The organism is Pseudomonas sp. AL 58 (genome assembly GCF_036348395.1).
Lineage (GTDB): Bacteria > Pseudomonadota > Gammaproteobacteria > Pseudomonadales > Pseudomonadaceae > Aquipseudomonas > Aquipseudomonas defluvii.
Genome location: NZ_JAZBQR010000006.1, coordinates 1 through 57671 on the forward strand (window position 1 = coordinate 1; position 57671 = coordinate 57671).

General features: G+C 58.4%; 51 protein-coding genes and 2 tRNA genes (1 of these 53 running past the window's edge). 20 read left to right on the top strand and 33 right to left on the bottom strand.

From position 1 onward, the window contains the following. Window positions 1-170 precede the first annotated feature (170 nt). The 9 genes from msrQ to mrcB all read right to left on the bottom strand — a co-directional run bounded on the left by msrQ (window position 171) and on the right by mrcB (window position 9989). Window positions 171-791, bottom strand: a complete 621-nt coding sequence (msrQ, locus tag UIA24_RS09315; RefSeq protein ID WP_099775794.1) for a protein-methionine-sulfoxide reductase heme-binding subunit MsrQ — start codon at window positions 789-791, stop codon at window positions 171-173. Next, complete coding sequence (gene msrP, locus UIA24_RS09320) at window positions 791-1804, bottom strand: protein-methionine-sulfoxide reductase catalytic subunit MsrP (protein ID WP_330522742.1); 1014 nt, start codon at window positions 1802-1804, stop codon at window positions 791-793. The genes msrQ and msrP overlap by 1 nt, the downstream gene beginning before the upstream one ends. Before the next feature lie 63 nt (window positions 1805-1867). Further along, window positions 1868-2725: a CDP-diacylglycerol--serine O-phosphatidyltransferase gene (gene pssA, locus UIA24_RS09325; RefSeq protein ID WP_099775796.1), complete on the bottom strand. Its 858-nt coding sequence runs from the start codon at window positions 2723-2725 to the stop codon at window positions 1868-1870. A gap of 143 nt (window positions 2726-2868) precedes the next feature. Continuing rightward, window positions 2869-3885, bottom strand: coding sequence for a ketol-acid reductoisomerase (gene ilvC / locus UIA24_RS09330; RefSeq protein ID WP_065758296.1), 1017 nt, complete (start codon window positions 3883-3885; stop codon window positions 2869-2871). 49 nt (window positions 3886-3934) lie between these two features. Then, on the bottom strand, window positions 3935-4426 hold the full coding sequence (gene ilvN / locus UIA24_RS09335; RefSeq protein ID WP_042125802.1) for an acetolactate synthase small subunit: 492 nt from the start codon (window positions 4424-4426) through the stop codon (window positions 3935-3937). Window positions 4427-4428: 2 nt separating this feature from the next. Further along, entirely contained in the window at window positions 4429-6153 is a 1725-nt protein-coding gene (locus UIA24_RS09340; RefSeq protein WP_065758302.1) for an acetolactate synthase 3 large subunit, read from the bottom strand. 422 nt (window positions 6154-6575) lie between these two features. Continuing rightward, complete coding sequence (locus tag UIA24_RS09345; protein WP_065758295.1) at window positions 6576-6905, bottom strand: YqcC family protein; 330 nt, start codon at window positions 6903-6905, stop codon at window positions 6576-6578. Next, entirely contained in the window at window positions 6905-7645 is a 741-nt protein-coding gene (locus UIA24_RS09350) for a tetratricopeptide repeat protein (protein WP_099775798.1), read from the bottom strand. The genes UIA24_RS09345 and UIA24_RS09350 overlap by 1 nt, the downstream gene beginning before the upstream one ends. Window positions 7646-7667: 22 nt before the next feature. Beyond that, window positions 7668-9989, bottom strand: a complete 2322-nt coding sequence (mrcB, locus tag UIA24_RS09355) for a penicillin-binding protein 1B (RefSeq protein WP_065758293.1) — start codon at window positions 9987-9989, stop codon at window positions 7668-7670. 117 nt (window positions 9990-10106) lie between these two features. Here mrcB and UIA24_RS09360 point away from each other — a divergent pair, with 117 nt between their 5' ends. The 3 genes from UIA24_RS09360 (at window position 10107) to UIA24_RS09370 (ending at window position 12551) form a co-directional block, all read left to right on the top strand. Continuing rightward, window positions 10107-11669 (top strand): bifunctional aminoglycoside phosphotransferase/ATP-binding protein, encoded by a 1563-nt coding sequence (locus UIA24_RS09360; RefSeq protein ID WP_102053647.1) that lies wholly within the window; start codon window positions 10107-10109, stop codon window positions 11667-11669. Between the two features lie 102 nt (window positions 11670-11771). After that, window positions 11772-12116: a pentapeptide repeat-containing protein gene (locus UIA24_RS09365; protein ID WP_065758291.1), complete on the top strand. Its 345-nt coding sequence runs from the start codon at window positions 11772-11774 to the stop codon at window positions 12114-12116. 162 nt (window positions 12117-12278) lie between these two features. After that, window positions 12279-12551, top strand: coding sequence for a TfoX/Sxy family protein (locus UIA24_RS09370; protein ID WP_065758290.1), 273 nt, complete (start codon window positions 12279-12281; stop codon window positions 12549-12551). A gap of 175 nt (window positions 12552-12726) precedes the next feature. On the opposite strand, the gene UIA24_RS09375 is transcribed toward UIA24_RS09370, so the two are convergent. After that, a complete protein-coding gene (locus tag UIA24_RS09375; RefSeq protein ID WP_330522744.1) occupies window positions 12727-13623 on the bottom strand; it encodes a ChaN family lipoprotein in 897 nt (298 codons plus the stop codon). Window positions 13624-13775: 152 nt separating this feature from the next. Here UIA24_RS09375 and UIA24_RS09380 point away from each other — a divergent pair, with 152 nt between their 5' ends. After that, window positions 13776-14093 (top strand): Rieske (2Fe-2S) protein, encoded by a 318-nt coding sequence (locus UIA24_RS09380; RefSeq protein ID WP_330522806.1) that lies wholly within the window; start codon window positions 13776-13778, stop codon window positions 14091-14093. Here UIA24_RS09380 and sfsA read toward each other — a convergent pair. Both sfsA and UIA24_RS09390 read right to left on the bottom strand, forming a co-directional pair. Beyond that, the gene (gene sfsA / locus UIA24_RS09385; protein ID WP_330522745.1) at window positions 14083-14796 is read right to left on the bottom strand and encodes a DNA/RNA nuclease SfsA; all 714 of its coding nucleotides are present in this window, start codon (window positions 14794-14796) and stop codon (window positions 14083-14085) included. The genes UIA24_RS09380 and sfsA overlap by 11 nt on opposite strands. After that, the gene (locus tag UIA24_RS09390; protein WP_065758287.1) at window positions 14796-15968 is read right to left on the bottom strand and encodes a pyridoxal phosphate-dependent aminotransferase; all 1173 of its coding nucleotides are present in this window, start codon (window positions 15966-15968) and stop codon (window positions 14796-14798) included. Before UIA24_RS09390 ends, sfsA begins: the two co-directional genes overlap by 1 nt. Window positions 15969-16167: 199 nt before the next feature. On the opposite strand from UIA24_RS09390, the gene dksA reads away from it, so the two are divergent. The 15 genes from dksA (at window position 16168) to UIA24_RS09465 (ending at window position 35442) form a co-directional block, all read left to right on the top strand. After that, window positions 16168-16614, top strand: a complete 447-nt coding sequence (gene dksA / locus UIA24_RS09395; protein ID WP_065758286.1) for an RNA polymerase-binding protein DksA — start codon at window positions 16168-16170, stop codon at window positions 16612-16614. A gap of 77 nt (window positions 16615-16691) precedes the next feature. Beyond that, complete coding sequence (gluQRS, locus tag UIA24_RS09400) at window positions 16692-17579, top strand: tRNA glutamyl-Q(34) synthetase GluQRS (RefSeq protein ID WP_330522746.1); 888 nt, start codon at window positions 16692-16694, stop codon at window positions 17577-17579. A gap of 155 nt (window positions 17580-17734) precedes the next feature. After that, window positions 17735-17911, top strand: a complete 177-nt coding sequence (locus UIA24_RS09405) for a hypothetical protein (RefSeq protein ID WP_003250005.1) — start codon at window positions 17735-17737, stop codon at window positions 17909-17911. After that, a complete protein-coding gene (locus UIA24_RS09410) occupies window positions 17895-20852 on the top strand; it encodes a sensor histidine kinase (protein ID WP_177442424.1) in 2958 nt (985 codons plus the stop codon). Before UIA24_RS09405 ends, UIA24_RS09410 begins: the two co-directional genes overlap by 17 nt. A gap of 22 nt (window positions 20853-20874) precedes the next feature. Continuing rightward, entirely contained in the window at window positions 20875-22311 is a 1437-nt protein-coding gene (locus tag UIA24_RS09415) for a sigma-54-dependent transcriptional regulator (RefSeq protein ID WP_099775813.1), read from the top strand. Window positions 22312-23010: 699 nt separating this feature from the next. Further along, complete coding sequence (locus tag UIA24_RS09420) at window positions 23011-24399, top strand: polynucleotide adenylyltransferase PcnB (protein ID WP_065758282.1); 1389 nt, start codon at window positions 23011-23013, stop codon at window positions 24397-24399. A 2-nt stretch (window positions 24400-24401) separates the two neighbouring features. After that, the gene (gene folK, locus UIA24_RS09425; protein ID WP_099775815.1) at window positions 24402-24878 is read left to right on the top strand and encodes a 2-amino-4-hydroxy-6-hydroxymethyldihydropteridine diphosphokinase; all 477 of its coding nucleotides are present in this window, start codon (window positions 24402-24404) and stop codon (window positions 24876-24878) included. Window positions 24879-25129: 251 nt separating this feature from the next. Beyond that, on the top strand, window positions 25130-25930 hold the full coding sequence (gene panB / locus UIA24_RS09430) for a 3-methyl-2-oxobutanoate hydroxymethyltransferase (RefSeq protein ID WP_099775817.1): 801 nt from the start codon (window positions 25130-25132) through the stop codon (window positions 25928-25930). Next, window positions 25927-26787, top strand: coding sequence for a pantoate--beta-alanine ligase (gene panC, locus UIA24_RS09435; protein WP_330522747.1), 861 nt, complete (start codon window positions 25927-25929; stop codon window positions 26785-26787). Before panB ends, panC begins: the two co-directional genes overlap by 4 nt. Before the next feature lie 101 nt (window positions 26788-26888). Continuing rightward, window positions 26889-27269: an aspartate 1-decarboxylase gene (gene panD / locus UIA24_RS09440; protein WP_099775821.1), complete on the top strand. Its 381-nt coding sequence runs from the start codon at window positions 26889-26891 to the stop codon at window positions 27267-27269. 118 nt (window positions 27270-27387) lie between these two features. Continuing rightward, window positions 27388-29052 (top strand): glucose-6-phosphate isomerase, encoded by a 1665-nt coding sequence (pgi, locus tag UIA24_RS09445; RefSeq protein WP_065758277.1) that lies wholly within the window; start codon window positions 27388-27390, stop codon window positions 29050-29052. A gap of 77 nt (window positions 29053-29129) precedes the next feature. Continuing rightward, the gene (locus UIA24_RS09450) at window positions 29130-29999 is read left to right on the top strand and encodes an oxygenase MpaB family protein (protein WP_330522748.1); all 870 of its coding nucleotides are present in this window, start codon (window positions 29130-29132) and stop codon (window positions 29997-29999) included. A gap of 142 nt (window positions 30000-30141) precedes the next feature. After that, the gene (locus tag UIA24_RS09455; RefSeq protein ID WP_330522749.1) at window positions 30142-31320 is read left to right on the top strand and encodes an acetyl-CoA C-acetyltransferase; all 1179 of its coding nucleotides are present in this window, start codon (window positions 30142-30144) and stop codon (window positions 31318-31320) included. 69 nt (window positions 31321-31389) lie between these two features. Continuing rightward, a complete protein-coding gene (locus tag UIA24_RS09460; RefSeq protein ID WP_099775826.1) occupies window positions 31390-32406 on the top strand; it encodes a class I SAM-dependent rRNA methyltransferase in 1017 nt (338 codons plus the stop codon). A gap of 102 nt (window positions 32407-32508) precedes the next feature. Continuing rightward, window positions 32509-35442, top strand: coding sequence for a DUF748 domain-containing protein (locus tag UIA24_RS09465; protein ID WP_330522750.1), 2934 nt, complete (start codon window positions 32509-32511; stop codon window positions 35440-35442). Between the two features lie 51 nt (window positions 35443-35493). On the opposite strand, the gene UIA24_RS09470 is transcribed toward UIA24_RS09465, so the two are convergent. The 16 genes from UIA24_RS09470 to rlmE all read right to left on the bottom strand — a co-directional run bounded on the left by UIA24_RS09470 (window position 35494) and on the right by rlmE (window position 51250). Next, complete coding sequence (locus tag UIA24_RS09470) at window positions 35494-35826, bottom strand: BON domain-containing protein (protein WP_065758272.1); 333 nt, start codon at window positions 35824-35826, stop codon at window positions 35494-35496. Window positions 35827-35929: 103 nt separating this feature from the next. Beyond that, entirely contained in the window at window positions 35930-38035 is a 2106-nt protein-coding gene (gene pnp, locus UIA24_RS09475; RefSeq protein WP_065758271.1) for a polyribonucleotide nucleotidyltransferase, read from the bottom strand. Between the two features lie 250 nt (window positions 38036-38285). Beyond that, complete coding sequence (gene rpsO / locus UIA24_RS09480; RefSeq protein ID WP_065758270.1) at window positions 38286-38555, bottom strand: 30S ribosomal protein S15; 270 nt, start codon at window positions 38553-38555, stop codon at window positions 38286-38288. Between the two features lie 152 nt (window positions 38556-38707). After that, window positions 38708-39625 carry a tRNA pseudouridine(55) synthase TruB gene (truB, locus tag UIA24_RS09485; RefSeq protein WP_065758269.1) on the bottom strand — a complete coding sequence of 306 codons (918 nt, stop codon included), beginning with the start codon at window positions 39623-39625 and terminating at the stop codon, window positions 38708-38710. Between the two features lie 3 nt (window positions 39626-39628). Further along, window positions 39629-40030 (bottom strand): 30S ribosome-binding factor RbfA, encoded by a 402-nt coding sequence (rbfA, locus tag UIA24_RS09490; RefSeq protein ID WP_065758268.1) that lies wholly within the window; start codon window positions 40028-40030, stop codon window positions 39629-39631. Window positions 40031-40150: 120 nt separating this feature from the next. Beyond that, window positions 40151-42646 carry a translation initiation factor IF-2 gene (gene infB, locus UIA24_RS09495; protein WP_065758267.1) on the bottom strand — a complete coding sequence of 832 codons (2496 nt, stop codon included), beginning with the start codon at window positions 42644-42646 and terminating at the stop codon, window positions 40151-40153. A 26-nt stretch (window positions 42647-42672) separates the two neighbouring features. Beyond that, on the bottom strand, window positions 42673-44154 hold the full coding sequence (gene nusA, locus UIA24_RS09500) for a transcription termination factor NusA (RefSeq protein ID WP_065758266.1): 1482 nt from the start codon (window positions 44152-44154) through the stop codon (window positions 42673-42675). A 59-nt stretch (window positions 44155-44213) separates the two neighbouring features. Beyond that, window positions 44214-44672 (bottom strand): ribosome maturation factor RimP, encoded by a 459-nt coding sequence (gene rimP, locus UIA24_RS09505; RefSeq protein ID WP_065758300.1) that lies wholly within the window; start codon window positions 44670-44672, stop codon window positions 44214-44216. A 130-nt stretch (window positions 44673-44802) separates the two neighbouring features. Further along, window positions 44803-44879 (bottom strand) — tRNA-Met (locus tag UIA24_RS09510). 99 nt (window positions 44880-44978) lie between these two features. Next, window positions 44979-45064, bottom strand: a tRNA-Leu gene (locus UIA24_RS09515). 20 nt (window positions 45065-45084) lie between these two features. Next, a complete protein-coding gene (gene secG, locus UIA24_RS09520; RefSeq protein WP_065758265.1) occupies window positions 45085-45465 on the bottom strand; it encodes a preprotein translocase subunit SecG in 381 nt (126 codons plus the stop codon). A gap of 3 nt (window positions 45466-45468) precedes the next feature. Then, window positions 45469-46224, bottom strand: a complete 756-nt coding sequence (gene tpiA, locus UIA24_RS09525; RefSeq protein ID WP_330522751.1) for a triose-phosphate isomerase — start codon at window positions 46222-46224, stop codon at window positions 45469-45471. A gap of 66 nt (window positions 46225-46290) precedes the next feature. Then, window positions 46291-47631 (bottom strand): phosphoglucosamine mutase, encoded by a 1341-nt coding sequence (gene glmM / locus UIA24_RS09530; protein WP_065758263.1) that lies wholly within the window; start codon window positions 47629-47631, stop codon window positions 46291-46293. A 16-nt stretch (window positions 47632-47647) separates the two neighbouring features. Then, window positions 47648-48499 (bottom strand): dihydropteroate synthase, encoded by an 852-nt coding sequence (gene folP, locus UIA24_RS09535; RefSeq protein ID WP_099775834.1) that lies wholly within the window; start codon window positions 48497-48499, stop codon window positions 47648-47650. Window positions 48500-48507: 8 nt separating this feature from the next. Then, window positions 48508-50415, bottom strand: coding sequence for an ATP-dependent zinc metalloprotease FtsH (ftsH, locus tag UIA24_RS09540; protein WP_099775835.1), 1908 nt, complete (start codon window positions 50413-50415; stop codon window positions 48508-48510). Between the two features lie 211 nt (window positions 50416-50626). Then, window positions 50627-51250, bottom strand: coding sequence for a 23S rRNA (uridine(2552)-2'-O)-methyltransferase RlmE (rlmE, locus tag UIA24_RS09545; protein WP_065758260.1), 624 nt, complete (start codon window positions 51248-51250; stop codon window positions 50627-50629). 100 nt (window positions 51251-51350) lie between these two features. On the opposite strand from rlmE, the gene yhbY reads away from it, so the two are divergent. Continuing rightward, a complete protein-coding gene (gene yhbY, locus UIA24_RS09550) occupies window positions 51351-51659 on the top strand; it encodes a ribosome assembly RNA-binding protein YhbY (protein WP_099775837.1) in 309 nt (102 codons plus the stop codon). A gap of 13 nt (window positions 51660-51672) precedes the next feature. On the opposite strand, the gene UIA24_RS09555 is transcribed toward yhbY, so the two are convergent. The 5 genes from UIA24_RS09555 to dapB all read right to left on the bottom strand — a co-directional run. Beyond that, window positions 51673-52068, bottom strand: a complete 396-nt coding sequence (locus UIA24_RS09555) for an MFS transporter (protein WP_065758258.1) — start codon at window positions 52066-52068, stop codon at window positions 51673-51675. 28 nt (window positions 52069-52096) lie between these two features. Further along, window positions 52097-52573 carry a transcription elongation factor GreA gene (greA, locus tag UIA24_RS09560; protein WP_065758257.1) on the bottom strand — a complete coding sequence of 159 codons (477 nt, stop codon included), beginning with the start codon at window positions 52571-52573 and terminating at the stop codon, window positions 52097-52099. Further along, the gene (gene carB / locus UIA24_RS09565; protein ID WP_099775839.1) at window positions 52570-55791 is read right to left on the bottom strand and encodes a carbamoyl-phosphate synthase large subunit; all 3222 of its coding nucleotides are present in this window, start codon (window positions 55789-55791) and stop codon (window positions 52570-52572) included. Before carB ends, greA begins: the two co-directional genes overlap by 4 nt. A gap of 103 nt (window positions 55792-55894) precedes the next feature. Continuing rightward, on the bottom strand, window positions 55895-57031 hold the full coding sequence (gene carA / locus UIA24_RS09570) for a glutamine-hydrolyzing carbamoyl-phosphate synthase small subunit (protein ID WP_099775841.1): 1137 nt from the start codon (window positions 57029-57031) through the stop codon (window positions 55895-55897). A gap of 281 nt (window positions 57032-57312) precedes the next feature. Then, on the bottom strand, window positions 57313-57671 hold the end of the coding sequence (dapB, locus tag UIA24_RS09575) for a 4-hydroxy-tetrahydrodipicolinate reductase (protein ID WP_065758254.1). 445 nt of this gene lie beyond the right edge of the window; 359 of the gene's 804 nt are visible here — the last part of the coding sequence; its start codon lies beyond the right edge, outside the window; its stop codon occupies window positions 57313-57315.

Genomic DNA, 57671 nt, shown 5'->3' on the forward strand with positions numbered 1-57671 from the left:
TCAACTCGCTGTCAACCACCTTTTTCACCGCTGCCGATCTATTCGACCGAAGCACTTCCGACACTATCGCTAAACGTATAACTCATTGATTATCAAGGAGTTTTCCGTTTCGACTGCGCCGGAAGAGGTGCGCATTATAGAGAGATGAAACGGGGCGTCAAGGCTTAAATTCAACTTTTCGTTGTCGTTGCGGCTTTTCCTATCGCCAGCCTCGGAATACGCCGCCCCAAGGCAGGAATACGTAGCGCCAACAACAATACGCCAATGCCAGCGTAGACCGCCCACTCCTTCAGATCTGCACGCACGACCCACAGAAAATGCAGCAACCCCAACCCCAGGATCACATAGACCAACTTGTGCAACCTCTTCCAGCGGGCCCCAAGCCGCCGCTGGCTGTAGCGATTCGAAGTCACAGCCAAGGCAAGCAGCCCAACAAACCCCAGAACGCCCACAATGATATAGGGGCGTTTGCGCAACTCTACGCCTAATTGCCCCCAGTCGAGGCCGAGAATAAAGAACAGGTAACCGCTCAAGTGCAACACGACATAGGCAAAGCACCACAAGCCCAACTGACGCCTCACCACAATCCAGCCAGACCAGCCGCTCAGGCGCTGCAATGGCGTCATGCACAAGGTAATGAGCAAAAAGATCAACGCCCCCAACCCCAGCCGATCAACCAACACCTTGCCCGGGTCTGGCCCCAATGCAAACGCCCACGCCTGGTAGAGCCAAAACAAAGGCCAAAAACTGGCGAGAACAAAAATACCAAGGCGAAACCATGGGTAGCGCATCAGTAGTTCTTCCTCAGATCAAGGCCACTATAAAGAGAAGCGACTTCCTCTGCGTACCCATTGAACATCTGCGTGTCGCGCACATTCGGACTGAACAGCCCACTCGGCAACCGACGCTCACGCGCCTGCGTCCAGCGTGGATGATCAACCAGAGGGTTCACATTGGCATAAAAGCCGTACTCATCCGGCGCAATACTTTGCCACGTGGTTTTCGGCTGCTGCTCAACGAGACTGATGCGCACGATCGACTTAATGCTCTTGAAGCCATACTTCCACGGAACCACCAACCTGAGAGGCGCACCATTCTGATTAGGCAGCTCCCGCCCATACATACCAACAGCCAGTATGGCCAACGGATTCATGGCCTCATCCAGACGCAATCCTTCTACATAAGGCCAGTCAATCAAGGCAAAGCCTGAGCGTTGGCCAGGCATGCTTTTCGGATCCTGCAGCGTTTCGAAGCGGATGTAACGCGCTTTGGATGTTGGCTCCACCTGCTTGAGCAGAGCGGACAACGGGAACCCCAACCAAGGGATCACCATCGACCACGCCTCTACACAGCGCAGCCGATAGATGCGCTCCTCCAACTGATAGGGCTTGATGAAGTCTTCCAACGCATAACGACCGGGCTTTCCGACCTCGCCATCGACTACTACCGTCCAAGGCGCCGTTTTCAGCACAGCCGCGTTTTGCGCCGGGTCTCCCTTATCAGGGCCGAACTCATAGAAGTTGTTGTAGTGGGTTGCATCTTTGAATGGCGTAATGGCCTCGCCTGGCGCCGTCACCGCCTGCCATTGAGTTCCACCAAGCTTCTCGTTGAACCAACCAGGCGCGGAACCGGCATCGACATCCGGGTAACGCGAAACATCGGCGGCACTGGCCAAACGCGGCAGGGCTGAAACAGCCAACGCAGCCAAGGACCCGCCCAGCAGATGACGACGAGAGACATAGATAGATTCGGGGGTGACCTCTGACGCTTTGCAGTCAGAGGCCTTGGACATCTTGATCAGCATGATGACTCCGTAGAACGGGTGGACTGATGCACCAGTAGACTACGGAGTCTTGCAGAAATTACATCACTCGGCGCCTTTACGCCGACGCATGCGCAACAGGTACTGGATAGGGCCCGAAGCGGCATAAGCAAGGAAAATCAGCAGCAGAATACGTGGCGGATCACTGAAGACCACAGCAAACACGAGCACCACGGCGAGAATCGCCACGAAAGGTACACGCCCCTTCAGGTCGAGTTCCTTGAAGCTGTTGTACTTGATGTTACTGACCATCAGCATGCCGGCGGCAGCAACCAACAGCGCCACCAGGAATGACAGCTTGGAACCCTGGATACCGTAGTCACTGAATGCCCAGACAGTACCGGCTACCACACCCGCCGCAGCCGGGCTGGCCAAACCGATAAAGTAGCGCTTGTCCGCCTTGCCGACCTGGGTATTGAAACGCGCCAGACGCAACGCGGCACCAGCCACATAAATGAAGGCCACCATCCAGCCGACTTTACCCATGTCGCCCAGCGCCCAGCCGAACGCCAGCAATGCCGGGGCCACACCGAAAGCGACCATGTCGGACAGGGAATCGTACTCGGCACCAAAGGCGCTTTGAGTGTTGGTCATGCGCGCAACACGACCATCAAGGCCATCGAGCACCATGGCAACAAAAATGGCGATGGCGGCGAAGGCAAAATACTTGCTCGCTTCGCGAGGATCACCAGCACTCAATGCGCTTTGTGCGCTCATCGAGCTGATGATGGAATAGAAACCGGCAAACAGGTTGGCGGTAGTAAAGAGATTGGGCAGCAGATAGATACCACGATGCCGCACCTTGCGTCCTTCGGCATCATGCCCTTCTTCAACATGCTCATCGATCGGTAGCAGGCTTTCGGCGTCGGAGGCCTTACTGGGCTCTTCTGGACGTTCGCTCATGGACATTACCTTGCAACGGTTTGGAAAGTTTCGGCTGTTGTTTGCAGCGAGAGATCGTGCACACAGTGAGCTTTATACCAGAAGCTGACCCTCTAAACGAAAAAACGCGGCCGAAGCCGCGTTCTTATCGCATCAAGGCAAGATTAGTTCTTGGCTTTGTCTACGATTTTGTTCGCCGCGATCCAAGGCATCATCGAGCGCAGTTGCTCACCGATGACTTCGATACCGTGTGCAGCGTTGTTACGACGACGAGCAGTCATCGATGGGTAGCCAGTGGCACCCTCGCTGATGAACATCTTCGCGTACTCGCCGTCCTGGATGCGCTTCAGAGCGTTGCGCATGGCCTGACGGGACTCAGCGTTGATAACCTCTGGGCCAGTTACGTACTCGCCGTACTCGGCGTTGTTGGAGATCGAGTAGTTCATGTTGGCGATACCGCCTTCGTACATGAGGTCAACGATCAGCTTCAGCTCGTGCAGGCACTCGAAGTAGGCCATTTCTGGCGCGTAGCCAGCTTCAACCAGTGTTTCGAAACCGGCTTTGACCAGCTCAACAGTACCGCCACACAGAACAGCCTGCTCACCGAACAGGTCGGTTTCAGTCTCGTCCTTGAAGGTCGTTTCGATGATGCCGGTACGGCCACCGCCAACGCCTGCGGCGTAGGACAGGGCAACGTTCTTGGCGTTACCGGAAGCATCCTGGTAGATCGCGATCAGGTCAGGGATACCGCCGCCCTTGACGAACTCGGAACGTACAGTGTGGCCTGGTGCTTTAGGGGCGATCATGATCACGTCCAGGTCAGCACGTGGCACAACCTGGTTGTAGTGAATCGCGAAACCGTGGGAGAACGCCAGGGTAGCGCCCTTCTTCAGGTTAGGCTCGACTTCGCTCTTGTACAGCTGAGACTGGAACTCGTCTGGGGTCAGGATCATGACCAGGTCAGCAGCGGCAACAGCGCTGGCCACGTCAGTGACTTTCAGACCGTGCGCTTCAGCCTTGGCAACAGTAGCCGAGCCTTTACGCAGACCAACGGTAACATCCACACCCGAATCTTTCAGGTTGCACGCTTGGGCGTGACCCTGAGAGCCGTAACCGATGATGGCAACTTTTTTGCCCTGGATGATCGAAAGGTCGCAGTCTTTGTCGTAATAAACTTTCATGAAACACCCCTTATCTCGGCCTTTCGAGGCCATTCGCTAATTTTTTGAGTTAGATGCTAAGAACTTTGTCGCCACGGGCAATGCCGGTGACGCCACTGCGTACGGTTTCGAGAATGGACGCGGTACCGATAGCCTGAATGAAACTGTCCAGTTTGTCGCTGGTACCGGTCAGCTGAACGGTATAGACACTGGCACTGACATCGACGATCTGCCCCCGATAGATATCGGTGGTGCGCTTGATCTCGGCACGCTGTGCGCCCGTGGCCTTGACCTTGACCAGCATCAGTTCACGCTCGATATGCGCGCTTTCTGAAAGGTCGACCAACTTGACCACTTCAACCAGCTTGTTCAGGTTCTTGGTGATCTGCTCGATCACTTCATCATGGCCGACTGTTGTCAGCGTCAGACGCGACAGGGTCGGGTCTTCAGTCGGAGCAACCGTCAGGCTTTCGATGTTGTAGTTGCGCTGGGAGAACAGGCCAACCACGCGCGACAAGGCACCAGGTTCGTTTTCCAACAGCAGGGAAATAATGTGCCGCATGATTAGGTACGCTCCGTCTTGCTCAGCCACATATCGCGCATCGAGCCATCCTTGATTTGCATCGGATAGACGTGCTCGCTGTTGTCGACCTGGATATCGATGAACACCAACCGGTCTTTCATGGCAAAGGCTTCCTCGAGCTTGGGCTTGAGGTCCTTCAGGCTGGTGATGCGGATACCCACATGGCCATAGGCTTCGGCCAACTTGACGAAATCAGGCAGCGATTCCATGTAGGAGTGCGAGTGACGGCTGTTGTAGGCCATGTCCTGCCACTGGCGGACCATGCCCAATACACCGTTGTTCAGGTTGACGATCTTCACCGGCAGGTCGTACTGCAGGCAGGTCGACAACTCCTGAATGTTCATCTGGATACTGCCCTCACCGGTGACACAGGCAACATCCTGGTCAGGGAAGTTCAGCTTGACGCCCATGGCGGCAGGGAAGCCAAAGCCCATGGTGCCCAGGCCACCGGAGTTGATCCAGCGGTTTGGCTTGTTGAAGCGGTAGTACTGCGCCGCGAACATCTGGTGCTGGCCGACATCGGAGGTAACGAAGGCATCGCCTTTGGTCACTTCGCAGAGTGTCTCGATAACTGTCTGCGGCTTGATGACACTGCCATCACCCTTGTCGTAAGGGAACATGCCGCGGTCGCCACGCCACTCTTCGATCTGCTTCCACCAGGCATCCATTGCCGCCTTTTCAGGCTTCTCACCGATTTCCTTGAGGATCGCGACCATCTCGGTCAGAACGCTTTCGACAGGCCCGACAATAGGCACATCGGCCTTGATCATTTTGGAGATCGACGCAGGGTCGATGTCGATATGGATGATCTTGGCGTTCGGGCAGAACTTCGCCGGACCGTTGACGACCCGATCATCGAAACGCGCGCCAACAGCAAGGATCACGTCGGCATGGTGCATCGTCAGGTTGGCGGTGTAACTGCCGTGCATGCCCAGCATGCCGAGGAATTGACGGTCAGTGCCCGGATAGCAACCCAAGCCCATCAGGGTATTGGTGACCGGCAGGTTCAGCATCTGCGCCATTTCAGTCAGGGCTGCGGAGCCACCGCCGAGGATGACACCACCACCAGCGTACACAACCGGACGTTTAGCCGAGAGCAGCATTTCTGCGGCTTTGCGGATCTGACCCGAGTGCCCACGAACCGCCGGGCTGTACGAGCGCAGCTTGACCTTCTTCGGATAGACGTACTCGAACTTTTCAGCCGGGTTGGTCATGTCCTTCGGAATGTCGACGACAACCGGGCCTGGACGGCCGGACTGCGCGAGGTAGAAGGCCTTTTTCAGAACTTCAGGGATTTCCGATGCATGCTTGATCATGAAGCTGTGCTTCACGATCGGCCGGGAAATACCGATCATGTCGGTTTCCTGGAAAGCATCCGTACCAACCATGGTGCTAGGCACCTGACCGGAAAGGATGACCATCGGAATGGAGTCCATGTAAGCGGTGGCAATACCGGTAATGGCATTGGTCGCCCCAGGACCGGAGGTCACCAGAACTACACCAGCCTTGCCGGTAGCACGGGCGTAACCATCCGCCATATGGGTTGCAGCCTGCTCATGACGGACCAGAATGTGACTCACTTCCGGTTCTTTGAACAGAGCATCGTAAACATGAAGAAGAGCACCGCCTGGGTACCCATAGATGTGCTTAACGCCTTCGTCACGCAAAAAGCGGACGACCATTTCAGCGCCAGATAAAAGCTCCACGTTGTTCACCTCTAAAACGCCAGAATACCGTCCGATGGGAACGGGTCTTAATAGGTTTACTGCCAAGCAGAGCATGAGCGACGAAATCGCCGACTACGTCAGCACTGACTGAGCAAGTATTGGGAGCGCCCCAGAGTGTTGCGGGGTTTTCCCACCCAGCGCGAGGTAACGCGTTGCGGGGTGTAACAGGTCGGCGCGGGTGTGCGCCTCATGATCTGCTTAGCGGGTCTGCTTCTGGCAGTCCCTCTACAGCGGACTTTGGATTGTTCTGATTCGAACTGCTCAAGTCAAGTGATCTTCGCGGTTAATTCACCATAAGCCACTCTTGATCAAGCAGAAAAACGTTTGCCTGAGCATCTGAAGCATCAGGCAACGAGCGTGCGGGGCAGACGAAGCTGCCCCGGAAGGAGAAACTCAGGAACTCAGCGAGATGAGCGAATCAGTTCGTCAAACTCGGACAACAGTCGACGCAGCCGCGTACTTTCCTGCACCCGATCCACATAAACCATCTCGGCCATCTCGAGAATACCGGAGGCGTTAGGCAGCGGCAGGTCATGCTCAAGAATCATCTTCATCCGCTGGAGGAAGATCCACTGCAACCACTGCTCAAAAGACAGCGTATCGACCGCAAAGGGTTCAACACTGGCCAGCGCCTCGGCACTCGGCGCCCTCTCCTCCCACCATCCAAGCGAGCGCAGCTCCTGCTCGATCAGCAACAGATGGTCGGCGATTGACGGAACCCGCTTGTCCATTACGAGCTCACCCGCGCTTTCTGACGGGCCAGCGCAGCGCCAGCAGCGTCACCTTGCTTCTCCCGTGACTGGGCGATGATGTCCCACAGCCCGGCCTGCAAATCAGGTCGACCATTGGCATAGGTCAGCGCTCGTCGAGCCAGTTGCTCGGATTGGGCAGCATCCCCTTGGGCCAGGCGCACCTGGGCCAAACGGTAAAGCACTTGCGGCTCACGCGGTGCAATGCGCTGCGCACGCTCCAGGCTGGACGAGGCACCGTTGTAATCACCGCTGCCTTGTTGTTGCTGCGCAGTGGTCAGCAACGCCAGAACCGGACCATCCAGCTGTTCATCCGCGGACAAGCCACCCCCATTGCTGCGCGGGATGCCTGTTGGCGCACTTGGCATGCTGTAACCGCCAGAGCTGATTGATGCGGTCGTCATCGGCTCCGATGTCACCGGGCCTGGCGTAATCGGCCCCGGTGTAATTGGTGCTGCGCTGGTCGACGCCGGGAACGTCTGGATCGGCGCCGCACCAGCCCCCTGCGGCACCATGACGGTTACGGCATCGTTCTGAGGTATTGCTTGAGCCTGACGCGCACCGCTGGCGGCAGCGTTATAGCCACCGCGGCTGGCCGTTACTCGCTCACTGTTAGAAACACGCGTGCCTGACTCGACAACAGGGATCGAACCACGTTGCACGCTGGCACAGCCATTGAGTAGCGCCAGTGCCGTCAAGGCAGGAAACCACCACTTATTCACTTCACACCCTCTTCGCTAGTGCTCAATTCATCCAACCCTTGACCCAGTCCATTACCGATTCGGCTGGCGCGGATTCACCACCACAGGCAGGACCGGGGGGAGGTTCGCTGCCGCGAATATACGGCATCTGGACCGCGCCCGGGCAGCTTGCGTCCGACCCTTGCCCGGAATGGGCATCAACCCAGGCCAGCACCACATTGTCTGGCTGCGGCATATCCAGAGGGAGCGGGTCGGCTTTGCGCATGAAACTGGTCCAAACCTGCAATGCGCCGGTGGCCCCCGTGAACGGCGTCTTGCCATTGTCGTCACGCCCCAACCAGACGACTGCCAGCAGGTCCTGACTGAAACCTGCGAACCAACTGTCTCGCGAGTCGTTACTGGTACCGGTCTTGCCGGCCAAGGTCAGAGAGCTTGGCAAGACACTGTAAACCGAACGTCCGGTGCCTTCACGCATGACCCGTTGCATGGCGTTCTGCACCAGATAGATGGAGCCTGGATCAAAACGCTGCTGGATCTGGAACGGGTAGCGCTTGAGCGGCTCACCCTCAGCCGTCAGTACGCTGCGAATACCGCGCATCGGCGTATTGAAACCACCATTGGCCAGGGTCTGGTACATGGTAGCAACCTGCATCGGCGACATGCCGCCCGCCCCCAGCAACATCGACGGGAACGCCGGCCAATCGACTTCGACACCCAAACGGCCAATGGTTTTCAACACATTGGGTACACCCACTTCCAGACCAAGTTTGGCCGTGGAAAGGTTGTAAGAGTTCGCCAGCCCCTGATAGAGGTAGATGGTGCCATGGGATCGCCGATCGTAGTTCTGCGGCTTCCATACCTGGCCGTCGGCACCTTTGACCGAAAAGGGCTCATCCTGGACCCAGCTCGTGAGCGTGTACTGGCTGGGTTTTTCCAACGCGGTCAGGTAGACGGCCGGCTTGACCAGAGAGCCAATCGGCCGAACAGCATCCACAGCACGGTTGAAACCGGCAAAACCGGGCTGGCGACTGCCTATCAGCGCCTGGACCTCACCGGTTTCCGGATTGGTCACCACCATGGCTGCCTCGACTTCATCCGCCCCCTTGCGCCCGGCAAGGCGCTTGAAGGTGTCAGTGACCGATGCCTCCGCCTTCATCTGCAGAATCGGATCGAAGCTGGTAAAGATCCGCAGGCCTTCTTCGGTCAAGTCTTCGTCACGATAGTCCTGACGCAGTTGGCGTTTGACCAGGTCAAGGAAGCCCGGGAAGGAACTGTCGGCCAGGCTGCCACGCTTGGTAACGCCCAACGGCATTTTCTTCGCAGCCTCGACGGCCTCCGGGGTTGCAACGCCCTGCTCGGCCAACAAGTCGAGCACCAGGTTACGCCGCACCGTTGCCCGCTCGGGGTAGCGCCGCGGGTTGTAGTAGGAAGGCCCCTTGACCATGCCCACCAACAATGCGACCTGATGCAGCTTGAGCTCTGACAACGGCTGACTGAAGAAAAACTGGCTGGCAAGACCAAAGCCATGCACCGCGCGCTGACCATCCTGGCCAATGAACACCTCGTTGAGGTAGGCCTCGAGGATCTCGCGCTTGTCGTAATGCAGCTCAAGCAACATCGCCATCAGGGCTTCCGTCAGCTTGCGACTGAGGCTGCGCTCATTGGTCAGGTAGAAGTTCTTGACCAACTGCTGGGTCAGGGTACTGCCACCCTGACGCATGGCGCCGGATGAGGTGTTGACCCAGATGGCCCGTGCAATCGACTTGGGCGAAACACCAAAGTGCGAATAGAAGTCGCGGTCTTCCACGGCAACCAGGGTTTCAAGCAGGTACGGAGGCACCTGATCGAGCTTTATCAGGATGCGGTCTTCAAGGTTCTTCGGGTACAACCCGCCGATCAGCAGCGGCTCCAGGCGAACCACGGCCAGTTTCGAGCCATTGGCTCCACTCAACCCGGCAACGTAATCGCCCGAGAAACGTACTTGAACCGCCTGGGCCTGCTCCAGCCCTTCATAGAACTGGAAGCCACGGGTATTGATATCGACCGTATTACCACTGACAGCAGCGGCACCAGGCCCATTGGCGACGCTCTCGCGCCGATAGCCCAAGGCATCAAGCTCGATAAGGAAGTCGTCCTTGCTGAGTTTCTGGCCGACGAACAGCTCCAGCGGCCGGGCATATACCTTGGCCGGGATCGTCCAGCGCTTGCCAGAGAATTTCTCCTGGACTACCGCATCGAAATAAATCGCAAAGCCCGCGAGCACGACGAGACCGACAAGGCTGAGCTTCAAAGCCCAGCCCAGCAGGGCGCGCGCACGGCCAGAGGGACGTTTTTTGGGGGTACGGGAAGATTGGGTACGAGTCATGGCCGCGGATTATACGCACTTTATTGTTCGTCGACAGGCGCCCTCCGGCGGTTTGCACGGGGGCCGCTTGTCGCCATAATGGGCGCTTAGACTCTTCACGACTCCAAAGGATCGCCCGTGAGCCAAGCCTTGATTGCAGCCCTGCAAAACCCAGCCCTGTACCCTCATCCGGTGAGCGGTTTCCAGGTTATTGAGACACACATTTCCTGGGTTCTGCTCACTGGCGAATTCGCCTACAAAATCAAGAAGCCGATGAACTTCGGCTTCCTCGACTTTACCGAGCTGGCCCAGCGCAAGCACTTCTGCAATGAAGAGCTGCGTTTGAACCAGCGCCTGACCCAGGGGCTGTACCTTGATGTACTGCCAATTACCGGCAGCGCCGAAGCCCCACAATTGGGCGGCACAGGCGAGCCGATCGAGTACGCCCTGAAGATGCGTCAGTTCCCGCAGAGCCAGATGCTTAACACGCTGCAGGCCAATGGCGAACTGACGGCAGAGCATATCGACCAGATGGCCCACCAGATTGCCCAGTTCCACCTGAGCGCACCGCGCGTGGCCGTGGATCACCCGCTGGGCAGCCCGGAAAGCGTGATGGCCCCGGTTGAGCAGAACTTTGAGCAGATACGCCCCTTCCTGAGCGAAAAGGCTGACCTGCAACAACTCGATGCCTTGCAAGCCTGGGCACACAGCAGCTTCAAGCGCCTTGAAGGCTTGCTTGAAGCCCGAAAAGCCCAAGGCTTCATCCGTGAGTGCCACGGTGACATCCACCTGGGTAACGCCACCCTGATCGACGGCAAGGTGGTGATCTTCGACTGCATCGAATTCAACGAGCCGTTCCGCCTGACCGATGTCTATGCCGACGCCGCGTTCCTGGCGATGGACCTGGAAGACCGTGGCCTCAAGTCGCTGTCCCGCCGTTTCATCAGCCAGTACCTGGAACTGACCGGCGACTATGAAGGCCTTGAGCTGTTGAACTTCTACAAGGCCTACCGTGCACTGGTGCGTGCCAAGGTTGCCCTGTTCAGCATGCCGGCCAATGCCGACGGCGTGCAGCGTGCCACAACCCTGCGCCAGTACCGCAACTACGCAACCCTGGCAGAGAGCTACAGCGCTATTCCTTCGCGCTTCCTGGCGATTACCCACGGTGTGTCGGCCGTTGGCAAAAGCCATGTCGCCATGCGTTTGGTCGAGGCACTTGGCGCTATCCGCCTGCGCTCGGATGTAGAGCGCAAGCGCCTGTTCGGCGAGCAAACGCCCGAAAATGCAGGCAACTTGCAAGCTGGCATCTACAACCAGGACTCCAGCCAGGCGACCTACGCACGCCTGCATACACTGGCAGGCATTGTCCTGCGTGCAGGCTTTCCGGCTGTCATCGATGCCACCTACCTCAAGCACGCACAACGTCAAACCGCCGCGGGCATTGCGGGTGAAACGGGCGTACCGTTCCTGATACTCGACTGCAATGCACCTGATGCGGTCATCGCAAGCTGGCTCAAGCAGCGTCAGGCCGACCAGAATGACCCGTCCGACGCCACGCTTGAGGTGATAGCCGCACAGAAGGCCAATCGCGACCCATTGAGCGCCGAAGAACTGCTGCACAGCAAGCGCGTAGAAACCAACGAAAGCGGCAGTCTCGACGAGCTGGTCAAGCAGATTCGGCAAAAACTGCCTGGCTTGTAAGCAACACCCGGACGTGAAGCAGTCGACACTTCTCGGCAGTGGGTTCGCGCCTCTCAAGTGATGGCACTATAGTGTCATCACAATCACATAAGGAGGCCTAGCATGAACCAGCCCCGGCAAATCGACTCTGCGCTGTATGCCTTGGTGCGTAACGAAGAGGTAGCGGCTTTCAATCAGGAAAGGCCGAAAGACGCCAGCATCGATTTTAGTCATGGCGACTTTCGCGGTCTGGACCTGCGCGAATTGGACACCACTGGCATAGATTTCACTGGTGCCTACTTCCGGGCGGCCGACCTGCGTGGCCTGGATCTGCGAAACTGCTCCATGGAAGGCGCCAGCCTGGCCCATGCCCAGATTTCCGGCGTGTACTTCTCACCAGACCTGAGTGCTGACGAAATTCTCATGTCAGTTAATTTCGGAACGCGTCTGCGCTACCGCACACGTTAACAGACTGCAACCCTAGGGCCCGCCGACTCACACTTGACGGGCCATAGGGCGCCCCCGCCCCCCATAAGCGCCAAAATGCCGCTTATTTTCCAACTGCCGCTACACTCCCCTTGGTATGCCTGCGATTCCCCTCGACCCGTTCAGCCGTCGCAAGGAGGCTTGATGAACGACGAACTCCAGCATCTGAAGAATCTTGGCAAGACTTCTGCGCAGTGGTTGCATGCAGTCGGCATTCACAGCGCCTCTGACTTGCGTCGCATGGGCGCGGTCAATGCGTATCAAGCCGTGCGTACTCGTGGCTTCAGGGCATCGAAGGTACTGCTCTATGCCATCGAAGGCGCCTTGCTCGACATGCACTGGAATGACATTCCAGTCGAGCGTAAGGAAGCCCTGAACCAGCAACTCGACGCAAGAGCGCCGCGGAAAAACAACTGAGAGCCGATACAGCAGTTGACATGCAAATGATAATTGTTATTATTGGAGCCACTAGCCGCAAGGCTGGTTGGATAAGCTGAAAAGCCTCGGTTCGGGCTCTCAAATTATCTCCTCATCAGGCTAATCACGGTTATTGACCCGGCACATTTTGCCGGGTCTTTTTTTGCCTGCTCATTCAGTGTTTCTTGCGTAAACTCGCGCAGTAGTCCTGAGCCGGCAACGCTGCGGTAAACCAGACATAATCCGCCATGCCCGGCTCAACAACATCGCCTACCTGGGCCAGCATCAGCACCTGCGGCGCGTCTTGCACGCCAAGGTCAGCCAGGTGCTGCGGAACCCCGATATCTTTGCGCACGTGATAGCCGCCCGCGAACAACAGGCTTGGTGTCGGCGCCGCAAGCAAGCGCTCGGCTATTCGTCGGTCACGCTGCTGCTGCACCGCAAGCATCGCTGGCAATTGCGAGTCTGGCAGCAAGCCACAATGGGAGTCGCGTACCTGCTCAAGTAGCGCCTGACGAACAGCCGTTGATGTCGAACGGTTTCCAGACAACACCGGCGGCTGTCGATAGATCCGTCCCACTTCATCATCGTCAAGATTGGCGGCCAGCAGTGCATACGGTTGTCTCAGGGCCTCCTCTACGATCGGCCCATACAGGGTCCAATCCCAACCTTTTTGCCAGCGCAAAGCCCCAGGTACATCAGCAGGTAATGATGCTTGCTGGCGCACTACCTCGACCCGCGCCTGCTGTACAGGCTGAAGCATCTCCAGTAGCAGGCTACCTTGGGGGCGGTATTGGCCGAGAGCCCTTAACAACCACAACTGCAGCGCATGATGGTCAGGATTATCGTGTTGCTCTCCCACCAGCACACGGGACGCACCCGCCAAGCGAGCGACCAGTTGCTCTGGGCTCAGTACTCGACCACTGGCCAGCTCACGTATCTGCCCCAGCTCAGCATGCCCCAGCCCCTCAGGGCTCTGCCAAGCCGGCAATGGCGGTAGCACAACGCGGGTCTGGCAGCCTGACAGGCAAAGAAGCAGTGCGAGTACGGCATAACACAGCAGTCGGGGCATCAGCAGTTCTCCTCTCGAGCCAGCATCAGCAGGAGACTGCTGGCCAGCGGCGTCGGCTTTCCTACGGTCAATCTGCACGGTATAAAACGTGCCTCAGGGTTGAACGCTCGTGTCAGTCGAGCCAAGCCCATCATTTTGAGTAAGCCATGCGCATGCACTTCCTTTGCCCGTCCTCCGACCTTCGTGAAGGCCACAGTCGCGGCTTTAGCCTCGACAACACCCACCTGTTCGCCGTTCGCCGGCAGGGTAAGGTCTACCTCTATCGCAACCGCTGCCCCCATCGAGGCATTCCATTGAACTGGCAGGCTGACACGTTTCTCGACAGCAGTGCCCAATTGATCGCCTGCGTGCATCACGGCGCACAGTTTCTGATCGAGTCAGGCGAGTGCGTGGCAGGCCCTTGCGAAGGCGACGCCCTGGAAGCCCTCAACTGCCACGAAGACACCGGGGGCATCTGGCTCACGGCTTGATCAGTACTGGCAAGCGACGATCGACTTCAATCTGCTCACCCTCCAGACGCACTCCGTACGCCAGCACTTCCACACCATCCGCAACGGCCTCACGCAGTGCTGCCGCATAAGCAGGGTCGATTTCCTCGGCCGGACGAACCGCATCAACACCACTGAGGTTCACGCAATATAGCTGTACGGCGCGCACACCTTGACGAGCCAATGCGGCGAGCTCACGCAAGTGCTTGGTGCCCCGTTGAGTCACCGAGTCGGGAAACGCCGCAGTAGTCGAATCAGAAAAACCCAATGTCACGCTTTTGACTTCGACATAAGCCGGGCCGTCAGGAAACTCCAGGCGAAAATCCACTCGACTGTTTTCTTCACCGTAAGGCACTTCGCGCCTGAGCGCGCTAAACCCGGCGAGCTCCTTGATCCGCCCAGCATAAAGCGCCTCCTCAACCAGCGCATTGGCGCGCCCCGTATTCACGCACGCAAGCCGCCCCTGAGGCGTTTCGCTGATTTCCCACGTGCCAGGGAGCTTGCGCTTGGGGTCGTTGGAGCGGCTGAACCAGACCTTGCCACCCTCGATCATGCAATTGAGCATTGAGCCGGTGTTGGGGCAGTGGATCGTCAGTTGCTCACCACTGGCCAGTTCTATATCTGCCAAGAAGCGTTTGTAGCGACGCAGCAAGCGCGCTTCCTCAAGTGCCGGTGAAAAGCGCATCAGCCTTGCCAACTCCGCAGGCCACGCTCAATTCGCTCTACAGCCTCCTGCAAGCGCGGCATGCTCTGGGTGTAGGCAAAACGCACATGGTGCCCGGCCTGATAGCGCCCGAAATCCAGCCCCGGGGTAAACGCGACATGCTCGGTTTCCAGGAAATGACGGCAGAAAGCGAACGCATCGCCGCCAAACGTGCTGATATCGGCATAGAGATAGAAAGCACCCTGAGGCTCGACTGCGATACCAAACCCCAGCTCACGCAGGGCTGGAAGAAGAAAATCACGTCGCCGACCAAATTCCTCGCGACGCTCTTCCAAAATAGCTAGCGTTGCCGGCTCAAAACACGCCAATGCAGCATGCTGAGCCATACTCGGCGCACTGATGTACAGGTTCTGGGCGAGCTTTTCCAGATCAGCCACGGCTGCGGGAGGTGCGACCAGCCACCCCAGACGCCATCCGGTCATGCCGAAATATTTTGAGAAACTATTCAGGACGAAGGCCTGGTCTTCAACTTCAAGCACGCTCGGCGCGTCCATGCCGTAGGTCAGGCCATGGTAAATTTCGTCTACCACCAGATGCCCGTGACGCTCCCGAACTGCCTGCGCGAGGCTGGCCAGTTGCTCACGGTCGAGCACCGTACCTGTTGGGTTTGCCGGTGAAGCAACCAATGCACCAACGCTGTCCTGGTCCCAGTAACGCTCTACCAGATCAGCGTTCAACTGGTAGTTGACCTCTGGGCCGACCGGCACCAACTGTGCAGCCCCTTCTACCAGGCGCAGGAAATGCCGATTGCATGGATAACCCGGATCGGCCAGCAACCAGTGCTTACCAGGGTCGACCAGCAAGCTGCTGGCCAGAAGCAGCGCGCCAGAGCCTCCCGGGGTGATCAGGATACGCTGAGGATCAATGCTCAACCCGTAACGCGTGGCATAGAAGCCCGCGATCGCCTCGCGCAATGCCGGGAGGCCACGCGCGGCGGTGTAACGGGTTTCCCCATTGGCGAGCGCCGCCTGCCCCGCCTTGATGATCGGCGCCGCCGTGGTGAAGTCCGGCTCGCCGATTTCCAGATGGATGACGTCATGGCCTGCAGCTTGCAGTTCGTTGGCTCGCGCCAGCAAAGCCATCACATGAAAGGGTTCGATGGCGCGACTACGCGCACTGTAGGGCTGAGCCATTAGCCTTCTCTCAAATGGGGTGTAAACTAAAGATTCTACCCAAGAGCCGGAACCAGCGGGTGGTAAAACCTGCAATCACGGGGAGTAGCATCCCCTGATTCTATCTGGTAAGTTCGGCGGCTCGCAGTCGCAGGGCCGGCGGGCGCCGGAGATGGAGCAGCCTGCGCAATGGATTAGAAGAGTGAGAGGCGGTCAATTCATGCCCACCAACGAAAAGCAACAAAGTAGTCAACTTGTTCGCGGCTTCGAACCCTATAGAGAAACCCAGGGCGAGGAGTACATGGGCAAGCCCATGCGTGCTCACTTCACCGAGCTGCTGAATAAATGGAAGCAGGAGCTCATGGTCAGCGTCGATCAGACCGTGGACCACATGAAAGACGAAGCGGCCAACTTCCCTGACCCGGCCGATCGCGCCAGTCAGGAAGAGGAGTTCGCACTGGAGCTGCGCAATCGCGACCGCGAGCGCAAGTTGATCAAAAAGATCGACAAGACGCTGCAGCTGATCCAGGACGAAGAATACGGCTGGTGCGAGAACTGCGGCATCGAGATCGGCGTACGCCGCCTGGAAGCCCGCCCTACCGCCGACCTGTGCATCGACTGCAAGACACTGGCGGAAATCAAGGAAAAGCAGGTCGGCAAAGCCTGACCTGAAAAAATGGGGCGCTTATAGCGCCCCATTTCAATTATGGTTGTACGACTTTTCCTGATTACCCGCGCGTTACCATGAACAACCCCAGCTATGTCGGGCGCTTCGCCCCCACCCCCAGCGGTTTTCTTCATTTCGGCTCACTGGTAGCCGCCCTGGCCTCCTACCTGGATGCCCGTGCGGTTGGCGGTCGTTGGCTGCTGCGCATGGAAGACATCGACCCTCCCCGTGAAGCGCCTGGCGCACAGGCAGCTATCCTGCGCACCCTGGAATCATATGGTCTGGAGTGGGATGGCGAGGTGGTTTATCAAAGCCAGCGCCATGATGCCTACGCCGAAACGATCCAACGCCTGTTTCAGCAAGGCCTGGCCTATGCCTGTACCTGCTCGCGCAAACAGCTGGAGCCTTATCATGGAATCTACCCAGGCCTGTGCCGGAACCTTGGCCATGATCAGCACGATGCGGCCATCCGTGTACGCGTGCCAGAGCTTGCCTATCACTTCATTGATCGCGTGCAAGGCCGTTTTGAGCAACACCTGGGCCGCGAGTCAGGCGACTTCATTATCCGCCGTCGAGATGGGCTGTATGCCTATCAACTGGCCGTGGTGCTAGACGACGCCTGGCAGGGCGTTACCGACATTGTGCGAGGCGCCGACCTGCTCGACTCAACACCACGCCAACTGTATCTTCAGGAGTTACTGGGGTTACGCCAGCCGCGCTACCTGCATGTACCGCTGATTGTGCAACCCGATGGTCATAAGCTGGGCAAATCCTATCGCTCCGCCCCGCTGCCCACAGACCAGGCCACCCCGCTACTGCTACGTGCCCTGCGTGCCCTGGGGCAACCGACCGATCCGGCTCAGGCGTACGCCACCCCGCAAGAGGTGCTGACACATGCTTGCCGGCACTGGAACGTCGACGCAATCCCCAAAAGCATGACCCTGGCCGAGGCAACGCTGCGCTGAAGCCTTGCCGAACGCAAGAAAGCCCAATAGATTCAATTCCTTGGGGCAGAATGCGAAGTCCATTTGCAGCCTTGTCGCCATCCGCTACCATCGCCACCGCCGATTTGCGCCAATAATAACTTCAGGCACGCAGCGGTTTAACCAGTGAGGCCCACATGTACATCTATCGTTTGGTCCTGCTTCTGGTCGTGGGGATCTATTTGTTCTCCCCTGCCATCATGGACTGGTGGATCGAACCGACCGGGGCCTGGTATCGCCCGTACCTGCTCTGGCTGATCCTGATCGTCGTGACCTTTATCCTGCAGAGCCAACGTGATGCCGATGAGCTTTAGCCTGACCCAGATGATCCTGATCAGCGCCGCCTACCTGCTGGTGCTGTTCGGCGTGGCCTGGATCAGCGAACGCGGCATGATCCCACGCGCGATCATCCGTCACCCGCTGACCTACACCTTGTCACTGGGTGTTTATGCCAGTGCCTGGGCGTTCTATGGCACGGTCGGGCTTGCCTACCAGTATGGGTACGGTTTCCTGGCCTGCTACCTGGGGGTTTCCGGGGCCTTTCTATTGGCGCCCGTGCTGCTTTACCCGATCCTCAAGATCACCCGCACCTACCAGCTGTCATCCCTGGCCGACCTGATTGCCTTTCGCTTTCGCAGCACCTGGGCCGGCGCGCTGACCACCGTTTTCATGCTGATTGGCGTACTGCCTCTATTGGCGCTGCAAATTCAGGCGGTGGCCGACTCAATCGGCATTCTCAGCGGCGAACCGGTTAAAAACCGGGTAGCACTGGCCTTCTGCGCAATGATCACACTGTTCACCATTTTCTTTGGCTCGCGGCATATCGCGACCCGTGAGAAGCATGAAGGACTGGTGTTCGCCATTGCCTTCGAATCGGTGATCAAACTACTGGCGCTAGGGGGGATTGGCCTCTACGCGCTTTACGGCGTGTTCGGCGGGCCCCACCAACTGGAAGTCTGGTTGCTGCAAAACCAGACAGCCCTCGCTGCATTGCACACGCCACTACAGGAAGGCCCGTGGAGAACCCTGCTGCTGGTGTTTTTCGCCTCGGCAATCGTCATGCCGCACATGTACCACATGGCCTTTACCGAAAACCTCAATCCGCGCTCACTGGTCAGCGCCAGCTGGGGCTTACCGCTGTTTCTGCTGCTGATGAGCCTGGCGGTTCCCCTGATCCTCTGGGCGGGCCTGAAACTGGGCGCCAGCACCAGCCCGGAATACTTCACCCTGGGCCTGGGCATTGCCGCGAACAACAAGCTATTGGCCCTGCTGGCGTACATCGGCGGGCTCTCAGCCGCCAGCGGCCTGATCATCGTGACCACCCTGGCGTTGTCCGGCATGGCCCTGAACCACCTAGTACTGCCGCTGTACCAGCCACCAGCCGAAGGTAATATCTACCGCTGGCTGAAATGGACCCGACGGGCACTGATCGTCGCCATCATCAGCGCAGGTTTCGGCTTCTATCTGTTGCTGGGTGCTCAGCAGGACCTGGCCAACCTCGGTATCGTCGCCTTTGTCGCAACACTGCAGTTCCTGCCCGGCGTGCTCTCAGTACTCTACTGGCCAACCGCAAATCGACGTGGCTTCATCGCCGGGTTGCTGGCGGGGATCAGCGTCTGGCTGGTAACCATGCTGCTGCCACTGGTTGGCAATCTGCAGGGCTTTTACATCCCGCTGCTGAACATGATCTATGTGCTCGACGACACCAGTTGGCACATGGCAGCCATCGCTTCACTGGCAGCCAACGTCCTGTTGTTCACGCTGATTTCGCTGTTCACCAATGCCAGCCCGGAAGAGGTTGGCGCAGCGGAAGCCTGCGCGGTGGACAACGTGCGCCGGCCGCAGCGTCGCGAACTGCATGCGGCCTCGCCGCAGGAGTTTGCCACCCAACTGGCCAAGCCCCTGGGCGCCAAGGCCGCACAGAAAGAAGTTGAACAGGCACTGCGCGATCTCTACCTGCCCTTTGATGAGCGCCGGCCTTATGCACTACGCAGGCTGCGTGATCGAATAGAGGCGAACCTGTCTGGCTTGATGGGGCCTAGCGTGGCTCAGGACATGGTCGAGACCTTCCTGCCCTACAAGTCCGGCAGCGAGAACTACGTTACCGAAGACATCCACTTCATCGAGAGCCGCCTGGAAGACTACCACTCGCGGCTGACCGGCCTTGCCGCTGAACTCGACGCCCTGCGCCGCTACCATCGCCAAACCCTGCAGGAACTGCCGATGGGCGTCTGCTCGCTGGCCAAGGATCAGGAAATCCTGATGTGGAACCGGGCCATGGAAGAGTTGACTGGCATTGCCGCCAAGCACGTGGTGGGCTCCCGCCTGACAACCATCAGCGAACCTTGGCGCGGCCTTCTACTCGGCTTCATCAATGTTCCGGATGAACACCTGCACAAACAACGGTTGGCGCTGGATGGCCAGCCGCGCTGGTTGAACCTGCACAAGGCGGCCATCGACGAACCGCTGGCGCCGGGTAACAGTGGCTTGGTACTGCTTGTTGAAGACTTGACCGAAACTCAAGCGCTTGAAGACAAGCTGGTGCACTCCGAACGTTTGGCGAGCATCGGCCGGCTGGCCGCCGGGGTGGCCCATGAGATCGGCAACCCGATTACCGGCATCGCCTGCCTGGCGCAAAACCTGCGGGAAGAACGCGAGGAAGACAGTGAAATCACCGAACTGAGCAGCCAGATCATTGAACAAACTAAGCGTATTTCACGCATCGTTCAGTCACTGATGAGCTTCGCCCACGCCGGCGGTAGCCAACAGAACAATGAAGAACCCGTATGCCTGGCAGAAGTGGCACAGGATGCAATCGGCTTGCTGGCCTTGAACCGGCGCAATTTTGAAGTACAGTTTTTCAATCTGTGCGACCCGGAGCACTGGGTAGACGGCGACCCCCAGCGGCTCGCCCAGGTATTGATCAATTTACTGTCCAATGCCCGCGACGCCTCGCCACCCGGTGCTGCCGTGCGGGTCAGAAGCGAAGCGAATGAACACACCGTCGACCTGATTGTCGAGGATGAAGGGAGCGGAATCCCGAAGAACATCATGGACCGATTGTTCGAACCGTTCTTCACCACCAAGGATCCGGGTGAAGGGACAGGACTAGGGCTCGCTCTGGTCTATTCCATCGTGGAAGAGCATTATGGACAAATCACCATCGACAGCCCGGCCGATATCGAAAGCCAGCGTGGCACCCGGATCCGAGTGACCCTACCGCGCCATGTCGTAGCGACGTCCGCTGTGAACTGAGACCGTCGAGAGAATTGAATCAATGCCGCATATTCTGATCGTCGAAGACGAAACCATCATCCGCTCAGCCTTGCGTCGCCTGCTCGAACGGAACCAGTACCAGGTCAGTGAAGCCGGCTCGGTACAGGAGGCTCAGGAACGCTTCAGCATTCCGACCTTCGACCTGATCGTCAGCGATCTGCGCTTGCCTGGCGCCCCGGGTACCGAACTGATCAAGCTTGGCCAGGGAACGCCTGTGCTGATCATGACCAGCTACGCCAGCCTGCGTTCTGCGGTCGACTCCATGAAGATGGGGGCGGTCGACTACATCGCCAAACCCTTCGACCATGACGAGATGCTGCAGGCAGTGGCGCGCATCCTGCGTGATCGGCAGAGCGCTCCAGCAGCACCTTCCGAACGTGTAAATGGCAAGCCAGCCGCCAGTGACAAGGCCGGCAGTGAAAGTGCCAATGGCGAGATCGGCATTATCGGCTCGTGCCCACCGATGCAAGATCTCTACAGCAAGATCCGTAAAGTCGCGCCCACCGACTCCAACGTCCTGATTCAAGGCGAGTCGGGTACCGGTAAAGAGCTGGTCGCCCGCGCCCTGCACAACCTGTCGCGACGCGCCAAGGCGCCGATGATCTCGGTAAACTGCGCAGCGATTCCGGAAACCCTCATCGAGTCCGAACTCTTCGGCCACGAGAAAGGCGCGTTCACCGGCGCAAGTGCCGGGCGCGCAGGCCTGGTTGAAGCCGCCGATGGCGGCACGCTTTTCCTGGATGAAATTGGCGAGCTGCCGCTGGAAGCCCAGGCTCGCCTGCTGCGTGTATTGCAGGAAGGCGAAATCCGCCGGGTAGGTTCGGTACAGTCGCAGAAGGTTGATGTGCGCCTGATCGCCGCTACCCACCGCGACCTGAAGAACCTGGCCAAAGTCGGCCAGTTCCGTGAAGACCTTTACTACCGACTGCACGTCATCGCCCTGAAGCTGCCTGCGCTGCGGGAACGGGGTGCCGACGTCAATGAAATTGCCAATGCCTTCCTCGCTCGGCAGAGCGCACGTATCGGCCGCAATGACCTGAGGTTTGCTCACGACGCAGAAATGGCGATACGTCACTACTCCTGGCCAGGTAACGTGCGTGAACTGGAAAACGCCGTGGAGCGTGCCGTCATCCTTTGCGAGAGCCCAGAGATTTCTGCCGACCTGCTGGGTATCGATATCGAGCTGAGCGATCTGGAAGACGACGATGAGAACTTCGGTGGCCTGCCAGCAGCCGGCACGCAGGCCAACAACAGCCATGAGCCCATGGAAGACCTGTCGCTGGAAGACTACTTCCAGCACTTCGTGCTCGAGCACCAGGACCATATGACTGAAACCGAACTGGCACGCAAGCTGGGGGTCAGCCGCAAGTGCCTGTGGGAACGACGCCAGCGCTTGGGAATACCTCGACGCAAGAGCAGCGCAACCAACGAGGGCTGATACGCTTCAGCTGTCACCGTGCCATTGGGCAGGTAACATAAGATTCACGTGACAGACTGTTACCGCAACATGAAGACGTAACAAAAACCGGGGCTTACGGTAACGAAACCCCGGTTTTTTTTCGGCGCCAAAACGGACCAAAACCGACGTAAGCCCTTGTTTTACTGGGTTTCACAAAAGTTGGCACGGCACCTGCTATATGTTTGGTACAAGAACAATAACAAGCACTGCAAAAGACAATAAAAATAAGACGAATCGGCTCACGCACAATAAGAACAAGACGGCGGAGGCGCAGCTAACTGATTCTTTTGGAGAGGAGTTGTGTTTTGGGGCTTGCCCCACAACCAGGCAGAGAACAACAAAAACTGCACTAAAGCAGCGCCTACACTGGTTGGATCGACAGATCACCGCAACCTCAGCGACCAAAGCAATCCGTTTGCTCTTGGCCCCCGAATAGGGGGACGCTCTACAAGCCTCAGCTTTGTAGACAGGGCACTCAACAAAAACAAGAAGCCCAGAAGAAAAATAAAAAGAGCACGCAACTACATTCCAGGGGAGCTTCGGCTCCCCTTGTAGTTTTCCTACCTGTCCCCCCTCATGCTGTTGCCTACACCATTCCCAGAGTAAATGCTAGAATCCCCGCCTATCATGCGGCCATTCTTCGTTTATGGCTGAAAATTCCTTCAAACAGTGCATCCCATGCTGAAGAAGCTGTTCCAGTCGTTCCGTCCCCCCGTTCGTGGCCCGCACCACCAGCGCACCACGCCTGAAGTGATTAATAGCAGTCAACATTCGCTGCAACGTGGCCAATTCAGTCGTCATGCGGTGAGCATCGTCGAGCGTCTGCAAAACGCCGGCTACCAGGCCTATCTGGTCGGCGGCTGCGTGCGCGACCAGCTTCTGGGCATTACGCCGAAAGACTTCGACGTCGCCACCAGCGCCACCCCCGAGCAAGTGCGTGCGGAGTTCCGCAACGCCCGAGTCATTGGCCGTCGCTTCAAACTGGTTCACGTCCACTTTGGCCGTGAAATCATTGAAGTAGCAACCTTCCGCGCCAATCACCCCGAAAGCGAAGAGGAAAACAGCCACCAGTCCTCACGCAACGAGAGTGGGCGCATCCTGCGCGATAACGTCTACGGCACATTGGAAGAAGACGCGCAGCGCCGCGACTTCACCATCAATGCGCTGTACTACGATCCGATCAGCGAGCGCATTCTCGATTATGCCAACGGCGTACACGACATTCGTAACCGCTTGATCCGCCTGATTGGCGACCCGACCCAGCGCTACCAGGAAGACCCGGTACGCATGCTGCGCGCGGTGCGCTTCGCCGCCAAGCTGAACTTCGGCATCGAGAAGCACACCGTCGCACCGATTCGCCAACTGGCGCCGATGCTGCGTGAGATTCCGTCTGCACGCCTGTTCGAGGAAAGCCTCAAGCTGTTCCTCTCCGGCCAGGCCGCCGATACGTTCGAGATGCTGGTCGACCTGCAACTGTTCGATCCACTGTTCCCGGCCAGCGCCCAGGCACTGGAAGACCATCCGACCTACACCCATACCTTGATCAGCCAAGCGTTGATCAACACGGATCTACGGGTCAAACAAGGCAAGCCGGTAACCCCGGCCTTCCTTTTCGCTGCCATGCTCTGGCCTGCCCTGCCAACACGTGCGCTGCATTTGCAGAGCCGAGGCATGCCGCCTATCCCGGCCATGAACGAAGCGGCGCACGAACTGATCAGCGAACAGTGCCAACGCATCGCAATCCCCAAGCGTTTCACCATGCCCATCCGTGAAATCTGGGACATGCAGGAGCGCCTGCCACGGCGCAGCGGCAAACGTGCCGACCTGTTACTGGACAACCCGCGCTTCCGTGCCGGCTATGACTTCCTGCTGCTGCGCGAAAGTGCGGGCGAGGACACCGATGGTCTTGGCCAATGGTGGACTGACTATCAGGAGTGCAACGAAAGTGAGCGTCGCGACATGATCCGCGAACTCGGCAGCCGCGATGAGGGTGCTGGCGCAGGCCCACGCAAACGCAAGCGCAGTGGCAGCAAACGCAAGCGCGCCGACGGCGCTGCGGGCGAGTAGACATGCCTCGCGTCTATATTGGTCTGGGCAGCAACCTGGACGATCCCCGCCAGCAGCTTGAGAGCGCCCTGCAATCGCTCGAGCAGCTGCCAGCGACTGATCTGGTTGCCGTGTCCAGCTTCTACACCAGCGACTCGCTCTCACCAGGCCAGCCACGCTACACAAATGCCGTGGCGGCACTGGACAGCGCGCTGGAGCCTATTGCCCTGCTCGATGCCCTGCAATCCATAGAAAACGCCCAGGGCCGCGTTCGTAAAGAGCGCTGGGGGGCACGAACCCTTGACCTGGATATCCTGCTCTACGGCGACCAGGTTATCGATGAACCACGGCTCAAGGTGCCGCATTACCACATGCAGGCGCGTCCGTTCGTGCTCTACCCGCTGGCAGAACTGGTACCTGCCGACTTCCTGCTGGCCGACCAGCGCCCGCTCGCCCAACTGCTGGCCGATTGCCCGTTCGTCGGTCTGGAGCGCCTGTAACCGGGCGTTCCCCCACACGGTAACGCCCGTAACAGTGCATTCGTAACAATGCGGTAACAGGGTAATTGACTTCAGCCCCCTCGCTCACGACTATAGGCGTCCCGTGGCGCCCAAGCGCCGCAAAAAGGCGTATATAGGCCTGGAACAGGTCGTATTTCAAACACCACAATCGATGATGTGCTGTTCCAGAAGATGAATACACGCGTTGTACGCAGTCGTTTTTCACAGCGCCTGAACGAGGATTCCTTTTCATGCCAGATGTAACCCTGACCACCCTGCAGAGCCTAAAGCTCAAGGGTGAGAAAATTGCCATGCTGACGTGCTATGACGCAACGTTCGCCCAGGCATGCTGCCGCGCCGGCGTAGAAATACTGCTGGTAGGCGACTCGCTGGGCATGGTCCTGCAGGGCCACGACAGCACCTTGCCCGTCACCAACGCCGAAATGGCCTACCACGTAAGCAGCGTCAAACGTGGTAACGAAGGCGCACTGATTCTGGCCGACCTGCCGTTCATGGCGTATGCCACCACTGAACAGGCGTTCGCCAACAGCGGCGCACTGATGCAGGCCGGCGCCCATATGGTCAAAATCGAAGGCGCAGCCTGGCTGGCTGACACCATTCGTCTGCTGGCCGAACGCGGTGTACCTGTGTGCGCACATATGGGCCTGACACCACAAGCGGTGAACATTCTCGGCGGTTACAAGGTCCAGGGTCGCCAGGAAAACCAGGCCCGACAAATGCGTGCCGATGCCATTGCCCTGGAACAAGCCGGCGCCGCGATGCTGCTGCTGGAGTGTGTCCCGAGCGAACTGGCCGCCGAAATCACTCAGGCAGTAAAAATACCCGTCATCGGTATTGGCGCAGGCAGTGCCACCGACGGCCAGGTACTGGTCATGCATGACATGCTCGGCCTATCCCTCAGTGGTCGTGTACCCAAGTTCGTGAAGAACTTCATGGCTGGCCAGAGCGATATTCAGAGCGCCTTGCAGGCCTATGTCAAAGAGGTCAAGGACGTCACTTTCCCAGGCAGCGAACACGGGTTCAGTGCATGAATACAGTCAAAACCGTCCGCGAGCTGCGCGCCGCCGTAGCGCGGGCACGCAGCGAAGGCAAACGCATTGGCTTCGTACCGACCATGGGCAACCTGCACAGCGGGCATGCGGCACTCGTGGCCAAGGCTGCGCAGCGGGTTGATTTCGTGGTTGCCAGCATCTTCGTCAACCCGCTGCAGTTCGGCGCGGGCGAAGACCTCGACAAATACCCTCGCACGCTTGCCGCCGACCAGGAAAAGCTGCTGGAGGCAGGCTGCCATCTATTGTTTGCCCCTTCCGTCGAGGAAATGTATCCAGAGGGTATGGCAGGACAGACCCGTGTTTCTGTTCCACAGCTGTCAGAAGGCCTTTGCGGCGCAAGCCGACCAGGGCACTTTGAAGGCGTAGCCACCGTGGTCAGCAAGTTGTTCAACATGGTTCAGCCAGACCTGGCGGTGTTCGGCCAGAAAGACTTCCAGCAACTGGCCGTGATCCGCGCACTGGTCCGTGATTTGAACATGCCGATCCAGATCATCGGCGAACCCACTGTGCGTGCCCCTGATGGCCTGGCGCTGTCGTCACGCAACGGTTACCTGAGCGATGAACAACGCGCCTGTGCACCCGCGCTGTACCGCACCCTGACGCAGATGGCCGAAGCCATCAAACAGGGCTCGTGCGATTTCCAGGCCCTGATTGCCCAGGGCCAGGAGCAACTGCAAAAGGCCGGCTTCCGTCCCGATTACCTTGAAGTTCGCCATGCGATCAGCCTGCGCCCTGCCACCGCTGAAGACCGTGACCTGGTGATCCTGGTCGCTGCGTTTCTAGGCGCAACCCGCTTGATCGACAACCTGCACCTGAATCTCGACGACAAGCCTTAGCGCCATGTTGCCCGGCCCCCTGGGTTCGGGCACACTGCCGCCGCTCGCGGGGCCGGGAGGCTCCGTGTACCCGCGCGAGAACCTGACCAAGGAATCCCCCCATGCACGCCATCATGCTCAAGGCCAAACTGCATCGCGCAGAAGTCACCCATGCCGTACTCGACTACGAGGGCTCCTGCGCCATCGACGGGCTCTGGCTGGACCTGGCCGGTATTCGTGAGTACGAACAAATCCAGATCTACAACGTCGACAACGGCGAGCGCTTCACCACCTACGCCATTCGCGGCGAAGAAGGCTCCCGGATGATCTCGGTCAATGGTGCAGCTGCACACAAGGCCAAAGTCGGCGACCGCGTAATCATCTGCGCCTATGCCCATTACAGTGAAGCAGAACTGCACAACTTCAAACCGCGCATGCTATACATGGCGCCAGGGAATGAGCTGAGCCACACCAGCCATGCCATTCCGGTTCAGTTGGACTGAGCCACCGGCTCAGCTAGGCCAACGGCAGGTTCGTGTGCAATCTTTTCAGACGAGCCTGCAAACGGACCGACCTTTTCAGTGTCCAAGGCAGTTCCAGCAATAAGGAAAATCTGCAGCGATGGCGTACTACCGCACCCCTCATGACGTTACCGCCCTGCCGGCCTGGCAGGCGCTCCAGCAGCACCGCGAAGCCATGCAGAATTTCAGCATGCGCGAGGCCTTCAACGCCGATCCACAGCGCTTCAACCAATTTTCTCTGAGCTGTTGCGGCCTGTTCCTCGACTACTCGAAAAACCTGATCAACGCCCAGACCCGCAACCTGCTGGTAGGGCTGGCCGATGAAGTGGGCCTGCAGGATGCGATAAAGTCGCTGTTCGCCGGCGAGATCCTCAACGCTTCGGAAGGTCGCCCAGCGCTGCACACCGCGCTACGCCGTCCGGTAGGCGACAAATTGAGCGTCAACGGCGTCAACATCATGCCCGAGGTGCATAAGGTCCTTAACCAGGTAACCGAACTGGTTGGGCGGATTCACGACGGCTTGTGGCGTGGTTATACCGAAAAGCCGATTACCGACGTTGTGAACATCGGCATTGGCGGGTCCTTCCTTGGCCCCGAACTGGTCTCTGAAGCCCTCTTGCCTTATGCCCAGCGGGGCGTGCGCTGCCACTACCTGGCCAATATCGACGGCAGCGAGTTCCATGAGCTGTCGGCCAACCTGCGCGCCGAGACCACACTGTTCATCGTCTCGTCAAAGTCTTTCAACACCCTCGAGACCCTGAAAAACGCCCAGGCTGCACGCGCTTGGTACTTGGCCCAGGGTGGTTCGGAAGTAGAACTTCACCGGCACTTCATCGCCGTTTCCAGTAACAAGACAGCAGCCATCGCTTTCGGCATCCGCGAAGAGAACATCTTCCCGATGTGGGACTGGGTAGGTGGCCGTTATTCGCTGTGGTCGGCCATCGGCCTGCCTATTGCCCTGGCCATTGGCATGGCCAACTTCAAGGAGCTGCTGTCCGGTGCCTACACCATGGACCAGCACTTCCAGAGCGCCCCATTCGAACAGAACATGCCTGTGCTGCTGGCACTTCTGGGCGTCTGGTACGGCAACTTCTGGGGAGCGCAAAGCCACGCGATCCTGCCGTACGACCACTACCTGCGCAACATCACCAAGCACCTGCAGCAGTTGGATATGGAGTCCAACGGCAAGAGCGTGCGCCAGGACGGGACCCCGGTTAACCACGATACCGGCCCCGTCATCTGGGGTGGCGTCGGTTGCAACGGTCAGCACGCCTACCATCAGTTGCTGCACCAAGGCACCCAACTGATTCCAGCGGACTTCATCGTCCCGGTAGTCAGTTTCAACCCGGTTGCCGACCACCACCAGTGGCTGTACGCCAACTGCCTGTCGCAGAGCCAGGCCCTGATGCTCGGTAAGACCCGCGCTGAAGCCGAAGCAGAACTGCGCGAGAAAGGCCTGGCCGAAACCGAAATCCAGAAGCTGGCGCCGCACAAGGTGATCCCGGGCAACCGTCCGAGCAACACCTTGGTTGTAGAGCGTATCAGCCCACGCCGTTTGGGCGCGCTGGTGGCCATGTATGAACACAAAGTGTTCGTGCAGAGCGTCATCTGGGGTATCAACGCCTTCGACCAGTGGGGTGTTGAATTGGGCAAGGAGCTCGGCAAAGGCGTCTACCAGCGCCTCACCGGTGGCATCGAAGAGCCTGCTGAAGATGCCTCGACCCAAGGCCTGATCAACTACTTCCGCGGTCGCCACCGCGGCTGATCACCCTTCCTGCCCCTGGTCGCCAGTGCGATCGGGGGCAGTGAAGCGCACCGCAACGACGGTACCGCAAGGATGTTATGGAAGCCCTTCGTCGGCGTATCGAGACCCAACTGCTTAGCATGACCGGCCTGGCGCTGGGGCAACTGGACCTGGAACACCCCAAAGGTGATCCCGGGCTGTTTGGCCCAGACAGTGTCTGCTGGCGCGTGCATGGCGACTTTCCAAGCATGCTGATCGGCGGCATCAGCGCCCTCCTGTTGCAAGTCTTGCACCCACTGGCACTGGCCGGGGTCTGGGACCATTCGAACTTTCGCCAAGACATGATCGGCCGTCTGCGCCGTACCAGCCAGTTCATCTCCGGGACGACATTCGGCTCAACCCGCGACGCCGAGTGGCTGATCGATAAAGTACGGACCATTCATCTGCAGGTCGTCGGCACCGCCGCCGATGGGCGCCCCTATGCCGCCAGCGACCCCGAACTGCTGACCTGGGTACACGTCGCCGAAGTCAGCAGTTTTCTCGCCGCACACCTGCGTTACCGCAATCCTCGGATGAGCCTCGCTGACCAGGATGCCTACTACGACGAAATTGCCTTGGTCGCCGAACGCCTGGGCGCACGCAATGTGCCCCGCTCGCGCCAGGCTATTGCCGAATATCTGCACGCCATGCGCCCACAACTGGCGTGCGATGCACGCAGCCGCGAAGTGGTTCGCCTGCTGCTTGATGCCCCTGCGCCGAGCCGGCAGGCCAAGCCCGTTGGCGCCGTGATGATGCGGGCAGGCATCGACCTGTTAGCGCCATGGGCCAGTGCCATGCATGGATTCTCACCGAGCCTGCTAGAGCGCCGACTGGTCCGCCTGGGGGTTGCCGGTGTTGCCCCGGTGCTACGCTGGGCCATGCGCGACAGCTCCAAGCACCGTGCACACCGACGCATGGGACTCAGCTGAGCGTCAGCCAGCGGGCGTGCGCGCCTCATACTTTGGTGATTGGCAGGCGCCTGGCCATCTGTGCCACCATGCCTACCAACAAAGCCCAAAGCAGGCTTTTGCCGTTCCGATACCACATCCAACAAGACTAAGGACCTGTGCCATGCAAGATGTTGTGATCGTTGCCGCCACCCGTACCGCCATTGGTAGCTACCAAGGAGCACTGGCCGCTATTCCAGCCGTTGATCTGGGGGCTGCGGTTATCAGCCAGCTGCTGACACAGACCGGCCTGGACGCCGAACTCGTAGACGAAGTCATCTTCGGCCAGGTTCTGACCGCCGGTGCAGGTCAGAACCCTGCCCGCCAAGCCGCGATCAAGGCCGGGCTACCCCACGCCGTGCCAGCCCTGACACTCAACAAGGTATGTGGCTCTGGGCTTAAAGCCGTGCACCTGGCTGCGCAAGCGATTCGGTGTGGCGATGCCGACGTGATCATCGCGGGCGGACAGGAAAACATGAGCCTTGCCAACTATGTCATGCCTGGTGCGCGCACCGGCCTGCGCATGGGCCACAGCTCATTGATCGACAGCATGATCAGTGATGGCTTGTGGGACGCTTTCAACGACTACCACATGGGCATCACCGCCGAAAACCTGGTCGAAAAGTACGGCCTGAGCCGCGAGGAGCAGGACGCCTTCGCAGCGGCCTCCCAGCAGAAAGCCAGCGTAGCCATTGAAAGCGGTCGTTTCATTGAAGAGATCACCCCGATCCTGATCCCGCAACGCAAAGGCGATCCGATCGCTTTCGCCACTGACGAGCAGCCCCGCCCGGGCACTACCGCTGAGTCGTTGAGCAAGCTCAGGCCCGCCTTCAAGAAAGATGGCAGTGTCACGGCTGGCAATGCGTCGTCACTCAATGATGGTGCTGCCGCCGTGCTGCTGATGAGTGCCGCTAAAGCCCAGGAACTGGAGCTGCCGGTACTGGCCCGTATCACCGCCTATGCAAACGCCGGCGTTGACCCTGCAATCATGGGCATTGGCCCTGTAAATGCCACTCGACGCTGCCTTGAAAAAGCCGGCTGGTCGTTGTCAGACCTGGACCTGATCGAAGCCAACGAAGCCTTCGCCGCCCAAGCGTTGTCCGTCGGTAAAGAGCTGGGCTGGGATGCCGCCAAGGTCAATGTCAACGGTGGTGCCATTGCATTGGGGCACCCTATTGGTGCTTCCGGTTGCCGGATACTGGTCACCCTGTTGCACGAAATGATCAAGCGTGATGCCAGGAAAGGGCTGGCAACGCTGTGCATCGGTGGTGGGCAGGGTGTGGCCCTGACGATCGAACGCTGATGTACGCCGGAGAGGCTCACCCTGGGCCTCTCCTGTTAAACTGCAGCCCCGAATACCAAGGCTACGTGCATGTCCCTCTTGAATCAGGCGCTGCGCGCCGCCCTCGACTCCCGCAACGGCCTTCTCGCCGAACTCCATGCCCAAGGGACCGACTGCTACCGGCTGTTCCATGGTAGCCAGGAAGGCGCTGCCGGCCTGACCGTAGACCGCTATGGCCCGCAGTTGCTGGTACAGAGCTTTCACCAGACCCTCGATCACGATGCCTTGCTCGACCTGCATGCTACCGTCGAGCAATCACTTGGCCTGGAGCTGCTGCTGGTCTACAACGACCGCTCCCAAGGCAACAGTCGCATCGACCGTCGAGACCCGGCCTACCAGGCCAGCGAGGCGGCCTTGGCCGATCATGTCGGCCATGAATGGGGGCTGAACTATCGGGTACGTGGCCGTCACTCGGGGCAGGATCCGCTGTTGTTTCTCGATTTGCGCAATGCCCGTGGCTGGATCAAGCAGCACAGCGCCGGCAAGCGCGTACTGAACCTGTTTGCCTATACCTGTGGGGTTGGCTTGAGTGCCGCCGCAGGGGGTGCCCGTGAGATCTGCAACCTGGATTTCGCCGAAGGCAACCTGGCTGTAGGTCGCGAAAACGCAGCCCTGAACCCAACGCTTGCGCCCATGGAGTTCATACAGTCCGACTACTTCCCGGCGATCCGCCAGTTGGCCGGGCTACCCGTCAGCCAACGACGCGGTCACAAACTGCCGCCCTACCCGCGACTGGAACCACGGCAATTCGATCTGGTATTTCTCGACCCGCCTGCCTGGGCAAAGAGTGCCTTCGGCACCGTCGACCTGTTGCGAGACTATCAAAGCCTGCTCAAGCCGGCGCTGTTGAGCACTGCCGAAGGAGGTGTGCTGGTCTGCTGTAACAACCTGGCCAAGGTCAGCCTCGACGACTGGCGCGCACAGGTGCTGCGCTGCGCCGAGAAAAACAACCGGCCAGTGCGCGAGTGGCAGGTTCTGACACCGGCTGCCGACTTCCCGTCCATGGATAACCAACCACCGCTAAAGACCTTGATTCTGCACCTTTGAAATAGACGTTTACGCACGAAAGAGGTGATTTGGCGCTATCTTCGGAACCGAATTATCGTGCCATACTCCAACCACTTCCGTTAGATACAGACGACGCCGCACATGCCCAAAGGAATGAAACGCGCCCTCGGCGCCTTGTTGGCCGCTCTGGCCCTTTACAGCCTGCTTGGATTCCTGATTCTCCCCGGCGTCGCCTTGCGAATTGCTAACCAGCAATTAGCCAACTACGCCACGCTACCAGCCAAGCTGCAGCGCGTGGAACTCAACCCGTTCAGCCTGGAGCTGACACTCTGGGGCTTGCAGATCGGTGAGCCGGGCAAGGAGCAGGTCGGCTTTGAACGTTTGTATGCCAACCTGCAGCTCGACAGCCTGTGGAGCGGCGCGCTTCACCTGGCGAACGTCGAACTGGACAAGCCACGTACCGAACTGCTGTTTGCCAAGGACGGCAGCCTCAATCTGACCCAACTCTTCAAGCTGCCGCCCAGCCAGCCAAAAGCCGAAACGCCTGCGAGCGAGCCCTTCCCGCTGCGTATTGGCAGCATCAAACTCAACGCCGGTTACCTGCATTTCGAAGACCTGCGACCCAGCGAACCCATCGAATTTCTCTACGACTCGATGGACCTGGAACTGAAGAACCTCAGCACCCTGCCCGACGACAGCACGGACATGACCCTGGTCGCCGCAGGCCCCAAGGGCGGCCGGATCGACTGGCAGGGTACGTTCAGCCTGGTGCCCATCGCCTCTGAAGGCACGCTGAAGTTTACTGACGGCAAGATGAAGCTCGTCTGGCCTTATGTCCGAGATATAGTGCCGTTGGTACTTGAAGACGGGCGTGTCAGCTTTGAGACCCACTACAAACTGAACCTGTCCAAGGAAACCGAGCTGCTGCTCGACAACACCTCGCTTCAGGTCGCGCCGTTTGCAGTCAATGCGCCCGATGGCAGGCCATTGGTACGCCTGGCCAGCCTGTCGGTCAGCGAAACGTCGATTGACCTGGCCAAGCAGTTGGTCACCGTTGGCAAGATTCGCAGCGAGAAACTGGAAACCTGGGCAGCCCTTGAAGCCGATGGTCAGCTCGACTGGCAGAAGCTGTTCGCCAGCCAGCCAGCCAAGGCAAAACCTGCAGAGAAAACTGAACCGGCCACCGCAACGCCGGCCACCAAAGAGACGACAGGCACCAATACCCCAAGCAAACCATGGCAGGTGTTACTGCGTGACGTTCAGTTGCGCAACTATCAGGTTCATCTGACTGACCGCACCCACAAGGAACCGGTCGCGCTGGAGGTGGGCCCACTTAACCTGGACCTGCAGAACTTCGACAGCCTCAATCAGTCACCCTTCACCCTGAAGCTCGATACCGGAGTAGGCAAGCAAGGCAAGCTGCAGGCCTCGGGTGACGTCAATCTGGCACCTGTCAGCAGTAAACTGAATGTCGTTACGCGGGATATCGACCTTCGTGTCGCACAAGCCTATATCAGCCCATTCATTCGCCTTGAGCTACGCAGCGGCATGCTCAACAGCGATCTCGACGTCGACCTCAAGAACACGGCACCGCTGGCCTTCAGTATCACGGGCAAGGCTCAGGTCAATCAGCTGCACACGCTAGACACCATCAAGAATCGCGATTTCGTCAAATGGCAGCAGTTGAATCTGGATGGCCTGGAGTACCGTCATGGGGATGCGCTGTCGATTGCAAAGGTCAACCTGCAACAGCCCTATGCGCGTTTTATGATCAATGAAGACCGTACCACCAGCGTCGATGACCTGTTGATACCACAACCCGCTGGAAGCCCGCAGAAAGCCCGCAATACGTCCACCAGCAGCGCCAAGCCGCTGGGCATCCACATTGGTGAAATCGCGATCAACGACGGCTCGGCCAACTTCGCCGATTTCAGCCTGACACCCAACTTCGCCACGGCGATCCAGCAACTCAACGGCCGGATCGGCACCATCGACAACCGGCAACCGAAACCTGCCAATGTCGATATCAAAGGTAAGGTCGACCGCTATGCGCCCGTCACCATCAAGGGCGCGCTGAACCCCTTCGACCCCATGGCCAGCCTGGACATCGCCACCAGCTTCAAACGCGTCGAGCTGACCACCCTGACCCCTTACTCGGGCAAATTTGCCGGCTACCGCATCCGCAAGGGTCGCCTGAATCTGGACCTGCATTACCTGATCACCAAGGGCCAGCTCAAGGCCGAGAACAAACTGGTGCTTGAACAACTGCAACTGGGTGAAAAGGTAGACAGCCCTGATGCCGTAGACTTGCCGATTCGCCTTGCCGTCGCACTGCTCAAGGACACAGAAGGCAAAATCTCCATTGAGTTGCCAATCTCCGGCGACTTGAACAACCCTCAGTTCAGCGTGATGCCGATTGTCTGGCAGACATTACGAAACCTCGTCATGCGAGCCGCCCAGGCACCGTTCAAGTTCATTGGCGGGCTCGTCAGTGGCGGCGACGCCCAAGACCTCGGAAGCGTCGCCTTTACTCCAGGCTCAAGTGACTTGAGCAGCGACGCCAAAGGGGCCCTGGACAAACTCGCCAGCGCACTCAAGGCGCGCCCGGAATTGCGCCTGGAAATCGAAGGTACCAGCGCCCAGAGCAGTGACGGCCCGCTGATTGCCGAGCAGCGTCTGGAGCGCGAGTATCAGGCTACCTACTACAAGATGCTGCAACGGCGAGGCGACAAGGTCCCGGCACAAGCCACTCAACTGCAGGTGCCAGATGATGAGAAACCCGCGATGCTTGAGGCGATCTACCGCTCGCGCCTCAAACAACAACCGCCCGCGCAGTGGGAACAGTTGAGCCGTAAAGAGCGCACAGACAACCTGCGCAACGCGGTGATCACGTCGTGGGCTGAAAGCCCCCTGCTGCTGCGTCAACTGGGCCAGGCGCGCGCCAGCAGCATCAAGGACTACCTGGTCGACCAGGGCAAGCTTGAAGACCAGCGCGTCTACTTCGTCGATGCCACGCTGGGGCAAGCCGAAGCCGATGGCCGGGTAATCTCGCAGTTGCATCTGGACTCCGAGTAAGCGCTCCTCAAACGCCTGCTTAAAACCCCGGCTCAATGGCCGGGGTTCAGCTTAATAGGTTCTCAGGCCTTCAGCCGATACCGCCTTAACCCCCTTTATTTTTTTGGCAATCGAGACTGCTGCGTCTTTCTGGGATTGGGTCAAAGGCACCTTTGACGACAGGGAAACTACGCCGCTGTTGGTTTCTACAGAGATGTCCGAACCCGGCACCCCCTTCTCCGTCATCAGGTCTGCTTTGACCTTCGTGGTGATCCAGGTATCGGAAGTAGCCTCTGTTGCCTTGGTCATCTCACCCGCCGCAACCGTCAGCGGCGCTTGAGCAAAGGTCACGTTGGCCAACATCAGCGCGGTAACAGTAGCGGCAGCAATAACGAACTTCTTCATACAAGACACTCCTTTTTGAAGCATGCAGGATGCAAGCACGTACACGGCGAACTCCGCCCATAAAAAAAGGACCCCTTAGGGTCCTTTCTTCAACGCTTTGAGCTTAGACGCCCGAAGCCTTGGCTGCTGCAACATCTTTGATCGACAGCTTGATACGGCCGCGGTTGTCCACGTCCAGTACCAGTACTTCAACTTCCTGACCTTCTTTCAGGATATCGGTCACTTTCTCGACACGAGCATCGCTCAGCATCGAGATGTGAACCAGACCGTCCTTGCCCGGCAGGATGTTGACGAAGGCACCGAAGTCAACGATGCGCTCAACCTTGCCGACGTAGATCTTGCCGATCTCGGCTTCGGCAGTAATGCTCAGTACGCGCTGGCGAGCCGCTTCTGCCGCATCCTTGGTTTCACCAAAGATCTTGATCGAGCCGTCGTCTTCGATATCGATCGAAGCCTTGGTCTCTTCACAGATAGCACGGATGGTCGCGCCGCCTTTACCGATAACATCACGGATCTTGTCGGTATCAATCTTCATCGCGATCATGGTCGGAGCATTTTCCGACAGTTCGCTACGGGACTGACCAATGACCTGGTTCATCTGACCGAGGATGTTCAGGCGCGCTTCCAGGGCTTGGCCCAGAGCGATTTCCATGATCTCTTCGGTGATGCCGTTGATCTTGATGTCCATCTGCAGCGCGGTAACACCTTTGGCGGTACCGGCTACCTTGAAGTCCATGTCGCCCAGGTGGTCTTCGTCACCCAGGATGTCGGTCAGGATGGCGAACTTCTCGCCTTCTTTAACCAGACCCATGGCGATACCGGCAACCGGTGCCTTCATCGGTACACCAGCGTCCATCAGTGCCAGCGATGCACCACAGACCGAAGCCATGGAGCTGGAACCATTGGACTCGGTGATTTCCGAGACGACACGAATGGTGTACGGGAATACGTCGGCAGCTGGCAGCATGGCCTGAACCGAACGGCGAGCCAGACGGCCGTGACCGATTTCACGACGACCTGCACCACCCATACGACCACACTCACCTACCGAGAACGGAGGGAAGTTGTAGTGCAGCATGAAGGGGTCTTTTTTCTCGCCTTCAAGGGTGTCCAGCAGCTGCGCGTCACGGGCAGTACCCAGTGTTGCAACAACCAGAGCCTGGGTCTCGCCACGGGTGAACAATGCCGAACCGTGAGTCTTCGACAGTACACCGACTTCGATGTTCAGCGGACGTACGGTCTTGGTGTCGCGACCGTCGATACGTGGCTTGCCATTGACGATGTTTTCGCGAACGGTGCGGTATTCGATTTCGCCAAAGATTTCTTTGACTTCACCAGCGCTAGGCTGACCTTCTTCACCGGAGAACTTGGCGACAACCTGGTCACGCAGTTCGCCCAGGCGAGCGTAGCGATCGGCCTTGACGGTGATGGTGTAAGCCTGGGAAACGGCTTCGCCGAACTCGGCGCGGATTGCGTTCAGCAGTTCGGTGTTGGCAACCGGTGCTTTCCAGTCCCAGGTAGGCTTGGCAGCTTCGGCAGCGAGCTCTTTGACGGCCTGGATAACAGCCTGGAACTCGTCATGAGCGAACAGCACAGCGCCCAGCATCTGGTCTTCGGTCAGCTCTTTGGCTTCCGATTCAACCATCAGTACCGCGTCGGAAGTACCGGCAACGACCATGTCCAGGCTCGAGGCAGCCAGTTGCTCGTAAGTTGGGTTCAGCAGGTAGCCGGTGCTTTCGTGGTAAGCAACACGGGCAGCGCCGATCGGACCATCAAACGGAATACCGGAGATCGCCAGGGCAGCCGAAGTACCGATCATCGCAGCGATGTCCGGATCGGTCTTCTTGCTGGTGGAAACGACGGTGCAGACAACCTGCACTTCGTTCATGAAACCTTCTGGGAACAGCGGGCGGATCGGACGGTCGATCAAACGCGAAGTCAGGGTTTCTTTCTCGGAAGGACGACCTTCACGCTTGAAGAAACCACCAGGGATCTTGCCGGCGGCGTAGGTCTTTTCCTGATAGTGAACGGACAGAGGGAAAAAGCCCTTGCCTGGATCAGCCTGTTTGGCACCGACCACGGTCACCAGTACGGTAACATCGTTGTCGACGGTGACCAATACGGCGCCGGAGGCTTGACGAGCAATACGGCCCGTCTCGAGGGTAACGGTCGATTGACCGAATTGGAATTTCTTGATTACCGGGTTCACGGTTTCCTACCTTTTTTCAGTGGCTCTAGGGGAACTTGTTCTTGCGAATTCTTGGGCAGAACGGGGAATCGGCCCCATTGACCGTCCAGATAAAACTAGAGGTTGGGAGCCTGCCCTGACTGCGCGGAAACCGCTCAGGCAGAACAGACAGCCAACCTCATAGATACGCGCGGCGTGTTCATCAACCCAGGTACAACGTACCGTGGCTGAAGAATGCAACACGCCGAGCACACCACTGGCCAGGACGCTATTAGCGACGCAGACCCAGACGACCGATCAGGGCGCTGTAACGAGTGGCGTCTTTACCCTTCAGGTAGTCCAGCAGCTTACGACGCTGGTTTACCATACGGATCAGACCACGACGGGAGTGGTGGTCTTTGCCGTTGGCCTTGAAGTGGCCTTGCAGCTTGTTGATGTTGGCGGTCAGCAGTGCAACTTGCACTTCTGGCGAACCGGTGTCACCGGCTGCTTGCTGGTATTCGCCGACGATTTGAGCTTTTTCTTCAACGCTGAGTGCCATCTGGCTTCTCCAAATCAAGGGAAACCGAAACCGGTTTCCAATAGGCCAGGGACGAATCCCTGTATTCATAAAAGTGAGGAGTAACCGTGCCTATTAACAGCCATCCTCTGTCCCGCAGGTATCACGCCGAAGCCTGATACCGTTGGTTTCGATCATTCAGACCGAATCAGTCGACGCGGCGCAATTCGCCCGTCTTCGCTCACTTCACCAATACCGATGAAGCGACCGTTGTGATCCTGTACGCGGACCATGCCGAATTTCGGCGCGTCCGGAGCCCTTACCGGCTGACCATGCAACCAGTAGAAGGCACTGTGCTCGGAAAACTTGAGCAGAGGCCAATCTTGCAGACCGCTATCGGACGGTAACAGAAAGCGATCAACCGCTTCATTACCGCCTTCGGCGTGAACCTGCTCGAGTTCTTCGAGGGTCACAGTCTGTGCCAGGCTGAATGGCCCGGCATGCGTGCGGCGCAGTTCTGCAACATAGGCGCCACAGCCCAACTGCTCGCCGATGTCCTCGACCAGGGTACGGATGTACGTACCTTTACTGCAGCCTACCGAAAGACGAGCGCGGCTACCTTCACACTCAAGCAGTTCCAGGCGATCAATAGTAACAGAACGTGCTTCACGCTCCACTACTTCACCTGCGCGTGCCAGCTTGTACAGCGGCTGCCCGTCACGCTTGAGCGCAGAGTACATCGGCGGTATCTGACTGATTTGACCACGAAATTGTGGCAAAACAGCTTCGATATCGGCGCGACCAACGGTCACTTCGCGAGTCTGCAGCACTTCACCTTCAGCATCGGCAGTGCTGGTGGTCATGCCCAATTGCATGACCGTTTCGTAACCCTTGTCAGAATCGAGCAAGTACTGGGAAAACTTCGTCGCCTCACCGAAGCACAGCGGCAATACACCACTGGCCAGTGGGTCGAGGCTCCCCGTATGGCCTGCCTTTTCAGCATTGAGCAGCCAGCGCACCTTCTGCAAAGCGGCGTTGGAGGTAAACCCCAGCGGCTTGTCGAGCAGGATGATGCCACTGACGTTACGACGGATACGCTTGACCTGAGCCACCGCTTACTCCTTGGTGTCCAGGGAAGTACCGCCATCCTGATGCTGGCTGTCTTCTGCTACGGCACGCTCGATCAACGCCGACAGGTGGGCGCCACGGGAGACGCTTTCGTCATAGTGGAAGTGCAGTTGCGGCACACTGCGCAACTTCATTTCACGACCGAGTTGCATGCGCAGGAAACCTGCGGCGGAGTTCAGAACTTTCAAGCTCTGCGCGATGTTTTCTGCACCATCCTGCCCCATCACGGTGATGAACACCTTGGCATGGCCAACATCACGACTGACATCGACGGCAGTGATGGTCACCAGACCAACACGCGGATCCTTGACTTCACGACGGATCAGCTGCGCAAGCTCACGCTGCATCTGATCGCCAATACGTTGGGTACGGCTATATTCTTTTGCCATGTTTGCTACCTGTAACTGAAGCGGCAAACGCCCGGCCAGGCTGAAGCCGGACCGGGCGTTGCGTTCAGAGCCGCTGCGGGCGCCTTGCGGCGATCAACATACGGCTCCCAAGCTCGCGGCTTAGAGCGTGCGAGCGACTTGGACTTTCTCGAAGACTTCGATCTTGTCGCCAACCTTGACGTCGTTGTAGCTCTTGACGCCAATACCGCATTCCATGCCGGCACGGACTTCGGACATATCGTCCTTGAAGCGACGCAGCGATTCCAGTTCGCCTTCGAAGATAACGATGTCTTCACGCAGTACACGGATCGGACGGTTACGGTGAACCGTACCTTCGACCACCATGCAACCGGCGATAGCACCGAACTTAGGCGAGCGGAACACGTCACGCACTTCAGCGATACCGAGGATGTTCTCGCGAACATCGCTGCCGAGCATACCGGTCAGGGCTTTCTTGACGTCTTCAATGATGTCGTAGATCACGTTGTAGTAACGCATATCCAGACCTTCCTGCTCGACGATCTTGCGCGCGCCAGCATCAGCACGCACGTTGAAGCCGAACAGTACTGCATTGGAAGCCAGTGCCAGGTTGGCATCGCTTTCGGTGATACCACCGACGCCGCCGCCCACTACGCGCACTTGTACTTCGTCGTTGCCCAGACCGCTCAAGGAACCTTGCAGCGCCTCGAGAGAACCACGCACATCGGCCTTGAGGACGATGTTGAGGGTCTTCTTCTCTTCCTGCCCCATGTTCTCGAAGATGTTCTCGAGTTTGCCGGCATGCGCGCGAGCCAGTTTGACTTCGCGGTACTTGCCTTGACGGAACAGTGCAACTTCACGGGCCTTCTTCTCGTCAGCAACCACGCTCAGCTCATCGCCGGCCTCTGGAGTGCCATCAAGACCAAGGATCTCGACCGGAATCGACGGGCCCGCTTCCTTCACAGGCTTGCCGTTCTCGTCAAGCATGGCACGTACACGGCCGAAGTTCGAACCGCACAGAACCATGTCGCCCTGACGCAGAGTACCGTCCTGAACCAGCACGGTAGCCACTGGGCCACGGCCTTTGTCCAGACGCGATTCAACTACCACGCCACGACCCGGTGCCGAAGGCGTTGCCTTGAGCTCGAGAATCTCGGCCTGCAGCAGAACGGCTTCAAGCAACTCGTCGACGCCAGTACCCATCTTCGCCGAGACAGGAACGAATGGTGTATCACCGCCCCACTCTTCGGAGGTAACGCCCTGAACAGACAACTCGTTACGGATGCGATCGAGATCTGCACCCGGCTTGTCGATCTTGTTCACGGCAACAACCAGAGGAACACCGGCAGCCTTGGCATGCTGGACTGCTTCAATGGTCTGCGGCATTACACCGTCGTCAGCCGCGACCACGAGGATCACGATGTCGGTTGCCTTGGCACCACGGGCACGCATTGCGGTGAACGCAGCGTGGCCTGGGGTATCGAGGAACGTGACCATGCCGCGGTCGGTTTCAACGTGGTAAGCACCGATGTGCTGGGTAATACCACCGGCTTCGCCAGCAGCTACCTTGGCACGACGGATGTAGTCGAGCAGCGAGGTCTTACCGTGGTCAACGTGACCCATTACGGTAACAACCGGCGCACGAGCGAACGACTCACCTTCAAACTTCAGGGACTCGGCCAGGGAATCTTCCAGGGCGTTGTCGCTGACCAGTTTGACGTTGTGGCCCAGCTCTTCAGCAACCAGCTGTGCGGTTTCCTGATCGAGCACCTGGTTGATGGTCACCGGAGTGCCCAGCTTGAACATGAACTTGACCACTTCAGCGGCCTTGACCGACATCTGTTGGGCCAGTTCAGAAACCGTGATGGTCTCGCCGATCACCACGTCACGGATTACCGGACCAGTCGGGCTCTGGAAGCCGTGCGCGTTACGCTTCTTCGGCTTGCCCTTGCCACGACCACCGCGACGGAAGCCATCGCTTTCTTCTTCGGTAGTACGCGGAGCAGCACGCGGCGTAGGCGCCTTTTCCTTTTCCTTGACCTTGACCGAAACACGTGGCGCTTCGTTGCGGCGCTCGCCACGACGATCGTCGTCACGCGCCTTGTCGCTACGACGGCTTTCGTCTTTCTTGCGATCGGCAACCGGTGCTGGAGCAGCGTCGGCCGGAGAAACAGCGGCAGGCGCTGCTGCGACCGGCGCGGCCGCTACGGCCTCAGTCGCTGCAGGCTGACGACGGGCTTCTTCCTGGGCACGTTGACGTGCTTCGGCTTCAGCCTTCTCACGTGCGGCGTTTTCCACAGCACGGCGTTCGTCCAGCTCGCGCTTCTGCTCGGCCTGGATCTCTTCCGGGCTGCGTTGCACAAATACTTTCTTCTTGCGTACTTCTACGCTGATGCTTTTGCTACCGGCAACACGCAGGGTGCTGGTGGTCTTGCGCTGCAAGGTGATCTTGCGCGGTTCTTCCACTTTCGCCTTGTGGCTGCTTTTCAAATGAGTCAGCAGAGCCTGCTTCTCACTGTCGGTCACTACCTGACCGGCGTCGGTGTGCGGCAGACCTGCCTCACGCATCTGCTGCAGCAGGCGCTCTACCGGTGCAGCGACCTCTTGGGCCAATTCTTTCACCGTGACTTGCGTCATGCACTTCTCTCCTCAGGCCAGCCTAATTACTCGAACCAGTGGGCTCGGGCGGCCATGATCAACTTGCCGGCACGCTCTTCGTCGATGCCGTCGATGTCGAGCAGGTCGTCGATCGACTGCTCGGCCAGGTCTTCGCGGGTAACCACGCCGCGCACCGCCAGTTCCGCTGCCAGGTCGTTGTCCATACCCTCAAGAGAGAGCAGGTCTTCGGCCGGGTGGGCGTCTGCCAGTTTTTCCTCTGTAGCGATGGCCTTGGTCAACAGACGGTCCTTGGCCCGAGCGCGGAGCTCGTTGACGATCTCCTCGTCAAAGCCATCGATGTTGAGCATTTCTTCCAGCGGTACGTAGGCAATTTCTTCCAGGCTGGTGAAGCCTTCGTCAACCAGCACCTGCGCCAGCTCTTCATCAACTTCCAGCTCGTCGATGAAGTTACGCAGGATGTCGCCGGTTTCAGCTTGTTGCTTGGCCTGAATGTCCGACTCGGTCATCACGTTCAGCGTCCAGCCGGTCAGCTGGCTGGCCAGACGCACGTTCTGACCGCCACGGCCGATGGCCTGGGCCAGGTTGTCCGCCGCCACGGCGATATCCATGGCGTGGGCATCTTCATCAACAATGATCGCCGCGACTTCAGCCGGTGACATGGCGTTGATGACAAACTGCGCCGGGTTGTCGTCCCACAGGACGATATCCACGCGCTCGCCGCCCAATTCGCCAGAAACTGCCTGAACACGCGAACCACGCATGCCAATACACGCACCTTGTGGGTCAATGCGCTTGTCTTTGGAGCGAACGGCGATCTTGGCCCGCGAGCCTGGGTCGCGAGAGGCGCCCATGACTTCGATCAGGCCTTCGGCAATTTCCGGCACCTCAATGCGGAAAAGCTCGATCAGCATCTGTGGCGCAGTACGCGACAGAATCAGTTGCGGGCCACGGTTCTCGGTACGAATTTCCTTGAGCAGTGCACGCAGACGCACACCCACACGGAAGGTTTCGCGCGAAATGATGTCTTCACGGGCCAGCAACGCTTCAGCGTTGTTGCCCAGGTCGACGATAACGTTGTCGCGGGTGACTTTCTTGACGGTGCCGGAAATGATCTCGCCCAGACGCTCACGATAAGCGTCGACGACCTGCGCACGCTCGGCTTCACGCACTTTCTGCACGATAACCTGCTTGGCAGTTTGAGCAGCAATGCGGCCGAACTCAATGGATTCGATCTTTTCCTCGATGATCTCGCCAGCAACGGCACCCGGCTTTTTCGCCTGGGCCTGATCAACGGCAAGTTCAATCGCTGGATCGTCCAGATCTTCGTCTTCGACCACAGTCCAACGACGGAAAGTCTCGTAGTTACCCGTGTGGCGGTTGATTTCCACACGCAGGTCGACTTCATCTTCAAAACGTTTCTTGGTTGCAGTGGCCAGAGCCACTTCCAGCGCTTCAAAAATTACGCCGGCCGGTACGCCCTTTTCGTTGGATACCGACTCAACAACCAGCAGTACTTCTTTGCTCATCGTACGCCTCGCCTTTCGCACGCCATTGGATCCGCGGACTACGCGGTATCCGGCACGTCTCAGTCAAAACTGGGAATAATGTTGGCCTTGTCGATCGAGTCGATCGGCAACAGGAACTCATGGCTATCCACCTGGACCACCACATCCTGCTCCTCCACTCCACGGAGAAGGCCCTGAAAGTTACGACGACCTTCAAAGGGCGTACGCAGCTTGATCTTCACTTGTTCGCCGGCATGCGAAGCGAACTGTTCCAAAGTGAACAGCGGGCGATCCATGCCAGGAGAGGACACTTCAAGGGTGTATTCGGAACTGATCGGATCTTCGACATCCAGAATGCCACTCACCTGGCGACTGACCACTTCACAGTCGTCGACCAGAATGCCATCTGCCTTGTCGATATAGATACGCAGTACCGAATGCTTGCCTTGAGAGATGAATTCGATCCCCCAGCATTGATAGCCAAGAGCCTCGACCACCGGGGCCAACAAGGCCTGCAACTGTTCTAGCTTGCTCGACACCTGAACCCCCTCGTGCATGCTATGCAAATAAAAAATGGGCAAAGCGCCCATCCCGGATACGCCGCTGAATACCGGCGCTAAGAACTGTCCAGCTAGCAAAAAGCCCCTGAAAAGGGGCTCCGCTTGGGACTGGTTGCGGGGGCTGGATTTGAACCAACGACCTTCGGGTTATGAGCCCGACGAGCTACCAGACTGCTCCACCCCGCGACAAAGCTGGGGCGAAAGTATACGACCGAACCCACCAAGGGGTCAATCTAACCTCCACCGACAAGAAAGCCCGCATGTAGCGGGCTGTCTTGTTTTAATTGGTACCGAGAAGGGGACTCGAACCCCTACACCCTATGGGCACAACCACCTCAAGGTTGCGTGTCTACCAATTCCACCACCTCGGCAATACTACATTTGACGCTTTTTACTTCTTCTCTTGAGCTGGAGGAACATCAGTATTACCGACATTACCTTTTTGCTCTTGAAGCACCGGCACATCATCTGCCGCTGGTTTTTTCTGAACTTCCAGAACCGCTGGATCTGGCAATCCTACCTGAGTCAGCTCATGAGCTTTCTCTTTAGCAAAGTATCCTAACCCAAGAGCAGTTAAGAAGAAAGAGGCAGCTAGTATAGCAGTAAACTTACTCAGAAAGGTAGCAGAACCTTGGCTTCCGAACACAGTATTTGAAGCACCTGCGCCGAAAGATGCACCAGCCTCTGCACCTTTACCCTGTTGCAACAACACCAGTACCACCAAACCCAGTGCGCCCAACAGATGCAAAACAACTACGACGGTTTCGAGCATTTCTCAGTTTCCTGCGGCGCGACAAATTGCACCGAATTCGTCTGCGTTCAGGGAAGCTCCACCTATGAGCCCCCCATCGATATCCGGCATGCCGAACAGCTCAGCCGCATTGGCCGCCTTCACGCTGCCGCCGTATAGAAGCCGCACATTTGCTGCGACTTCAGTATTTTCTGCCGCCAGCTGCTCACGAATGGCTTTATGCACATCCTGCGCCTGCTGTGGCGTGGCCGTAAGGCCTGTGCCAATGGCCCATACAGGCTCATAAGCAATCACCGCTTTGGCAAAGGCACCAACACCGAGTTCCTCGATGATGCTACCCAGCTGACGCCCTACAACCTCAAGCGTCTTGCCCGCCTCGCGCTCTTCCAGGGTTTCCCCTATACACAACACTGGCGTCAGGCCACAGGCCTGAGCGGCTGCAAACTTGCGGTTGAGCGTTGCGTCAGTTTCGCCCATGAACTGGCGACGCTCCGAATGCCCAACCAACACAAAACTACATCCTGCATCGACCAACTGGCTCGGTGCAGTCTCACCGGTCAGCGCGCCCTGCATAGACTCCACTGCGGAGTTCTGTGCACCGACGGCGACCGACTTACCCTTCAACCCTTCAATCACTTGATTGATGTAGAGACAGGGCGGGAAAACCGCTACTTCAACACCGCTCGGCAGGGCTAAATCACTCAAGCCCTTGATCAGCTCAGCGACGCTGGCGCGGGTACCGTGCATCTTCCAGTTACCAGCTACCATAGGGCGACGCATGCTGTACCTCGTCGGTCAAAGTGGGCGCAGATCTTACCCAACCCTTTCAACGCTGGCAAGCGCTAATCAGACGCAAACTTCACCAACCAGCGCTGCCAGCTCTTCGGCGTAACCACGCACCTGTGCTTCATCGTCACCTTCGACCATGACACGCACCAGCGGCTCAGTACCGGATTTGCGCAGCAATACCCGCCCACGCCCCGCCATTGCCTCTGTAACACGCGCACAGGCTTCCTTGACGACAGGGTGCTCAACCGGATCGACCTTGCTGTCACCAAAACGCACGTTGATCAGAACCTGTGGGCACTTGCGCAAAGCCTGACGCGCCTGAGCCAAGGTTTCGCCGCGACGCTTGAGCGCCAACAACACCTGCAACGCAGCAATAATCGCATCGCCCGTCGTGGTGTGGTTGCAGCACACGACATGCCCGGAGTTTTCGCCGCCAACCACCCAGTCACGCTCCAACAGCTCAGCCATGACGTAGCGGTCGCCAACCTTCGCCCGCACAAACGGTATGGAAAGCTCCTGCAAGGCCAACTCAAGGCCCAGGTTGCTCATCAGGGTACCTACCACACCACCCTGCAACTTGCCGCGCTCCTGCAGGTCACGCGCAATGATGAACAACAGCTCGTCACCATCGACGATCGCACCGGTATGGTCGACCATCAATACACGATCACCATCACCATCGAACGCGATACCAAGATCGGCATGCCCCACCAGCACTGCCGCCTGCAGCGATTCGATGTGCGTAGAGCCACAACCTTCATTGATGTTCAGGCCGTCTGGCTGCGCATGCAGCACCGTGACACTGGCACCCAGTTCGCGGAACACGCTAGGCGCAACCTTGTAGGTAGCACCATGGGCACAATCAACCACAAGCTTGAGCCCGGCAAAATCGGTACTGGTCGGCACACTGCTCTTGCAGAACTCGATGTAGCGCCCGGCAGCATCGTTGATGCGCGAGACCTTGCCCAGCTTGCTCGACTCCACCACGGTCATCGGCTGATCGAGCAGCTCTTCAATCATCAACTCGATATCATCAGGCAGCTTGGTGCCCTGGCCGGAGAAGAACTTGATGCCGTTATCATCGTGCGGATTATGCGAGGCACTGATGACAATGCCCGCTTCGGCGTGAAAGGTACGCGTCAGGTAGGCAATCGCCGGGGTCGGCATCGGCCCAAGCAGCATGACATCCGCACCGGCAGCAGAGAGACCTGCTTCCAGCGCCGACTCGAACATGTAACCCGAAATTCGCGTGTCCTTGCCCACCAACACCCTGCAAGCGCCCATCTTGCGAAAGGCCATACCCGCCGCCCAACCCAGCTTGAGCATGAAATCAGGGGTGATGGGGTATACACCGACGCGGCCACGAATACCGTCGGTACCAAAATATTTTCTACTCATAAATGCTCCGTCACTCTTATTCGGCGGCCTGTACCGCTGCGATCATCCGCACTACGTCGACGGTTTCGGCGACATCATGAACGCGTAAAATACTGGCACCTTTGGTCATCGCCAGCGCAGCCAATGCGAGGCTGCCGTAGAGCCGCTCCCCAACCGGGCGCTCAAGTGCCTGACCAATCATGCTCTTGCGTGAAACGCCGACCAGCAGAGGCCTGCCAAGGCGAAACAACGCTTCCATGTGCTTGAACAGGCTAAGGTTGTGGGCCAGGTTTTTTGCGAACCCAAAGCCCGGATCCAGGATAATGCGCTCCGCACCAATGCCCACCGCAGCACACGCAGCCATCCGTTCTTCAAGATAGCTCGACACTTCGACCGTGACATTCTGGTAATGCGGGTTGTTCTGCATGTCGCCTGGTTCACCCCGCATGTGCATCAAGCACACAGGCAAACCTGTGGCAGCCGCTGCATCCAGGGCGCCATCGCGACTGAGCGATCGCACATCGTTAATCAGCCCCGCCCCGAGACGGGCCGACTCGCGCATCACGGCCGGGGTCGACGTGTCGACGGAGATGATGACATCCAGCGCCTGGCTGATGGCCTCGACGATGGGCGCAACGCGCTCCAGCTCTTCGACAGGAGACACCGCTCGCGCGCCCGGCCGAGTGGACTCACCGCCCACATCGATCAGCGTAGCGCCTGCGGCAACCATAGCCTCCGCGTGGCGCAATGCCGCGTCACGCTGAGTGAAGCGGCCGCCATCGGAGAAGGAGTCTGGCGTGATATTGAGGATACCCATGACATGGGTAAGGGACAAATCAAGAACCCGGTTGCCGCAAGGCAACCGGGTCGGGTACTGCTTTGGAGTCATATGAATCCTTAGTGTTGCGCCGCCGGGCCACCAATCGGCGACTCGGGGCGGTCACTCTGCGAGACAGGTGTGCCCGAAGTACCCGATCCACCTTCCCAGTCACGCGGTTCGCGCGGGGTACGGCCAGCCATGATGTCGTCGATCTGATCAGCATCAATGGTTTCGTACTTCATCAATGCATCCGCCATGGCATCCAGCTTGTCTCTATTCTCGGTGAGAATCTGCTTGGCAGTGGCATAGCACTGATCGATGATGCTGCGCACTTCGGAGTCGATCATCTTGGCCGTCTCGCCAGACACGCTAGCGTGCTGGGAACCCGCGCTACGACCCAGGAAAACCTCACCCTCTTCTTCGGCATACATCAGCGGGCCGAGCTTTTCGGAAAGGCCCCACTTGGTCACCATGTTACGGGCGATCTGGCTGGCACGCATGATGTCGTTTGATGCACCGGTGGTGACACCATCAAAGCCGAGCGTCATCTCTTCGGCGATACGACCACCGTAGAGCGAGCAGATCTGGCTGATCAAGGCACGCTTGGAGAGGCTGTAACGGTCCTCTTCAGGCAGGAACATGGTTACACCCAACGCACGGCCACGAGGGATGATCGAGACTTTGTAGACTGGATCATGCTCAGGCACGATGCGACCGACAATCGCGTGACCCGCTTCGTGGTAAGCGGTGTTCTGCTTTTCCTTCTCCGACATGACCATGCTTTTGCGCTCAGCGCCCATCATGATCTTGTCTTTGGCCAACTCGAATTCTTTCATTTCGACGATACGCTTGCTGCCACGCGCAGCGAACAGCGATGCTTCGTTGACCAGGTTGGCCAGGTCGGCACCGGAGAAGCCTGGCGTACCACGTGCAATAACCGCCGGATTGACGTTCTCGCCCACAGGCACTTTACGCATGTGAACCTTGAGAATCTGCTCGCGACCACGAATATCCGGGAGACCCACCACGACCTGACGGTCAAAGCGACCTGGACGCAACAGCGCCGGGTCCAGCACGTCTGGGCGGTTGGTAGCGGCAATCACAATGATGCCGTCGTTCATCTCGAAACCGTCCATCTCGACCAGCAGCTGGTTGAGGGTCTGCTCACGCTCGTCATGACCGCCGCCCATACCGGCACCACGATGACGACCCACCGCATCGATTTCGTCGATGAAGATAATGCAAGGGGCATGCTTCTTCGCTTGTTCGAACATGTCACGGACACGGCTCGCACCGACACCCACGAACATCTCGACGAAGTCAGAACCGGAAATGGTGAAGAACGGTACTTTTGCTTCGCCTGCAATGGCCTTGGCCAACAGGGTTTTACCGGTACCCGGCGGGCCAACCATCAGCACGCCGCGAGGAATACGACCACCCAGGCGCTGGAACTTGCCCGGATCGCGCAGGAACTCGACGAGCTCGCCGACTTCCTCCTTGGCTTCATCACAACCGGCCACGTCGGCCAGTGTGGTCTTTACCTGGTCTTCCGATAGCAGGCGCGCCTTGCTCTTGCCGAAGCTCATCGGCCCGCCCTTGCCACCTGCGCCACCCTGCATCTGGCGCATGAAGAACATGAACACGGCGATAATCACCAGGATCGGGAAGCTGGCAACCAGCAGTTGAGTCCAGATGCTCTGCTGCTCGGGCTGCTTGCCTTCAACGACTACGTGATTGTCGACCAGATCGCCAATCAGGCCGTTATCCTGAATGGCCGGACGGATGGTCTTGAAGCTTTCGCCGTCCGTACGCTTGCCGGTGATGACATAGCCGTCGACTGCGACACGTTCGACCTTGCCATCCTTGACCTGTTGAATAAAGTCGGAATAGTTGAGGGTCTGCGGCTCGTTCGGGCTGGAGAAGTTGTTCATCACCGTCACCAGGACAGCCGCGATGATCAACCACAGGATCAAATTCTTTGCCATATCGTTCAATTAGCTACCCTCTGAAGCAGGCTGAGGCGCAGCCGTGCCTCGCATGATAATCACCGGCCTAACTTACTACATTACCTACACATCTGCAGGCGCCGTCTGTAACCCTTTGTGAAACTTAGACTACACGATGTTCGCCCAAGTCAGGCAGGGCAGTCGATTGGAAAAAACTATCGCAAACCCTGGAAGCTGCCGGCATGACGCTTTACTCGCCGCGAAAACCCCTCGCCAGCAAGTACTGCTCGCGGGAACGGTCCCGCGAAGAGAGCGGCTTACGCATCTGCACCTTGTCGAACTTCTGCCGAACGGTTTTCAGATAGGTATCAAACCCCTCACCCTGAAAGATCTTGATCAGGAAATCACCACCCGGACGCAATACGCGGGTAGCCAAGTCAAGGGCCAACTCACAGAGGAACATCGCCTTGGGCATATCCACCGCAGGCGTACCACTCATATTGGGGGCCATATCGGAAATCACAAGGTCTACTTCCGTATTACCTACCGCTTCGAGGATTTGCGCAAGCACCTCATCCTGGGTGAAGTCGCCCTGAATGAAGGTCACATCAGGAATGCTGTCCATTTCCAGGATGTCCGAGGCAATCAAACGCCCCTGCCCACCAATCAGACGACTGGTCACCTGAGACCAGCCACCTGGCGCAGCGCCGAGATCGATGACACTCATGCCCGGGCGGATCAGTCGGTCTTTTTCCTGCAGCTCCAGCAGCTTGTAGCTGGCACGCGAGCGATAACCGTCCTTTTGCGCCATCTTGACGTAAGGATCGTTGAAATGTTCTTTCAGCCAGTTATGGCTTGTCTTGGAACGCGCCACTGGGCACCTCGATGATAACGGTCGTGATTAACTGGGCGGATCCACGGGCCCTCGGGTAAAATGGCCGCCATTTTTACAGAATCAGACAAAGGGTCAGATTATGCCGCTCACTCAAGAGCAGAAGAAACAGTACAAATCCATTGGCCACGACCTCAAACCAGTTTTGATTGTGGCAGGCAATGGGCTGACTGAGGGTGTTCTCGCCGAACTCGAGCGTGCCCTGAGCGATCACGAGCTGATCAAGATCAAGCTCAACCTCAACGAACGCGAAGAGCGTGCCGAAGTGATCGCCGAGCTGTGCAAGGCTGGCCGTGCAGAACTGGTACAAACCATCGGGAAAATGGCACTGATTTACCGCAAAAACCCACAGCCTAACAAACAGCTGTCGAACATCCATCGCTACAAGTGATGCTCGCGCCGTGTCAGCGGCGCGCTCTGCGCGCCCTGCCCGGCTGAGGTTGTAGCACCAGCAATACACCGGTAAGGCCCAGCACCAAATAGCAGAGCAACTGCCAACGCATCAACCCTGGCAGCAACGTTCGCAACGCAAAATACACAACACACGCCAGCAACGCCATCAGCAGCAGTTGCCCTCGCCTGTCTTGCCACAGGCTGCGCAGGCCTTCAGCCTGCACCAGAACCAACACCTGCAGCCCCGCACAAAACGCTGCGAATGCTACCAGCAATGACGCCACCAGCTTGCCGATATCCTCGACAAGTAGCGGCGCCAGCCCAACCTTTGCAAGCGTCGGTAAAAGCCCGAAGTACAGCATCCACAGGCCGCCAACCCAGAGCACCTGGGTTAGCTGCCAGATCACAGCGGTCGCGGCAACGCCGCGACGCCGATTAAATATGGGCGACTTCGACAATCTCGTACTCGATCAAACCACTCGGGGTCTTCACCGACACGACATCGCCCTCTTGCTTGCCGATCAGGGCGCGAGCAATAGGCGAACCAACCGAAAGCTTGCCAGCCTTGATGTCAGCTTCATCTTCACCAACGATCTGGTACTTCAGGCTTTCGTCGGTTTCGACGTTGGCAATCTCAACAGTCGTGCCGAAGATCACCTTGCCAGTGTGCGCAATCGAAGTGACATCAATCACCACCGCGTTCTGCAAGCGCCCTTCGATATCCCGGATACGCGCTTCAACCATACCTTGCTGCTCACGCGCAGCATGGTACTCGGCGTTTTCCTTGAGGTCGCCCAGCTCCCGCGCTTCACCAATATCCTGGCTGAGCTTGGGACGAACGACCTTGGTCAGATGGGTCAGTTCTTCTTCCAGGGCGCGAGCGCCCTGGACAGTCATAGGGTATTTATTCATCCGTTGAGTCCTGCATGGAGATCCTGCAAGCGGCGCACGGTCTTTTCCGGACCGAACTTCAGCGCTTCACAGATAGCTTCACCTGCCGCAATGGTGGTGGTGCAGTAGATTTTGTGCTGCAACGCATTGCGACGAATCGAGTAGGAATCAGCAATCGACTGACGACCTTCAGTGGTGTTGATGATCAGCGACACTTCATCGTTCTTGATCATATCAACAACATGCGGGCGGCCTTCAGTCACCTTGTTCACACGACGCACTTTCAGCCCGGCAGCCTCGATGATCTTGGCAGTGCCTGCAGTCGCGACGACTTCAAAGCCCAGGGCGATCAGGTCACGGGCAACGCCAGCCACTTGCGGCTTGTCGTCATCACGCACGCTGATAAACGCGGTACCGCCAGTCGGCAGCACTTCGCTGGCGCCCATCTGAGCCTTGGCAAACGCTTCACCGAAGCTGTCGCCAACACCCATGACTTCACCTGTCGACTTCATTTCAGGGCCGAGGATCGGGTCAACACCTGGGAACTTGGCGAACGGGAAGACCGCTTCCTTGACGCTGTAGAAGTTCGGAATGATTTCCTTGGTGAAACCAATTTCCTTCAGGGTCTTGCCGGCCATGACACGCGCCGCAATCATCGCCAGCGAAGTGCCGATGCACTTGGAGACGAACGGTACGGTACGCGAAGCGCGCGGGTTGACTTCAATGACGTAGATCTTGTCGCCTTGCAGCGCCAGCTGAACGTTCATCAGGCCGACCACGCCCAGCTCCAGAGCCATTTTCTTGACCTGCTCGCGGACTTCGTCCTGAACATGGGCTGGCAGGGAGTATGGCGGCAGCGAACAGGCCGAGTCACCGGAGTGAACACCGGCCTGCTCGATGTGCTGCATGATTGCGCCGATGACCACGTCGGTACCGTCGCAGACCGCATCAACGTCCATCTCGATGGCGCAGTTGAGGAAGTGGTCGAGCAGCACAGGGCTGTCGTTGGAAACCTGGACCGCTTCACGCAGGTAACGCTTGAGTTCGTCCAGTTCGTAGACGATCTCCATGGCACGGCCACCCAGCACGTAGGACGGACGAACCACCAGCGGATAACCGATCACACCGGCAGCACGGATGGCTTCATCTTCGCTGCGAACGGTGGCATTTGGCGGCTGCAGCAGGTTCAGACGCTGAACCATCTGCTGGAAGCGCTCACGGTCTTCAGCACGGTCGATTGCATCAGGGCTGGTACCGATAATCGGTACACCGGCCTCTTCCAGCGCACGAGCCAGTTTCAGCGGGGTCTGGCCACCGTAGTGAACGATCACGCCCTTCGGCTTCTCGACACGCACCACTTCCAACACGTCTTCCAGCGTCAGCGGCTCGAAGTACAGGCGATCGGACGTGTCATAGTCGGTGGAAACGGTTTCCGGGTTGCAGTTTACCATGATGGTCTCGTAACCATCTTCACGCAGGGCCAGAGCCGCGTGTACGCAGCAGTAGTCGAACTCGATACCTTGGCCGATACGGTTTGGACCACCACCCAGGATCATGATCTTGTCACGATTCGACGGGTTGGCCTCGCACTCTTCCTCATAGGTCGAATACAGGTAGGCCGTGTCGGTCGCGAACTCGGCAGCGCAGGTGTCGACGCGCTTGTAGACCGGGAACACTTCCAGCTTGTGGCGGTGACGACGCAGGTTCTTGTCGGTAATACCCAGCAGCTTGGCCAGACGCTGGTCAGAGAAGCCCTTGCGCTTGAGGCTGAGCATCAGGCCCTTGTCGATGTTGGCCAGGCCCAGGGTCTTGACGCGCTCTTCTTCCTTGATCAGGTCTTCGATCTGCACCAGGAACCAGTGGTCGATGCTGGTCAGCGCGAAGATTTCGTCGCGGGTCATGCCGGCACGGAAGGCGTCAGCAACGTACCAGATGCGCTCAGCGCCAGGAACGGTCAGCTCGCGCTTGAGGATGCTTGGGGTTTCCGGGTTAGCCAGGTCAAGCTTAGGATCAAGACCGCATACACCCACTTCCAGACCACGCAGGGCTTTCTGCAGGGATTCCTGGAAAGTACGGCCGATAGCCATGACTTCACCAACGGATTTCATCTGAGTGGTCAGACGGGCGTCGGCTTTCGGGAACTTCTCGAAGGCAAAGCGCGGCAGCTTGGTCACAACGTAGTCGATGGACGGCTCGAACGAAGCCGGGGTACGACCACCGGTGATGTCGTTCTGCAGTTCATCCAGGGTGTAGCCGACAGCCAGCTTGGCGGCAATCTTGGCGATCGGGAAGCCGGTCGCTTTCGAAGCCAGGGCCGAGGAACGCGATACACGCGGGTTCATCTCGATCACGACCATACGGCCAGTGTCCGGGCAGATACCGAACTGGACGTTGGAACCGCCTGTTTCAACACCGATCTCACGCAGTACCGCCAGCGAGGCGTTACGCATGATCTGGTATTCCTTGTCGGTCAGGGTCTGTGCCGGAGCAACGGTGATCGAGTCACCGGTGTGCACGCCCATCGGGTCGAAGTTTTCGATGGAGCAGACGATGATGCAGTTGTCCTTTTTGTCGCGGACCACTTCCATCTCGTACTCTTTCCAACCGATCAACGACTCATCGATCAGCAGTTCCTTGGTCGGCGACAGGTCCAGACCACGGGCACAGATTTCTTCGAACTCTTCACGGTTGTAGGCGATACCACCACCGGTGCCGCCCATGGTGAAGGACGGACGAATGATGCACGGGAAGCCCAGCTTCTCGAGAACGGCGTTAGCCTCCTCCATGCTGTGGGCGATGCCAGAGCGCGGGCACTCCAGACCAATGGCTTTCATGGCCTGGTCAAAACGCGAACGGTCTTCTGCCTTGTCGATGGTGTCGGCATTGGCGCCGATCATTTCCACACCGAACTTCTCCAGAATGCCTTCGCGCTCCAGGTCCAGGGCGCAGTTCAGTGCAGTCTGGCCACCCATGGTCGGCAGCAGCGCATCCGGACGCTCTTTCTCAATGATCTTGGCCACCGTTTGCCATTTGATCGGCTCGATGTAGGTGGCGTCGGCCATGGCCGGGTCGGTCATGATGGTGGCCGGGTTGGAGTTCACCAGGATGACGCGGAAACCTTCCTCGCGCAGGGCCTTGCAGGCCTGGGCGCCGGAATAGTCGAATTCGCAGGCCTGGCCGATCACGATCGGTCCAGCGCCGAGAATCAGGATACTTTTAATGTCTGTACGTTTTGGCATGGGTTGTCACTCAAATCCGCAGGTCAGTCGGCAAGCCGTCTTGAACAATCTTGGCGGTCCCTGAACACGGCTTGCGCCGGTTCAGGGCCTTCTCACTAGGTGCTCAGCGGCGCTTGGCCATGGCATCGATGAAACGGTCGAACAGCGGCGCGACATCGGTCGGGCCAGGGCTGGCTTCAGGGTGGCCCTGGAAGCTGAACGCGCTCTTGTCGGTGCGTTCAATACCCTGGAGGCTACCGTCGAACAGCGACTTGTGCGTGGCGCGCACATTGGCTGGCAGCGTCGCCTCATCAACGGCAAAACCGTGGTTCTGACTGGTGATCATCACAACGCCGGTGTCCAGATCCTGGACCGGGTGGTTGGCACCGTGGTGGCCATGACCCATTTTCACGGTCTTGGCGCCAGAAGCGAGTGCCAGCAGTTGGTGACCCAGGCAGATACCAAACACCGGAATTTCGGTTTCGAGAATGTCCTGAATCGCCTTGATTGCATAATCGCAAGGCTCTGGATCGCCAGGGCCGTTAGACAGGAACACGCCATCAGGGTTGAGCGCCAGAACGTCGTTGGCCGGTGTTTGCGCAGGAACCACGGTCACGCGGCAGCCGCGCTCAACCAGCATGCGCAGGATGTTCAGCTTGACGCCGTAGTCATAGGCAACCACGTGGTATGGCAGCTCGGAAGCCTCGATAGTCGGGTGACTGTCGGTCTTCAGGTTCCAGACACTGGAACGCCACTCGTAGCTGTTCTGGGTGCTGACAACCTTGGCCAGGTCCATGCCTTTCAGGCCCGGGAAGCCACGCGCAGCGGCGATGGCGGCTTCTTCAGTGATGTTGTCACCGGCCAGGATGCAACCATTCTGCGCACCCTTCTCACGCAGAATGCGTGTCAGGCGACGGGTATCGATGCCGGCGATCGCAACCACGTTGTTGGCTTTCAGGTAGTCCGGCAGCGACTGCTTGTTCCGCCAGTTGCTGGCAAGCAACGGCAGGTCGCGAATCACCAGGCCAGCCGACCAGACGCGGTCGGATTCGGCATCTTCCGGCGTGGTGCCAGTGTTGCCAATGTGTGGGTAAGTCAGGGTAACGATTTGCTGCGCATAGGAAGGGTCAGTCAGGATTTCCTGATAGCCGGTCATTGCGGTGTTAAACACCACCTCACCAACGGTCTGACCGTCGGCTCCAATGGCTTCACCGCGAAAAATGCTGCCATCAGCAAGGGCGAGTATGGCTGGCTTAGTCAAGAAGACCTCCCGTAAATCAAGCCTGAAGGGGCGATCGCAGGTTGCAAAAAAGCGGAATGACGTATAGACACGTCACCCCGCTTTCTTCGTCGAATTATCTGCGCGCTTTTAGTGGACACACTAAAGCTGTAGCTTACAGAAAAACGTATTTTTGGTCTACCGCTGATGTGCCTGAAAGGCGCAGAAATGCGACAGGACGTCGCCAGGATTCAGAAGCAACCCGCAAGACCGGCTCCAGTGAAGCCCAAAGAGCCGACTTGCAGGCACACTTTCAACAACGCTTAACGCAGTTCCAGCACGTCCTGCATGTCATACAGGCCAGGTTCGCGCCCTTCCAGCCACAATGCGGCACGCACCGCACCCTTGGCGAAGGTCATGCGACTGGAGGCCTTGTGGGTGATCTCGACGCGCTCACCCTCAGCCGCGAACAACACGGTGTGATCGCCAACCACATCGCCGGCACGCACGGTAGCGAAGCCAATGGTCTGCCGATCACGGGCGCCGGTCTGACCTTCGCGACCATAGACCGCCACTTCCTGCAGGTTGCGACCCAAGGCCTGGGCAACCACCTCACCCATGCGCAGCGCCGTACCCGAAGGTGCATCGACCTTGTGCCGATGATGCGCCTCGATGATCTCGA

Excerpts from the sequence above, each read along its gene's own strand:
- ilvC (WP_065758296.1), bottom strand. The coding sequence starts at position 3,885 with ATGAAAGTTTATTACGACAAAGACTGCGACCTTTCGATCATCCAGGGC.
- UIA24_RS09465 (WP_330522750.1), top strand. The coding sequence starts at position 32,509 with ATGCCCAAAGGAATGAAACGCGCCCTCGGCGCCTTGTTGGCCGCTCTG.
- UIA24_RS09345 (WP_065758295.1), bottom strand. The coding sequence starts at position 6,905 with ATGGACAAGCGGGTTCCGTCAATCGCCGACCATCTGTTGCTGATCGAG.
- UIA24_RS09450 (WP_330522748.1), top strand. The coding sequence starts at position 29,130 with ATGGAAGCCCTTCGTCGGCGTATCGAGACCCAACTGCTTAGCATGACC.
- panD (WP_099775821.1), top strand. The coding sequence starts at position 26,889 with ATGCACGCCATCATGCTCAAGGCCAAACTGCATCGCGCAGAAGTCACC.
- pgi (WP_065758277.1), top strand. The coding sequence starts at position 27,388 with ATGGCGTACTACCGCACCCCTCATGACGTTACCGCCCTGCCGGCCTGG.
- UIA24_RS09370 (WP_065758290.1), top strand. The coding sequence starts at position 12,279 with ATGAACGACGAACTCCAGCATCTGAAGAATCTTGGCAAGACTTCTGCG.
- secG (WP_065758265.1), bottom strand. The coding sequence starts at position 45,465 with ATGCTCGAAACCGTCGTAGTTGTTTTGCATCTGTTGGGCGCACTGGGT.
- mrcB (WP_065758293.1), bottom strand. The coding sequence starts at position 9,989 with ATGACTCGTACCCAATCTTCCCGTACCCCCAAAAAACGTCCCTCTGGC.
- gluQRS (WP_330522746.1), top strand. The coding sequence starts at position 16,692 with ATGAACAACCCCAGCTATGTCGGGCGCTTCGCCCCCACCCCCAGCGGT.
- dksA (WP_065758286.1), top strand. The coding sequence starts at position 16,168 with ATGCCCACCAACGAAAAGCAACAAAGTAGTCAACTTGTTCGCGGCTTC.
- yhbY (WP_099775837.1), top strand. The coding sequence starts at position 51,351 with ATGCCGCTCACTCAAGAGCAGAAGAAACAGTACAAATCCATTGGCCAC.
- UIA24_RS09380 (WP_330522806.1), top strand. The coding sequence starts at position 13,776 with ATGCACTTCCTTTGCCCGTCCTCCGACCTTCGTGAAGGCCACAGTCGC.
- UIA24_RS09460 (WP_099775826.1), top strand. The coding sequence starts at position 31,390 with ATGTCCCTCTTGAATCAGGCGCTGCGCGCCGCCCTCGACTCCCGCAAC.
- folK (WP_099775815.1), top strand. The coding sequence starts at position 24,402 with ATGCCTCGCGTCTATATTGGTCTGGGCAGCAACCTGGACGATCCCCGC.
- infB (WP_065758267.1), bottom strand. The coding sequence starts at position 42,646 with ATGACGCAAGTCACGGTGAAAGAATTGGCCCAAGAGGTCGCTGCACCG.
- UIA24_RS09365 (WP_065758291.1), top strand. The coding sequence starts at position 11,772 with ATGAACCAGCCCCGGCAAATCGACTCTGCGCTGTATGCCTTGGTGCGT.
- panC (WP_330522747.1), top strand. The coding sequence starts at position 25,927 with ATGAATACAGTCAAAACCGTCCGCGAGCTGCGCGCCGCCGTAGCGCGG.
- pssA (WP_099775796.1), bottom strand. The coding sequence starts at position 2,725 with ATGAGCGAACGTCCAGAAGAGCCCAGTAAGGCCTCCGACGCCGAAAGC.
- msrP (WP_330522742.1), bottom strand. The coding sequence starts at position 1,804 with ATGCTGATCAAGATGTCCAAGGCCTCTGACTGCAAAGCGTCAGAGGTC.
- UIA24_RS09405 (WP_003250005.1), top strand. The coding sequence starts at position 17,735 with ATGTACATCTATCGTTTGGTCCTGCTTCTGGTCGTGGGGATCTATTTG.
- carB (WP_099775839.1), bottom strand. The coding sequence starts at position 55,791 with ATGCCAAAACGTACAGACATTAAAAGTATCCTGATTCTCGGCGCTGGA.
- UIA24_RS09420 (WP_065758282.1), top strand. The coding sequence starts at position 23,011 with ATGCTGAAGAAGCTGTTCCAGTCGTTCCGTCCCCCCGTTCGTGGCCCG.
- rpsO (WP_065758270.1), bottom strand. The coding sequence starts at position 38,555 with ATGGCACTCAGCGTTGAAGAAAAAGCTCAAATCGTCGGCGAATACCAG.
- UIA24_RS09470 (WP_065758272.1), bottom strand. The coding sequence starts at position 35,826 with ATGAAGAAGTTCGTTATTGCTGCCGCTACTGTTACCGCGCTGATGTTG.
- UIA24_RS09410 (WP_177442424.1), top strand. The coding sequence starts at position 17,895 with ATGCCGATGAGCTTTAGCCTGACCCAGATGATCCTGATCAGCGCCGCC.
- ilvN (WP_042125802.1), bottom strand. The coding sequence starts at position 4,426 with ATGCGGCACATTATTTCCCTGCTGTTGGAAAACGAACCTGGTGCCTTG.
- msrQ (WP_099775794.1), bottom strand. The coding sequence starts at position 791 with ATGCGCTACCCATGGTTTCGCCTTGGTATTTTTGTTCTCGCCAGTTTT.
- nusA (WP_065758266.1), bottom strand. The coding sequence starts at position 44,154 with ATGAGCAAAGAAGTACTGCTGGTTGTTGAGTCGGTATCCAACGAAAAG.
- UIA24_RS09455 (WP_330522749.1), top strand. The coding sequence starts at position 30,142 with ATGCAAGATGTTGTGATCGTTGCCGCCACCCGTACCGCCATTGGTAGC.
- tpiA (WP_330522751.1), bottom strand. The coding sequence starts at position 46,224 with ATGCGTCGCCCTATGGTAGCTGGTAACTGGAAGATGCACGGTACCCGC.
- sfsA (WP_330522745.1), bottom strand. The coding sequence starts at position 14,796 with ATGCGCTTTTCACCGGCACTTGAGGAAGCGCGCTTGCTGCGTCGCTAC.
- greA (WP_065758257.1), bottom strand. The coding sequence starts at position 52,573 with ATGAATAAATACCCTATGACTGTCCAGGGCGCTCGCGCCCTGGAAGAA.
- UIA24_RS09375 (WP_330522744.1), bottom strand. The coding sequence starts at position 13,623 with ATGCCCCGACTGCTGTGTTATGCCGTACTCGCACTGCTTCTTTGCCTG.
- panB (WP_099775817.1), top strand. The coding sequence starts at position 25,130 with ATGCCAGATGTAACCCTGACCACCCTGCAGAGCCTAAAGCTCAAGGGT.
- ftsH (WP_099775835.1), bottom strand. The coding sequence starts at position 50,415 with ATGGCAAAGAATTTGATCCTGTGGTTGATCATCGCGGCTGTCCTGGTG.
- rbfA (WP_065758268.1), bottom strand. The coding sequence starts at position 40,030 with ATGGCAAAAGAATATAGCCGTACCCAACGTATTGGCGATCAGATGCAG.
- UIA24_RS09390 (WP_065758287.1), bottom strand. The coding sequence starts at position 15,968 with ATGGCTCAGCCCTACAGTGCGCGTAGTCGCGCCATCGAACCCTTTCAT.
- folP (WP_099775834.1), bottom strand. The coding sequence starts at position 48,499 with ATGACTCCAAAGCAGTACCCGACCCGGTTGCCTTGCGGCAACCGGGTT.
- glmM (WP_065758263.1), bottom strand. The coding sequence starts at position 47,631 with ATGAGTAGAAAATATTTTGGTACCGACGGTATTCGTGGCCGCGTCGGT.
- UIA24_RS09415 (WP_099775813.1), top strand. The coding sequence starts at position 20,875 with ATGCCGCATATTCTGATCGTCGAAGACGAAACCATCATCCGCTCAGCC.